The following is a 55407-nucleotide window of genomic DNA, read 5'->3' on the forward strand; positions in this document are numbered from 1 at the left end:
TGCAATACTTAAAATATACACATCTCGCACAAAACTTTGTAAATCTCTATACGGCGAGCCTTGTAAAAGAAGGGGTAAGATAAGCATAGTTATATTGCCGGCCGCTCACCCACTTATAACTGGAGTAGACGTTAAAGAAATACCACAACTAATCTCTAGCGGACGCACAATTCTTAAACACATAGAGTGGAACGCAGAAAATATAGAAGTGTATCTTACAGACATGACATTCTTAGGAACTCTTGCTGATTTACAAAACGTAGCATAACACGATTTTTCGCCTCGAGATGAGATCATCAACCCTCAGGCGCTGCCCGCTACGCACATCTACGCATCATAATATTCATAATGTGTTTTAAATATTTTAAATAAAAAAGATGACAGCCTTACCAATGTGACAAAAGCTATATCCTGAGCGTATCTCCTGGCTTCATTAGATAGACTTTTACACGTGAAATAGCTTCTACCCGCGATTTGAAATCTTCGGGATCTTGTTTTATAAGTGGGAATGTATTATAATGCATCGGCACAACTTTTTTAGGTCTTAACAACTGTACGGCTATTGCGGCTTCACGCGGCCCCATGGTGAAAACACTTCCAATCGGCAATAAAGCCACGTCTATGTCGTACAACTCTGCTATAAGTTCCATATCTTTAAAAAGCCCTGTGTCGCCGGCATGATAAACAGTGCCCTCAGGCGTTGCTATTACAAAACCAGACGGTGCGCCTCTATTTGCTGTATGTAAAGCTTGAGTCATATATATCTCTACGCCATCGCCTAACTTAATAGTACCGCCGATGTTCATAGGCAGAGTTTGAGCCTCGGGTATACCCTTCTCAGCCACCTCAAGCGTTAGCTCATAGGTGCCAACAATAGGCGCTCCAGTAGCTTTACTTATATCTATGGCATCGCCTAAATGATCAAAATGATCGTGTGTAACCAATATATGGGTTGGCTTTAGATTTTTTACGTCTTGTAGCGAAACCGGCGAAAGAGGATTGGAGATCCATGGGTCAATTAATATCTTTAAACTACCGCTTTCTAGTATAAACGCGGCATGACCGAACCATCTAATTTGCATATAGCGTACAAGTCCCGAATTAATAAAATTTCTCACTTCTTCCTAAGATCTAACCGCAACACGCGAGCATGAGGAACGTATATTTTTACCGAAAACACCCTTTCTACCTCTTTAATAATTTCACTAAGAATCCTCCATTCTAACGGCTTTACTAGATATATCTTTACATGGTATGTATCTGACGCAAGCGAGTAGCTCCACTTGACATACTTAACAGATCCCATGCCGGCTCTTTTAGCTAAATCTACTACCTTCTCAAGCTCCTTCACAAGTTATTGCATATTGCGAAGTTTATAAATAGTGTTGAAAGAAGTTTTCGTTACTTTTCAAGCCAACGAAGACTAACCTGTCTATAAACGCTCATTGTCTCTCTTAATGATGAAATCCTCCAGTTTGGCCGTAAAGAGAGATTCTATAAACGTCCTTAAGTCCATCGCTTTTTCGTACTCGTCCCGCCCTACCCTGTCTCTAATCTCTAGAACTTTCCAAGGGTTCCTCCCATATTTAATTAAAAGTAAAGCCTTGCCTCCGGCTCGCTTGGCAAATTCAATTAAGCGCTCTAGCTTTTCAGTCTCTATCTTAATTGACGTATGTTTAGACCTATATTTAACTTCAAATACTAAGACGGTCCCCCGACATATAACTACTAGATCTGGCACATACCTCTTTCTAACGCCACCTCCTGATGAACAGCCGCGTAATACAGCACAGCCACGTTCCCATAGGTAGTTTGCCAATTCTCTCTCCTTTGCAGAACCCTTTCTCTTTGTGTTCATAGTATCTCTATCTCTTTATATGCATTGCATAATAGTCTCTCTACGATGTCACACCTTTCGCATTCACATTCCATACCTCCCTTGACTACCTGTTCCACAAGAAGTGGGTCAAATCCTCTGACATCTAGTAGCACGCCATCTATAGCTTTCCCAACAAGTACTTCAAGCTCAGACTTATTTCTCGCATAGTAAATTCCACGTCCTCGATATTCAACCGCATGATATATCGGTATTATATTCCTCCTTCTTATAGAGAGACCCCATATATAAATAGGCAAGTCTAGCCTAATTTCGCGTGCAAGAGATAGCCAGAGTCTGCTTCTAGTTTTTAAAACAACTCCTTGACTTGCTTTGCGGATAGCAGTATAAAGACAGCGTAGATCTTCTGACACAAGAGGAATCACTCTGTGATCGTAGGCTTCGCACGTCGGCACGACCTGTACAAGGTCTACATCGAGGATTCTCTCACTGTATAAAAATATCACAACTCTTCCAACTCTTCCTCTTCCTCTCCGCCACCCTCCTCTATATATAGTACACCTAGATCCTTCAGCTGGTTGTAAAGTTTTTGAACGGCCGTAGCAACATCTCTCTCTGACTTAGCCCCTGTACAGACAATTTTACCAGAGCCAAATATTAACATGACAACTCTAGGCGATGACATCCTATATATAAGGCCAGGAAATTGCTCTGGCTCATACATAGCATTCTCTAGCATCAATACTGCCTGCTCCAAATCGACTTCAGCATGTAGATTACCGCTAGCTACAATATTCTGTACCTGAACTTCAGGATCAAACGGAACCTCGGCGCCGTGGTCTCTGAGCAACTTCACTAATGCTCTAACTGCGTTTTTTAAATCCTCTTCGTTTTTTGCGCCTGTGCAAACCATTTTGCCCGTGCGGAAGATCAACGCAGAAATCCTAGGTTTTGTTAACCTGAGGATTAAGCCAGGAAATTGATCTGGGTTATATTCTGCCATTGCAAGTCTTTCGGCGAGTTTCTCCAAGTCTAATTCCACACCTAGATTTACCGTTGCCACGATATTCTCGATACGATAAGTTGGTCCGCCAGACTCCATATGACAATTTATAAACCTCTATTTAAATATGCTTGGTTTAAAACAGTATAGTTCTCAGGAAAATCCCGGCTACAGAAGCCGCGAGAATTTATATTGCAAAGGTTTTTTATAGGGATACTTGTTTTAGCTTATGGGCGGAAAGAAAAAGCCCACATTGAGCCAACTTGCCAAAAAGGCTGAAAAAGAAAAAGAGCAACAAGTTCAAAAGTCAAAGAAAGAGACTAAAAAAGAGGAGACACAAACCAAAAGGACAATACAAATACTTGACGAAAAGCTGTTTCAAACTATTGCCAAGGATATTCAGAATATGAGAGTTATCACGCCATATGAAATAGCTTCTAAATATGGTATTAAAATGTCGGTGGCGTTTAAAGTATTAAGAAACTTAAGCGAAAGAGGGGACTTAGTCTTGGTCTCTAAAGGCCATCGAACTGAGATATATATACCTAGGAGGAGCTAGAGTGGCAATTCTCCACGTCTAATTTGTCTCTTCAAATTCACTACCCCCTCCTCCTTTAAGTCTATCAAATCTGCAGATCTTAAGATTTCTAACGCGGCTCTAACTACTCTGCCTTCTACCTTTGTCATTCTTGCAATATCTTCTATTAGTCTTAATACGCCTACGCTAGGATATACGGATAAGTAGTTAAACAAAGTGTTTATTACACTGTCTGCCTTTGCCTTATCTATTTTTGCCTCTTCTGCCAGTAATGTAGTGAGTTTATCTAGACTTATGCGCTCCTCTTTTACAAGCTCTACCTTAGTTTCACTCTTAGGTTCCTTAGACTCTACAGACTTAGACTTGTCACTCTCTAATTGTACTTGGACTCTAGAGGATTTAAGGTTCTCCAACTTAGGTTGTTGTAGAGTCCTCTCCTGTTTAAGAGCCTTAGGCTGAGCTTGTTTGGACTTTGATGTAGATAAAGACTCAGCAAGTTGTAGAACTACATTGCCAAAGATAACCTCAGGCCCCGAGGGTAGACACCCGATCTTTATGCATATTATAGTCTTTGCAAGAACTCCAAGTGTCTCTTGTTTGATTTTTCCGGCTTTATACAACTCTGAGAGCACTAAATTTACATATGACGTCGTTTTAAAAGCCTAAGCCTCTTTAGCTTCAACAAGTCTCCAATATGCTATTTTACCCCTCTTAATCTCCTTCACCACATTTTCTTTCTCTAACAACTTTAGTATGTAAAACACTTGAGAGTGACTAAGCCCTGTTAACTGAATAAGTCTACTGGTGGTAAGTTCACCGTACATTTTGAGATATTCTATAACCTGTTCCTTCCTCTCAAAGATCTTATCTGTTTGTCTTCTCGGCATGTAAAAAGTAATATACGCTATTTTTTCACGATGGTTTAAGTAGCGTGTTACTCAAATAATTTTATCATTTTACGCATTTTTAGATACTGCGCATAGTCTATGTATATCTTGTCACGCAACATCTGCTCCACAGTAGGCACGTCCGTTTTTTGTCTTTCTAGAATTGTATCTGTGACAGTAAATACATATGCATTAGACCCAGCACCGCTTCCAAACGGCACAAGTAATATTTTGTCTCCGGGTTTGGCCATGTCAAGGATCTTGGCGAACCCCATTAATGCCGAGGCGTTATACGTATTGCCTATGTGTGTAACTACAATTCCTGGCTTTACCTTCTCTATAGGAATGTTTAACATCGATGCTACACGAACTGGAAATCTGCCATTTGGTTGATGAAATACCGCATATGTAAAGTCAGAGGGCTTATACCCATATTTTTCCATGAGACCTCTAGTAGCTCCTATAATGTGACGAAAATATGCAGGCTCCCCTGTAAAACCCTCTCCGTGCATAGGATATGGTGATCCCTCTCTTCTCCAAAAGTCGGGCGTATCCGATACAAACGAATACACAGCCTCCAGCTCTGCGACTATACCATCTCTCCCCACAATTAATGCAACCCCTCCACTGCTGGCAGAGTATTCTAAATGCTCGCCGGGCTCTCCTTGCGACGTATCCGCACCTACCGTCATACCATATTCAATTCTACCAGATTCTACAAGCCCCACAGCTGCCATTAGGCCCTCGCTACCTGCCTTACATGCAAATTCCATATCGACAGCAAACACGTTATTGCTAAGCCCCAACGCGTCTACTAGTATAGAAGATATTGGCTTTACGGCATATGGCTTAGATTCCGTACCGACATAAATCGCCCCTATACGCTTTGGGTCTATCCTCGCCCTCTTCAAAGCTCTCTTAGCAGCCTCAACCGCTATGGTTACAGCATCTTCGTCTATTCCCTCTACACTCTTTTCATCAACAAGATACAGATCTACAATTCGTAGAGGGTCATCACCCCAGATTTTAGCCACCTCCTCTGTCCTAATCCGGTATTTTGGTATATACGCGCCCCAACTTACTATACCAACGCGGCTCATACCCCATCAACTGGCCTAAACTTATAACCATACATGACAAGCCCATATTTTCCATCTACCATAACCCTACGAAATACAGCTTCTACTTTCGCTCCTTGCGTGAGCTTTTCCGGCTGAACATCTACTATCTGGCCTACTACCTTAACGCCATTAGAAAGTTCGACAAGCCCTATTACTAAGGGCTTTTGTTTGAGAAAATCTGTGCCAACCTGATACAATACTGTAAACTCCACGAGTTTTCCCTCATGCGGAAGTTCAAAGTCTTCCAACTCCTTAGAACCACATCGGCATTTTATAACTGGCGGAAAGTAAACTGCGCCACATTTTTTACATCTCTTAGCTACAAGACGATAGTAATGAGGGATATTTCTCCAGTATATTGGCACTGACTCGTGTTTCATATTAACACATTATCACTCTCTTTTTATATCTTGTCATACTCCAACAACGACAACTGTCGACACTCTATCAACACCCCCCATATTGTGCACCAACCCATAATCTCCATCTACACGTTTGAATTCTCTGCCTATAAGTTGCCAAGCAACCTCCACTAATTGGTAAACCCCAGTGGCGCCGAGTATGTTACCTCTGGATTTAAGGCCGCCGCTGAGATTAATAGGTAAATCGCCTTCTCTTATAGCCGCTAACGCGCCACCTCTTTTTACAAAACCGAGACTCTCTAGTGCAAGTATACCAAATATAGAGAAAGAGTCGTGTACCTCCGCCGTCGCTATATCTCTGGGAGTGACTTTTGCTTTTTCAAGCGCTTTTTTCGCTGCCTCTTGTGCGCTATAGAGGGTGTCATAATCTTGCCTTAGGTTAAATGGTATGGCGTTTGTAGAAACAGATGCCGATAGTATGCGTGGACCGTCTTTTTTGTTGTTACACAATACGGCAGCTGCAGCACCGTCTGCGAGGGGGCCAATATCATATAGGCGCAATGGCTCACTGACAAGCTCGCTATTAATGGCGTCTTCAATTTTTATCTGCCTTCTAAGATATGCGTAGGGGTTGTTTGCACCATGTTTATGCATTAACACCGCCCACTGTGCCAACTCTTCATACCTGTATTCATACTTTCTCAAGTATACCTTTGCCATTAATGCCGCATATGCCAACGGGGTAATACCGAAGTATCTCTCAAAATAGGTATCAAGAGTTGTAGCGTAGATATCTTGCTGTTGGTTACTTAATACGTCGTTTGGCTTATCGACACCCACAACAGCGACACAGTTGTACTCCTCTGATTTCAAGACATGATGCGCCAAAGCTATGGCAGCCCCTCCAGATCCATCGCCGTCTTCTATTCTAAATACGGGTATTTTATCAAGACCGAGAGACTCCAGTACATACGCGCCCAAGATCTGCTGTTTGTTTGCAAGCTCGGCAGTTGATGATGCTATAAAAACGGCTTCAATATCTGTCTTTGCTTCTGCTAATGCTTTGTCTAAAACTTCTGCAGCCATGTCATCAATATTTTTACCATAATGTCTCCCCGCGGGATATAAGGCCCCTCCTACAATGTATACGTCTCTCATCGAAGAGTTATAAAGCCAACTTATTAAAATGTTTTTAATGGAAGTTAAGTTACACGAGTTTGAAAAAATATACGGCGACGCCAATAAAGCAGCCGAGGCAAGACGCCAGTTTTTAGAGAGAGTAACAGGTGTAAAGTTGGAAAATATAGGCAAGACGACGATAGATCTAAACACTGTTGTCGGAAAAAATATAGAAAACGTCATAGGGGCTGTGCAGATACCAGTTGGCGTCGCAGGCCCCTTATTGATAAAAGGCGATTATGCAAACGGCTATTTTTACATCCCGCTCGCAACTACTGAGGGGGCGCTTGTCGCCTCGGTAAACAGAGGGGCAAAAATAATTACAGAGTCTGGTGGTACTAGGGTAAAAGTCTTAAAAGATGGCATGACCAGGGCGCCTTTGTTTAAACTACAGTCAGTTATAGAAGCCATAAAATTTGTAGAGTGGGTATATCAACATTTTGACGAATTGAAAAAGGTAGCAGAGTCTACGACTAAACATGGGAAATTAAAAGAAGTACAACCCTTTATAGTTGGGAATTACGTGTGGCTAAGATTCGTCTTCTCTACGGGGGACGCCATGGGTATGAATATGGTTACTATAGCCACAGACGCTATTGCGAAATATATAAGTGAGAAGTTCCCTGAAGCAAAACTTGTGGCACTTAGCGGAAATATGTGCGTTGATAAAAAAGCCAATGCTGTGAACTTTATATTAGGTAGAGGTAAAACTGTAATAGCAGAGGCGTTGATAAAGAGAGATGTATTGGAAAAATTTGGAGTCTCTCCTGAAGATGTTCACAACGTAAACGTCGAGAAAAATCTCATAGGCTCAGCATTAGCGCATTCATACGGTTTTAATGCACATTTCGCCAACATTATAGCAGCAATATTTATCGCAACAGGGCAAGACGTAGCACAAGTTGTTGAGTCTAGCATGGGCATAACGACGACTGAACCTAGAGAAGAGGGCTTATACATATCTGTATTTCTGCCCAGTCTAGAAGTCGGCACCGTAGGTGGTGGAACAGGGCTACCTACGCAACGAGAGGCTTTAGAACTGTTAGGGGTGGCAGGCCCAGGGAACCCGCCTGGCACCAACGCTCTAAAATTTGCGGAAATTGTAGCCTCAGCGGTGTTAGCCGGGGAGCTAAATCTGCTTCTGGCTCTTACACGAAACGAATTGGCTTCAGCCCATCAAAGATTGGGTAGAGCTAAAGGGACATAGAGAACTTTTGAGTTTAAAAGCTAGATACTAAGATTTGAGATGGAAAAATGGAGTGTTTTTGTTTTGCCTTTAGTTAATCCTCTTCTTTCACCTTGACTCTACGTCCTGGACAGACAGTGATGAACGGTCTCTCTTCCGAATATGGAAGATTATACCACTGGGTTAACGTCGTCGAACTCCTCCTCCACTGTCTTAACCCACCGTAGAGATGTTTTCCTATCTCCGCTTTCGTCGCTCTGCCTCTGCTCTAGGTAAGTCTCATCGCACATCTTGTCAACAATAAAGACGGTGTTGTTTCTCTAAGGCCAGTTTAATTATCCCCTGGGTCATTCTTATAACACCAGCGGCAGTAATTTAGCTTTTTCCCAGAGCTCTCTCTTTCCCGCGTGTCACACCCCCAGCTCTGGGGTCTGGTTATCGCAGGGGCTGTCGCTAAGCCCAGACAATCCAGACTCTCTTGCCCGGGGTCAAGACCCTTCAGGGGCTGTGCACCATGGAGGAGGACTAGAGCTAAGAAGTAATGCTTTGGCTAATTCTATGGGCAAATTGACGTATTTTTGGTAATAAATTCTCTATGTGCCAAAGAGGGTTAACAAACACAATTAACCAACCTTTCTTATTAGGAAGTTCGAATATTCCAACTTTATAATTGGCGTACTTTATGGTGACATAATTAAGTTCACCTAAATTTTCGTCATGATTCTGCTTTATTATACTTATTATCTCAATGAGGTTTGACACTTGCCGTAATGTTTTTGCAGTAAGAGTATTAGGCAAGTGGTGTATAAGCGGTACACCTCGCTCGTCGAGTATCGTCACACCGTGTATAGCCTCATTTATAATCTCTGTGATTATAATCCGCTTTAAATCTGTAGCAACAGACGTCCTATTATCCGTCTTATGTGGAGAAACATAAATTACCACGTAACTTCAATAAGGTATAGTTTATAAGTTTTCGTAGAAGTAAAAACAGCGACTTAGGTTAAATTCTGACGCAAAAATTTGAAGCCGTGGCATTCAGCCTTATCAGAATGTTGGCACATATCTTGTTCTTAACATCATTACAACCGTAGGTCTCGCAATCATGGACGGGGGCTGTTGAATCTCCCCCGATGTAATACTGTTGTTAATTTTTATTCCTCGTCTGGATATAGCTATGTGTTAGAGTTCGAGGAGGAGGTAGAACTCGAAGAAGAGGAAACTAAGGAATATGAAGGCGAGGCAATAGAAGAGGGGAGGGTAAAGGGCGTCGTCTCTAATACAGTGCCGCCCTCCATCGTTTTAGCCGTTGTATATGATGGATCTGAGGGTAAGGCACTAGTGAAGTTTTACGATCCAATAGGCGATGTTGTATATTACTGGTATGATAAAACGGGACATAAACCCTATCTTATAACTAACAAGACACCAGAAGAGATAGCTGAGAAATTTCCCGAAGTTTTACGTCATCCGGGCTTCAGTCACCTTGACGTAGAGGAGAAATATAATGCTCTATATGATAAAAAAATCTTGGTAACTAAAGTATACGCCAAAGACCCGCTCTCTATCGGCGGCGGCAAAAATTCGCTAAGAGATATCCTAGGAGAAACATGGGAATCTAGAATAAAGTACCACCATAGCTATCTCTTTGATAGAAACGTCATACCAGGAATGTGGTATCAGACAAACGGCAACGGATTAACTCCCGTAGAGATTGTAATTCCGCCTGAGGTAAGACAAACACTGAGTAGCGTTTTCAAGCCAGAACATGCAAAAGTTGCAGAAGAGTGGATACCACTTTTCCAAGCGCCTGTACCACACATAAGGAGAGTAGCAATAGACGTAGAAGTTTACACACCTCAAGAAAATAAGATCCCAGATCCAAAGGAGGCTGAGTATGAGATTATTTCTGTGGCATTAGTAGGAAGCGACGGGCTTAAACGTGTACTAATGCTGAAAAGACCTGAAATTGAGGCTGAGCTCAAATATAGACCTGATTACGAGATACTATTTTTCGACAGCGAGTATGAGCTGATTAGAGAAGTATTTAAGACCATAGTACAATATCCAATCGTAATAACATTCAACGGCGACAACTTCGATTTACCATATCTGTATAATAGAGCTATTGCACTCGGCATACCAAGAGAAGAAATACCCATAACTGTGAAAAGAGATTACGTCAGCGTGGCTCCCGGCGTTCATATAGACATGTATAAATTCTTTGCAATAAAGGCTATAGAGGCTTATGCATTTGGCGGCGTCTATAGAGGCGAGAGAGGGCTTGATGGAATAGCTTATGCAATACTCGGCGTGGGCAAGGTGGAAAGACAGAAAAACGTGTCTAGAATGGGGTACTGGGAACTTGCAGAGTATAACTACAGAGACGCTTTAATCACTCTCTATTTCACTCTATACAACAGCGAAATGGTCATGAAGCTGATAATGTTATTATCCAGAATCGCTAAAATGCCTATAGAGGATATAACAAGATCTCAAGTATCTGCTTGGATTCGGAATATGCTCTATTATGAACACAGAAAAAGGGGATGGCTTATCCCCAATAAGGAGGATATCTTAAAGGAGAAGGGGGCTGTTCACACCAAGGCGATTATTAAGGGAAAGAAATATGCAGGAGCTGTAGTCTTAGACCCGCCCCTAGGCATATTTTTCAACGTCTACGTCTTAGACTTCGCCTCTCTATATCCATCTATCATAAGCAAATGGAACTTATCTTACGAAACTGTAAACTGTCGCCAAGATGCCGAAAAACCAATCCCAGAACTTCCTCATACAGTATGTCGCGATAGGCCAGGGCTTACAAGCACGCTAGTTGGAATCTTGAGAGATCTCAGAGTCCATGTATATAAGAAACTTGCGAAAACCGCATCTTCTCCTATCGAGAGACAGTTATATGATGTAGTTCAAAGCGCAATGAAGGTTTTCATAAACGCATCATACGGCGTCTTTGGCGCTGAGACGTTTCCGCTATATTGTCCGCCAGTCGCTGAATTAACAACAGCGTTAGCGAGGTATATAATGACAAGTACGGTTCTTAAGGCAATAGAGCTAGGGCTAATCCCGGTCTATGGTGATACAGACTCGCTATTTCTATGGAATGTTACTGAAGATAAGATTAAAGAGTTGATAAAACATGCAGAAGAAATCGGCATAGATATCGAGCTTGACAAAGTATACAAGTTTGTTATGTTTAGCGGCAGAAAGAAAAACTACCTTGGCATAACAAATGATGGAAGCGTTATAGTCAAAGGCATTGTTGCTAAAAAGCGTAACGCTCCACCTTTTGTAAAAGAGCTTGTTGAAGACATTATAAATAACTTGAAAAATATAAATAGTGTAGATGATATAATTAAAGTGAGAGATATAATTATAGCAATGGTGAAAGAAGCCGAAACAAAAATTAGGGAGAAGAGAATAACACTAGATAAGCTAGGTATAAAGATGGTATTAAGCAAAAACTTATCTGAATACACTAAGAATAGGCCTCAGCATGTAAAAGCCGCTGAGCAACTATTAAAGTACGGAATACAGATAGGCAAAGGCGACGCTATAATTCTAATCAAGACTAAGGATTCTGTCGGCGTTAAACCTATACAACTTGCACGGATAGATGAGATAGATGAAAAGAAGTACCTAGAGTACATAAGCACTTCTCTCGAACAAATTCTAGAGGCTATGGGAGTCTCTATCGAAGAGCTAAGAGGCGCAACACGTTTACTCTAGCTCCTCCTCTTCAACGCCAGATAAGCCTGTTAAGACGCCTTTTAAAACTTCCTCTGTTGTAACATCGTCAATATATGGAAACACCACCGTGGCATTATCAACTTGAAGACTCTCTCCAGCCCATCTGGCCTCGTAAAAAATTTCATATATTGGCAACGTCACTTCAACTCTATCCTCTATCCTTTTAGGCGAATACTTCCTAACCTTCTCCAAAAGCTCTTTAGCTAATGGCGCTGGATATGATACTGAGTAGAAATCCCTTAGAATTATGAAATCGGAGCTCGTAGGATTCCAAGACTTTAATAACTCCACAGCTATCTCCTTCACCGCCTCTGTTACATCTTTATTCACCACCTCTTTGCTTACTACAGAGTTTTTCGAAATCTTTGCAACGACACTCATTGTCTCTCTCCCCTCTAGGTTATTTAAACTTTCTAAAAACGGTTAAACCACGGTATAACGCTGCAATATTGACCAACGACACATATACATAGAGCAGGTATTTCGTATAATAATGAGCAACCTCAATAAAGAGCGCTGTTAAAAAGAGGTAAGCTATACGCTCTCCACGTTCCATAAAGCCAACCCCCCTAACCTCTACGCCAAGCGCTTCACCTCTACATCTGGCATAGCTAATTGCAAATGTGCCAACTAGGCCAATGTATAGCATCAGAGGATCTAGGTACGGTATAAAATACAAAAGATATGCCGCATCTGAGTACCTATCTAGAAATGAATCTAAGAATGCGCCTTTTTTTGTCACAGTGCCTCTACTTCTAGCTACTGCTCCATCTAGGCCATCTAAGAGCCCTGATACCAATATAAAAAGCCAAGGCGGGCAGTTAAAAAGCAACACAAGCAGCACACCACCCCATGCAACTAGCGCAGAAGCTATAGTTAACATATTTGGGTCAAGCGGTATAAACCTACCTATTCTGTCTAAGTTTATGAACCTTCTTAGTTTTTCGGAAACCACAGCAAAATGAATCTTGTTATTTTTGAAGTTGAGAAATTAAATATGCCACATATGCTGCGGCTTGCCAAGACATATATGGGACGGGCCCCAGCGATATCCATACAGCGTGTTTTGATAATATCTCTTCATCCTCTTGCGAGAGACCATCGTGATCGCCAAAGATATAAAGCCCGTCTGACGTAAGAGCAATTTCAGACACATCTATTCCCCTTTCATGTAAATAATAGACGTGTCTAAACCGCCCAACTATAGTCTTTAGATCGCTTTTAAAACTTGGTAACGAGAGGAGCCAGCTGGCCACCGCATGCGTACGGTCGGAGGGGTAAGACGCGACGCGATATGTCGTTCCTTCACATAACATAATATATACCTCGCGTGCACCGCCACGTAGAGACTCTACGAGAAAGTCTATAAGTACGTCAAATCTATTCTTAACAAGATTATGAAGATCTACGGACCAAGGACAAGCTACGTCGCTCTTTATTAAAAAACTCAAATGACCTGTTGTAATGGCACTTTTTTCTTTCTCTCCTCTCGAGGTCTTACCTTGATTATACCAAAGAACACTGCGCAGTTAATGCAGTAAGTCTTGGTAACTAGATAACGTGGGATTATCGCGCCCTGTTTTTCCAATTCTCTGGCTAAGTCTGGCGGCACAGGGGAGTAAGGAACTGTTAATCTAACGGCTTTAGATCTCGGCATAATTTTCCCACAGTTATCACAATATACATATGGCTCCCGTCCCTTATCGCCCTTTTTACGACCTCTATTTTTCCTCTTTTTAGGCACAGCGCCTTTACTTAAGTAATTTTTAAATTTTTGCCTATTACCCCCTTTGCAGTACCCAACCCTCTAGACACATATACATTGCAAGGTCTAGGACGTTTGATCCCTCCTTGATGAGACGCCATGGTATCTCCACCTTTAGCGTTCTGTAGACGTACATGTGAAGCGTATATGGAGAGGGTGAATTTCTGTTAGTGAAGAGTACATGCGACAAGCCAAAAGTTTTTAGTGTTGACTACAATTAAGCGTAGCCGTCCCCATAAATTAGCTTACGCGATGAACCAACCCCATTTTTCTGCCATAACCTGACGTTTAGCTACCCTTAATGTTAGGTTATATTTTCTACGTCGGCATGATCTACGTGACAATTCAGACTCTCAAGCACTTTTCAACACGTCTCTTTCACACTTTGTCTTCTGAGTCTATAAGGCCATGAACCGACCGACGGTATACGTGGCCATCGGCACGGGATTTGGCAAGACCGCCGTCGCTCTGTCTGCGGATTTTGGGTAAACCCGCTCTTCGCCGACGCGCCTTGACTCGCCGTCGTTGCCAACGTCTTCATGGCCGTGGTAGTGCTTGATTTAAGCGGTAGGGCCGCGGCGACGATACTCGGCACGCATCTTGACAATGACGTCAATCTTTGCCGCCAGTAAAGCGGTCATCGCAAGCGTACTAATTCTCTTCGGCGGTCTGTCTCTCGAGTCGGCTTATCTCCTTGTGGAGTCTCCTTAACTCCTTGGCTATTGACGCATCTGGAAGTCTCAGCCGTTTGACGATTCTGCCGTCCACGATGAGTCCCGCCGTAACGCCGTGGTCGAGACGGTTCACGTCAACGGCGACAATTGCCTTGGGCTCCACCGGCATCGCTTCGCGGGCGAATACAAGCGCTACATACAACCTTCCGTAAGTCGACCCCCTCTTGCCCCTCCGCCTCTCTACGCCCAAGAACGCCAACTTCAATTTGGCGCCCTCTTCTAGTCTCTCCCTTATCCACTCGACGGTCTTTCTCCTGAGACAGACGGCAAATGTGCTCTGCAACCTCCGCACTTTGAGGACGCCGCTCTTTAGGTCGACAAAGACCGCTCTGCCCATGTCTCTTTCGTTTTCCACTCCCAGTTGGGCGTTTAACGGAACCGCCCTGTAGAACACCACATCGCGCCAGAACACCTTGGCTTGATCTACGAAATACTTCCTGAGTCCATGCTGTCTGTTGGGGTATGGACGACGTTGGTAAGCTTAGGTTAGGCCTAGTACCGCTCCGAAAGTCTAAGCCAAAACTCGGCACGTTTTTCTTTACATGCTAGGTCACGCATATCAAAACCGCCTATTGAGGGGTCTGTATCCATAGGAATGCCGAGCGCATCCGCACCTACGAGCTCTTGCAACTTAACTCCACACTCATCGTCACCACTCCAGGGGACTTCTACAACCTTGCCCTCTCTAATGGCGTTTTTTGCATCTTCGACTTTCTCCACTTTAACTAATCTATTTCTTAGATCTTCCCAAGCCCTCTTTCGTAAATTGTCTTCTACGACGCTCATAAGTTGTTTGACCGCATCTACCAGCTCTCCAAGCGATACGGCGTATTTCTCTAGCGTATCTCTCCTGGTTACAACAACTTGTCTCTTTTCTATATCCCGCCTACCGACCTCTATGCGTAAAGGCACACCTTTTAACTCCCAGTAGTAAAACTTCCATCCAGGTGTTTTATCTCGTCTATCGTCAATATGTATACGGATACCTACGTCTCTCAACATCCTGTATACTTCGTCTACAAATTTCATAACCGTTGGCATCTCTTCTTCTCCGTAGAATATAGGCACTATAACTACTTGTATAGGCGCCAATTTTGGAGGCAATGTAGTACCTCCATCGTCGCCATGTGTTATAAGCATAGCGGCAATACTTCTCTCTGAAATACCGTAGGAGGTTGTGTGGGCAAGCTTTCTCGTGCCATCTATATCTAGATACGTAACTTCGAAAACTTTGGTAAAGTTTACGCCAAGGTAATGTACAGTGCCTATTTGCAAAGTTCTACCATCAGGCAGAATAGTGTCAAATGCTATTGTATATTCAGCACCAGCAAATTTATCCCAGTTGGGTCTCTTATTTATCATATATGCTAGACACATTTCGTCAAAAATCCTCTTATAGATCTCCACAGCCTCCCGAATCTGTCTCTCGGCATCTTCTCTAGTTGCGTGTACAGTATGAGCCTCTTTAAACATGCTAATCTCCCTTAGGCGAATCATGGGGTGTGTCATTTTTGTTTCCGCTCTAAATACACTAACTATTTGATACAACCGGAGAGGTAGATCTTTATAGTCTTGTATCCATAGCTTCACCATAGGCATAATTGCAGTTTCTGAGGTGGGCCTCAGGATTAATCTCTCGCCACCTTCGCCGCCTTTTGAAACCCAAAAAACCTCCTTTTCAAATCCTCTTATGTGTTGCGACTCTTTGCTGAAAAACTCATAGGGTATAAAAACAGGAAATAGCACTTCTTCGTGTCCTGTTTCATCGTGAATACGCCTTATCAAGTTCTCCACGTTACGCCTTAATTTCATACCATAAGGACGCCATACGTAAGCCCCCTTAACCGGATATCTTACATCATACAGCTCCGCTTCTCTTAAAAGCCAATGGAACCATTCTATTAAATTTGTTTTAAGTTTATCCTTTGTATATGGTTTAGCCTCTCTTAAAAGTTCCATAGCGCTTCTTACAGAGAGCTAATAAAAAGATTTAACCCGAAGTATCTATCACTATATCGAAACCAAGAAGTCACACTTCTTCGAAGGCGTTAAGCTTTTCTAGCTGTAATAATCCACCCGGTGTGGACAACATCAAAAGTCTCAGGCCTTAGCTCACCTACAACAGATTTCCAACGACGTAGAAGTACCTCTTCAATAGAAATGTTGTAGAAGTTATATGTCTTAAGCATCTCAACGGTTTTTGACATGTGCTCAATAGTCGTAGAGAAGACGGCCAACGTACCCCCTGACTTTAGGACTTCTACGGCTTTTTCAATAACGTTCCAAGGATCCCCCATGTCTAATATTACGGCGTCTACTTTCATAGAGCCAAAGCCGCTTTTAACAACGTCTCTTAATTGTAAATCAACATATAGATCAAGTCCCACACTCTTTATATTTTTTATAGCGACTCTTATGTGATCGAATCTTTTTTCAAAACTATAGACAATCCCCCAGGGTCTCACATACCAAGCCAATACGGCGGTTAAAAAGCCGGAACCTGTTCCAGCTTCTACTACTCTAGATCCCGGACCTATGGCTGTAGCTTTTACAATGTATATAGCGTCTTTTGGATATATTGCCTGGGCTTTAATACGGAATCTATGTTCAATTATGTCAAATATAGTCGCAGGAATAGCCCTAAACTTCGCTCCTAATGTAGATGTTACTACTGTACCATATGGCACACCTATTAGCGTATCTGTGTCGATATATCCTCTAATAGTTTGGAGTAAGCCGCTACCGACTTTTGCCACGATTTTGTAATTTCTGTCTTCCTCTATTAACAGCGTCCAATCGTTTTTCTTAAACACTAAAAGGTATATCGACTTTATTTAAAATCTAGCGATGATATACCACTTCTTAAAGTACCGCATTACTGTAAATATATCCCCATCTCTTCTAACTGAGACAGCTCTATAACTGGTTAATAGTATATCGCCTTCTTCATAACCGGCAACCGAGGCGACTACAGCAAGAGGAATAATAACGTCTCTAGCCACTTTATATATTGGCTCATGACCGTTCTTTTTTAAAGCTAAACATAGTTGATAAAGTTCTGGCAGTACCTCTGTCAACAAGTCACATTTAGGGATCCCACCTAATCTGATGCCTAAAATAGAGTTTGTAAAAACGTTCAGATTGTCGCCGGCAATTCTTACAACGAGATACGAAAACAACTCCGGTGGTATTACTTTTATAAGGCGGCGTCTTAATAAACTACGCGGAGGAATAACCGAGGATCCAATTATGGCTAAGTATGCGAACTCCGCAGCTAAGCCTCTTAGTATACGTCTTATTTTTATATCAAGTGTGTAAAGCACGACTATAGACATCGTATAAAATATATAGACGATAGATAGGCGTTAACGTGAGTAAACGTCGTCTGAAAAATTTTAAAACACAGCCGGTTAAGGAAAGCGGGGCCCGTAGCTCAGTCAGGATAGAGCGGCGGAGGACCCAGCTAGGTCCGTCGTGCCTCCTAAGCCGTAGGTCGTGGGTTCAAATCCCACCGGGCCCGCTCTACCTTTCAACATAGCGGCCAGATGCTCTTATTCTGCTTACCTCACTTTCCACAACGCTTGACCTAACACCCATCTCCTCTCTATATCCACTCCAAAAGAGTGATTTAAATTCCTCAGATTTTGCACCGTAGAGCTCTAACGTCCTTAATAATACATTTATGTCTCTCGCCATCAATATGGCTGTTTTACGAGTCCACCCCCTCCTCGTCTCGCCCAGGCCAAAGTCTATGAAGTAAAGCTCTCCCTTTGAAAGAATTATATTTGTGGGCGCAAGATCGCCGTGTATCAACCCAGCTTTATGCATCTTGCCGATATATATGCCTACATCTTTCAGGTACTTATGCTCGCCTCTGCTTAGTAAATCGCGAAGGCTCTCGCCTTCTACATATTCCATTAGTATAGTTGTTTTCTCAGGATCAAAAAAGTATACCGCAGGAACCCTTACGCCTATTACGTGGGCTATGTACATATTGCGAACTTCGTTAATTGTTCTTCTCCTCCTTATGAGATAGTCAAGTGTATGATCTCTATACGCCTTGGGCTTTCTCCATTTTAACACCGCCTTTATTCCGAACCAATCGACAAGGTATATTTCGGCTTCCGCACCTTTCGCAATCAGAATCACAAAGTCACGAGTTTAATAATTTAAATGTGCATACAGAGTTGAGATATGTATTGGACCTTTTATAGACCTGACGCAATTTCCATATGGGAAAGCGCTGTTATAAGGGAAAGGCTTGCGTGGTACTCTTCGGTAATGCGTAATAAGGCGCCTGCTAAATATCATATAGCAGCCAGGCTTGAGGCTCCACAGGATTATACCGAGATGAATGAAGAAGAGCTTTGGAAACTCCACAATGAATTAGGGCGTGTTTTTGATGAGGAGTTAAGTCGCCAGAGAGAGCGGCCGGACCCATCTCTTATAAAAAAGACACTACCGCCCGCATCGTTTCTTGACGTAAAAATAGAACTTGCTAAAAGACAGCTAAAGCATTGTATGCTCTGTGAGAGAAGATGCGGTATAGATAGAACCACAAAGAAAGGCGCTTGTCTTCTAGATTACAAACCCCGGGTTGCAAGCTTCTTTCTCCACCTGGGCGAAGAAGCCCCATTGGTGCCTTCGGGCACAATCTTCTTCACAGGGTGCAACTTCCGTTGTGTATATTGCCAAAACTGGGATATCTCACAATATCCAGAAGCCGGAGTGGAAGTTACAGCAGAAGCCTTAGCTGCTATACAAGTAAGGCTAAGAGAGGAGGGAGCCAAAAATATAAATTGGGTTGGCGGAGAGCCTACTCCTAACATACCGTATATTCTGGAATCTATGAAGATTCTGGCAACCAAAGGAGTCAATGTACCTCAGCTCTGGAATTCAAACATGTATATGACACCGGAGGGTCTTTCTCTTGTTCTCCACGTAATTGACATATGGCTTCCCGACTTTAAATACGGTAATAACATGTGTGCTATGCGCTATTCGGTAGCTCCTAGATATTGGGAAGTGATTACTAAAAACTTTTCTGTTATATGTAGGCGGCGGGAGGATATAATAGTTAGACATCTAGTCCTCCCAGGCCATCTTGATTGTTGTACAAAACCAGTATTAAAGTGGCTGGCAGAAAACTGCCGCCACGCCCTTGTAAACATAATGGATCAATACAGGCCAGAATACCTCGTATCTAAGCTGGATAAATATAGGGAGATTAGAAGAAGAGTTTCAGAAAGAGAAATGGAGGAGGCCTATAGATATGCCGATTCATTGGGTCTAACATGGAGAGAGGTCAGCAGATAACTGCCCTCCCTACCCTTGGGGTGAAGTTTGCTGTGAGTATTTCAGCTATTATCTTTCGTCAAGATTGACGAGCGGATATTTTGGCTATCCGCCTCAGTACTAAATGGCGGGATTTCTTCTCGCCCACGCCTTCACTAACAGCACATGTCTCCGACACGGGCATGGGCCGACGACTACAGCTCCCCCAAAGACAGAGCCCCTTCGACAAGCAGGGCATATCCGTATTTAGATATCCTCTTCTCTGCCACGAGATTATATTAGAACCCCGCCTTAAGGGGCGAGACTCTCGGTTGTAAGTCTCGTTAACTAGGCTTACTAAACATATAAATTCTAGCAGAACGCGTAGCGTCATATTTTACCTCAACTCTGCCTGTGAGTATAAAAGTCGCCGGTATATACGGGCTCTCTTCTATTTTTCTCCTCATTTGCGGCTCGCTAAGCGCATTACGCCAAGCATCGTGTATTTTAGCCGGAGGCACAAGTTTTAGCGCTCTCTCAAGAAGTTTGACCGTCGTTTTGATACATCTCCCCTGGGGACAGTCTTGCCCAGAAGCCAAAACTTTTACAGCATAATACACCATAGGTATTGTTAAGCCAAGATCAACAACAGGGTCTTTAAAAACTATTGTCGAGCGGTTTTTAAACTGTGACACGAGACGCCACATTAATTGGGAAACTGTATCTGGATCGTCTACGTCAAATATATTACTTCTCAGGATTTTGTCTGCTATATCTTCTTCATCGTCTCCCTCCACCCTAAGGGCTCTAAGTTTTGTTAATATGTCGAAATAACGTCCGTCTCTGCCGCCTCCTAAAACTTTTGAACTCACTAATTCTATCGGCTTGCCAGTTGTAAAAAGTTTCTCTAACCATTCAGCTTTTGTACAGGCGTACACAGCTATTGAAGTAGATGTCCCAACAATGACAGATCTCACAAGAGGGGGGCCGGCAATCCAACACTCCCTCCCGCCCACGAATTTATACAACGATGTGTATAATCTTGGCGCGTATCTCACCTCAGCACCAAAGTTGTCTATAGCTTCTAAAACCGCCACTTTGTTAAACACAGGTCCTGACGTCACCACGGCTAGTTTTACTTGTTGAGCAAGTGACAACACTCCAAGACCTCCCAATGGCGAAGATACCGCTAAGATCTGTTTAGGTTTTATAGATTCTATACACTCAGCGATAGATGCGCAGATCATAGTTACGCAAATGAAAGTGTTTTAAAAGCTATAGAACTCAGAGCTTACATCGTTTTTTTAGCTAGATACTGAGCATAAATTGGACATCCGTTACCTCCGTTGTTGCAATATCTTTCTAGTTGCGTTTTTCTAATACGCCATTCTTCAGGCGGCATTAAAATACACCGAAGGCCGTCGGCTGTCGATCGATACATAGGACAGCGCATATTCTAAGCACACAGTGAAGATTTTAATATCTTCACGACATGTAGATAAATCATATTTCATGTTCATCTATGCAACTCCTTATACAAAGTTTTTGCTATGGGGTCTTGGGTATTGTTTCTTGACGGGGTTGAGCATTGTGACAACGTATTAAGCATGTCATTACCCAGTCTCTTCGCCGACTTTGAAGTAAGAAATGCAACTGAGAAAAACCCCTACTCCCCGCCCTAGAGGATACAACCTTTATTTGTATTTTTATACATTCACATTTTAGCAATTGTGGAATGCGACGTTATTCTTGACTATCTTAGAGAGCGTGGTATAAGCGGAAGTAGAAAAAACTCGGAGCTCGTCATAGCCCCCGTCGGATCTCTTCAGTTAGGCTTTTGGTGCCCCCGTGACGATTTTCCAAATATTGACGACATAGAGGATGCCAAAAGGGTTTTGGGTTTGGATAACCTAGACGTGTTAATAATAGTATCTTACAGACCTTATATATTAATAGACTTCTTGAATTCGCTCATAGAGAGAGCAAACCGTTGGTACGGTCTTCAGTTTAACGTAAAACTTCTCGGCGTCAGTTCCGTTGAACTTGAAACAGGGCTTGAAGATGCCCTAGGCCGCGCCTTTGTGGAAAAACCTCATAAACTCTCCCCCGGGGTTAAAAGCGAATACATATGTCCACAATGCGGCAAAGATCTCCTCTACCTCTACAGAGAAGAGAGATATTTCTCTAGGAAGTACCGTAGAAGAGTTGTTGAGAGAATATATGCATGCATATCTTGCGGATTCAGGGCAAGGAAGATCGATCTAATAGACTAGAGAGGTTTTGCGTCTCTATCTATCAACCTAATGACGCTCCTTAGAATCTTCGGCAACTCGCTTTTTTTAACTCTCTGGCTTATAACCGCGACAGCCGCCCCCCTATGTCCCCCTCCAGTTCCCACAGACCTTGCTAGACTTGCTACATCAAACTTATTAGATCTCATAATGATATGGACTCCGTCGTCCTTTAGCGAAGCCACAAGGGCGATGTCACAGCCGACAGAAATTAAAAGCGATGCTAGATCTGCCTCATAAGCTCCGACATGCGATATACAAATAATGCCAATAGACGATTCATATATCTCTAGACGTTGCATGCCTTTTAATAATGCTATAATACGGTGCCTCTCGCCCACGTTCTCCTCACTCCCACCTATAATGTCATAGAGTGTGCCCCCTGTTTTTTCAAGTAGATATGACAATATTTGTAAAGTTTTGGCATCTGCCCTCTTTAACTTTCCAGTATCTGTATAGATGCCCAATATGGCCAGCTTGGCAATATCAGGAGTTATCTCTACGCCTGCCTCCTTTGCCAATTCCAAGGCAATTTCGGTACAACTAGGCCTGTCTATTAAAATCCCTGGAATATCATCGCCAAGATAGTGGTGGTCCACTCTGATAATTCTCTTATCAAGCGGGGGCACTTGGCTTAGTGAGGCTACGTCGGCTAAGATGTACACGTCTACATCGCGAGGCGGCTCCTCCATACAGTCTCCTAGCGGCGAGCCCTCTGGACATACTATAGCAACAACTTTCACACCAAGTTTTGTAAGCACAAGCTCTAACACTCTGGCACAAGCTAGGGCATCGGCGTCTGCCCTCTTATGGGTTACAATGGCTACCTTTTCTGCGTCATTTAATAACTCCTTTAATCTCTCCAACATTTTGCAACCTCCCTGTGTTCTATAGGCCACCCCTTTTCCCTTATAAGGTCTGCAATACAGACGCCGAGCTCTGCCGCTTCGTCGGCAACTCTTTGTAAATACGTTTCATCAACCAACACACTTGCGTCTATATCTACATCAACTTCTACGCCATTCTCCGAGAAAGAAACTGAGACAACTACTTGTTTTACGGCCCTCCCCAATTTCTTCTCTATATACCTAACAACCTCTGAAGATATAAACTCGACTTCATCCATTTACTTATCCCCCGCCCTTCGCCGTTTCCACACTCCCTTTTAATCTGCTTAGCTCTTTGTTTATCTCCTCTCTCAGTTTTTCTATCTGTTCTCTCAACAAAGACTCTTGCCTAGCCAAAGTCTTAGTATGCAACTCTAACAACTCTTTTCTCTCCCTAAGCTCTTGTAAAGCGGCATCTCTATTTTGGGGGATGAGGAAGTTACCTACGCTTTTGTATATCTTGGCATCTTGCGGAAGCTTCTCGATCTCTGTAAGCGCTTTTTCGATCTCTCTAAGCTCAGCCTCATATTGTTGTTTTCTTAGAAGAACGTTTTGTAACTGGGCTTGCACTTGGTTAAACCTGTTAACTAAGTCTTGTAGAGATGGGGGTATTTGTGCCATCAGCTTTAAGACTGCACCTACTATATAAACATTATCTAAAAACGGCGACAGACTCGGCTATATACATGGCACGGAAGATTGTATGTACTAACGATCTCAGACTAGAAGCGTCTGCTGCCTCCGCTACGATTTTTCCGTCTTTTACATAAAGACAGCCTCTGGGGAAGCGAACTTCTTTTTCTAGTATTTCAAAAATTTTCAGAATAAATATATCATTATTTATATCTATTTCTAATTTATACATGTACATACCTATATATGATTTTATTTATTCTAAAAAGAGGGGCCCGTGGGCCTAGATCTTCGCCTAGAAACTCAACTATGTAACCGTCACCGTGTCTAACTAAAATTATAGTGTCAAAACGCCCTCTGACAATATCGAGGTCATAAAGCAGGGGGTATTGAAAAATTTCGACGAAAATATCGCCGAGTTCTCCCTTCGTTAAATCCACAATTGCCGCAGTTTTTGCACGGGGTCTTCTAGCAATAAAAACTGGAAAATCTTCTCTAGTTTTTACTCCTGATATTTTAAGTATATAAGGCTTCCAATTTCTAATTGTTATGTCGTAAAATAATAAAGCCGATGGCATACCTCTTCTATCCCATATAAACATTATGTAACGTGCTCCACAAGCTACAGCCTCCTCTAAAATAGCAAAGAGAGACTTTTTACCTCTGACGATCTTCTCAGAGCCAGGCAGTGAGTAGACTAAGTCGTTGACTATTTCACGCGTTTTTTTAGAGGGGTTACGCGATGTTGTTATGACAACACGACACACCACAATTGCCTTAACCTATTTGCCGGTCTCCCTCCAGCGTGCTTTCTGAATCTCTACTTCTTTCAACTCCTCTGGTGTTAACGTCTTGCCCATTACTGTCTGAGGAACCCACGCTCCACCAGCAAAAGTAAATCCGCATTTAGGACATTGCCAAATTCCAAAGGCAAGTCTCTTGAGTCTTACTAACGATCTGCAGCTAGGACATCTGTGTTTACCTCTTTGCTTTATCTCTATTGCGGTGATCTTACGTCTAAGTCCCATGCCATATCTAGCGCCATATCTCCCCGCAGGGCCTACAATCTTTGTATGACTAAAGGGCATAAAGTCTGTAGATAAGATACTTTAAAAAACTTTTATAGTCTACACCCCTAAGACCCCTCTCGCTGCTGTAATAAGTTGCTCTTTGCCTTTCCAAGCTAACTCTAACGCCATCTCTAGTTCTTGCGAAGTAAACGTCCCTATTGTCTTCTGAACAGCCACTATACGATCCTCCGATATTGTAAATGTAATCCGCCCATCTAAGCTTAACTCCTCTTCAAAAGTTGGGTCTAGAAACAGGACCCCTCCTATTTTACCAACTGAGACCGCAATAGGGGCCTTACTTACCTCAATAGGTAAAGGCGTTTTATTATTGCGATCTAGTTTTACACCTTGTTCGTCTTTCACGACTACAGGTAGTTGAGTATCTTTTAATGCAGCAACGGCGGCAAGATTTGCCGCATCTATTAAATTTCCATCGTCGTTAATAACATAAAGGTCAACCCAGAGAACATACGCTTTACCTCCCTCTACGACCAATTTCTTGAAATCTACATAGCCACAATGTCTAATACCGCGGTCAATTACTCTGGCAAGCTCTATTGCAAACTCATCAGGGGGGCCCACCTCAGTATAAGGCGATGCATGAGGCAAAACTTCTGCATTTACTACTAACACACCCTCATCTGGTGCGTCTGGAAACGGTTGTCCAAGACTCACTTTGACGCCAGCTACAACATGTGTTTTTCCAAGTTTTACTTCGGCAGAGCCATCTGCTGTTTTAATAACACTAGTCTTAATTTCGATATTTCTAATTCTCTCGGGTTCTCTCCCATCTATTCTATATTTAGTCGCTAACAGTTTCCTAATCTGTTCTTTTCTTAGATAGGAGATAAAGCGTTTTCCATATGGTGAAATAGACGCCATAATTACCTCCCGTAGATATCCTCAGCTATTGTCATATATTTGCTCTTTAGCGCGTCACGAGCTTTTTGATATACAAACTCGGCACCTTTAATAGCAAGGTTAAGAGCCTCTAGAAACTTGTCTCTTGTCCAAGCTCCATCTAATTGGAGTAGGGTGAACCTCTTTAAGTTCGGCATATAGCCCACGGGGAGGTCCCCCTCGCCATACTGATCCTCGAGACCATTTAAATCGAGTACTACCGCGCCATCTACAAGCCCCACAGACACTCCTATTACGAGATCTCTCATATACACACCAGCATCTGCAAGAGCTAGCGACGCGGCAGTAAGCGAGGCAACTCGTGTAGAGCCGTCTGCTTGAAGAATTTCGATAAAGACATCTATCCTAGACCTAGGGTATTGCTCTAATACGACCGCGGGTTCCAAGGCTTCTCTCAAGATTTTACTAATCTCAATCTCTCGTCTAGTGGGTGTTGGGCTCTTACGTTCATCTTTTGTACTAAACGGCGCCATGTGATATCTAACACGCATCACTCCTCTATCTGGTAAAGAAAGATGTCGTGGATGCATTTCTCTAGGCCCGTATACGGCGGCCACAGCAGTAGTTGCGCCGTAGGAGACCATAGCAGAACCATCCGCGTTACTGACAATACCAACTGTAATGTTTACCTCCCTCATTTGGTCAGGAGCTCTTCCATCAGCTCTTACACCGTTTTGAAACAATGGCACAGGAGGTTTCTTCATAAGACGCCTTATTATTAAAATTACTTATAGTTTTCGGACTCTAGGTCTTGCCCGTCTTCCACTTCTCTATCTCTGTTTTTATTCTATCTGTGAGCCCCATCACATGGCTCTCGGCCTCTATCTTCTTAACTAGGCTGGCTAGAAATACCTCGTCTTTTACATCTCTACACCTAATCCAAATCCTGCCGTTTTGACCTACGATGATGTCACAACCCAACTCCATTAATGTGTTTAACATGCTTCCTTTTTTCCCAATTACACGGGGAACTTTCACAGGGGATATCTCTATAACCGTTCCACGCTCTACCTTTCCCACTTTCTCCTCTTTCAAGGTAAGTATGATAGGGTATTCATCTGTTAAATCCACATCCTTAACTTTTGCTACTATTACATCTCCGATATTGAGAAAAGTTGTGAGCGGCGTGGTCTCTAAGTCGACATGTTTATGCAACGCCTCGCTAACAGGGAGATATGCCGGCATAAATGACCTCACATCGACCTCCCAACCTGTAGCTAACACATCTGTGACATACCCCACGACTAAATCTCCTTTTTTAGGCCTATATGTGCCCTCTAATGGAACTATGACCACAACATCCTCTCTAAATTCCACAAGACCTACAACAAGGCTTCTATATTTGCCGTTGTCTAAGTACACCGGCCCTTCTACTCTACTCTCTGCAGTGGCTACAACATCGCCCGGAAATACTAACTGGCGGGGAACTACGAGATGCATTAGTACACAATTTCTAGTATTCTAATATCGGCATCACCATGAGTAATATCATTGACTTTAGAAATTAACGCATCTTGTAGACCTGCCGGCAACTCCAATACAGCTTCCCATGATCCATCTGGTCTATATCTCTCGTTTACTATCTTCGCCATTTTTACAACCAAACCCTTTACTCTTTGGGCATAAGTAGACGAAACGGAAAGAGAAATACGTGCAGTAGCTATCTTAATAGGGATAATCCTCTGGATCTCTTTTAAAATCTCCTGTACTTGCTCCTCAGCTGGTTTGAAAGGATCTATAGACACTCTGGCTTGTTCTATAGCGTTTTCAACTCTCTGAGGAGGCACAGGAGTCCTCGTCCTAACATCAATACAATTGCGTGAAATCCACTCGATAATCTGTCTCTTCTTATCTTCAATAAGTTTCCTCCTCTGCTCCGCCGTAAGAGGTATTTCACCTTCCTTTATGATAATCTCAGCGATTTTTCTTATATCGGTAGTGCCAAAAACTTTTTTCAAAGACTGCTCCGACGCGCGAAGACCTTTTTTTGCGTCTTTGTATATCTCCTCGTGGACAAGTATTTTATCTATCCCCAGGGACTTCCCCAACTTTAGCTCTAGCGCGGCATCTGGGTCTACTAGGATTTCAAAATGCTCGCCGCCTCTGTCAAGTTTTGCAACCGCCACCTTCTTCGTCATCACCCACATCTCCTAAAGGTATTAAAAATTTATCTACACTCTTTACGAGATGCAATTGGCTATTTCCACGATCTTTGTGGCAACATCTATGGCGTCTATGCCAAAAACGTAAGCGTTTGGCTCTATCCCACGACCTCCTGAATCATAAATGACGTCGAATACTTCTCTACGAAATACTGAAACAACGTTAGATATTATCTCCTCCTCGCTATTGCTAGGCCCTACCTCTGCTACATTTAGTTTATTTTTAATACATTCCTTAGCCACGTATGCGATATTTGCAACCGCCTTGATCTCGCCGTGTATTTTATTCACCTCTTGTAATAGAGCTGTCAAAAATCGTGAAGCACCCGGCTTAGGCTTCCCCCTCACCATTAGTTGAGTTCCTTCTACATATATTCTACCTGGAAATCCAACTCCGACTCCTAGGTCTAGTTCTATTATATTCATTAAAACCTTTGGCACCAACTTGTAGCAGTTATTACACCTACGCAAAATCTCGAAAGCAGTTTCTACTCTTTTTACAACCTCAGTGTATATATGGATATCTTTACAAATCTCACAGCTTTGTAACATTGGGTGCATTACTCTATGTAATCGACATAATCTAAGTGTTGAAAGTAGAGTTAACGCATAGTTGTTGAGATAACGTAGTGCTTCTTCCACACTTCCCAACTCAACCAAACTCTTTGTGGATCTTATCAATCTCCCCAGTTCTCTCCTGTCTATTATCTTAAGAAGTTTTTCTTCGTAATATGTCTTCGGGTTTTTGAGATATGCACTGACAGCAGGTTGCGAAATACCTAAGAGTTGCCCTATTTTGCTTTGTGAATATCCCATTTCGGCTAGTTCGTGTGCCAACAAGCCTTTTAAAGGCGCTATGAAGACCTCGACTACGAATTCGACAGGTATCATAAAGCATATTTAATTACTTAATTTTAGAGTTTAGGCAGATGGTAGATTACGTAGAAGTAGGAATTGGAGATTCAAAAGCCTCGGTTAGACTCGTAGATGTAACTTTCGTCACAGGAGTGGGGAAATCGACATTTCTTGAGGTGTTGTATAGAGTAATTTCAAATATTGGTAAAAAGATACCTAAGATAAGAGAAAGTTGGAGCTTTTATGCTCAAAGTGGAGACATCTCCTATTCAATAGTTGTTAACAAATGGAGAGTTAGACAAACTATATCTGTAAAGGGAGAGGATATAGTATTTGAATATATTCCGTCAAAGCCCCTACATAGGTTAATAAAGCCTATAGAAGTAACTATCGCGGAGGCAGATGTCATAATCCCCAATATTAAAACGGAGGAACACCTATCTATTGTAGCTGAGGAGGATATAAATAGATTCAACAGTCTCCTGGCCACGGCCAGGAAGAGCTTAGGCATTAAAATACAGATGTTAGGGCCCTACATAAGCCCCAAATCTCTCGTAGACGCTAATGCACGCGTAAATACGCTAGATCGCTATGCCAGGAATTTGGCAGGAGTTTTATCATATTTAGCTCTTTATAGACCATCTGCATACGACTCTATAAGGGCTAGTCTCAAGAGAGTGGGGGTTTCTCTCTCAGTAGGCTTGGCCAAACCTGGTAAAATAGGCGCATTTGTTATCTCTAAGGGCTTAAAAATGCCTTTATCTAAAGCGCCATGTTCTATAAAAAGTCTGCTTGCTCTTACTACAGCATTAGAAATTAAACCGAATATCTTGTTAATAGATAATTTTGACTACTGTATGACGCGTAAAACTGCAGAAACTATAGCAATGTTACTTAGACAAAAACCTACAAGAGTTGTAGCAGAAATACACAATGAGGGAATTGTAGATTGGTTCGATATTCCCAACAAATCTGTTGTAGAGGTAATGTTATGATCTCCTTCCTGCCCTAAAGGGCAGAATTTTCAGTTGTAAACGTGTTGTAAACGTTTACACAATAGCTTTTCTTAACTCTTCAATTACCTTTATCACTTCGTAGAGCTCTTCAATTTCCTTCTTTGCCATTTGCTCAGCCTCTTCTAAGACCTCGAGCGATTGCCCCCCAACCTCAAACTCGTAAATGACGTAGTTAATTATTGACCTAGCCCCCACGCCCTCTAGCTCTTGGGCCATTTTTCGAAGTTTTGTAGTCAACTCAAGTGGCAACCTCTCCATGTGGCTTATATTGACTTAGGTTTTTAACGCTTCTCTTAAAGACATTAGAAAATTTCTCATATCCCCCACAGCATATGTCTTTCCCCTCACTTCTAAATATATAGTATCGTCTCCATGTGAAATTTTCAAAATTCCTCTATATGCTTGTTGTTTATCCAGCTTTAAATATAGTCGCATTTCCTCTACTCCTGTCAACATAAGCGTAAATTCGACATCGTCGAGCCTCACCAAGATGGACTTCAACGCCTCTAAAGCCTCACATTCGTATAGCCTCATCTCTACTATCTGTATCACATTGCCATAGTGCCCTCTTACATTTTTTACAACATAGCGTCCCCTTATTACGTTTTCTAGCGCATGTAGGACTTTCTCAGGATCTTCTGTGGCGTGTATATATACACGTGCATAAAGGAGGGAAATTGGGCAAGACATGGATCTAATATGACATACTTAAAAATGAGTATATCGAGCTAGTAACATGAGCACTTATATTATTCAAATCGACAATGTACACATAGAGTGCGATATGGAGTACGGCGTAAGTAAGGACATTGTATGTAAAGTAGTTGGGGTTTCACATGAGTGTTTAGATGACACAATAAGAAAGATAGGGCTTGAAGATTATGTAAAAGTGGAGGATAACACGCTCTATATATTAACGTCAATATTTAAGACAGGTAAGACACCCGGAGAGGTAATAAAGGAAATAGCTATGTTGTCACGTTTCTGCTAGGTCTTCTTAGGTAGTTTTGTTAATAAAGTAGCAATTTCGTCTTGTGTCATTTTCCGTATTTTTCTCTCCTCAATTGTGGCATATGCAACTTCGATATTGTTGCTATCGGAAATCTCTACGGCGGAGGCCAAGGCTTTAGCTGCAAGCTCTATGCACTCTCTGATATCAATGTCGAATTTATAGTTCTTTTCTAGGTATTCCGAAATTGTGCCGGCATCTGAACCTATTGCTGTAGCAAAATAGCCGATGTAAACTCCTGAAGGATCTGTCTGAAATAGACGGGCGCCATGTCTATCAACTCCGGCAATTAATAACGCGACACCAAAAGGCCTAGCTCCACCGAATTGTGTATATTGTTGCTTTAAGTTACATATAGCCTTTGTGAGAAGCTCTACGTCGATAGGCTCATCATAGATGAACCTGTGGCTTAACGCCACGTCGCGAGCATAGTCTATTAAAATTCTGGCATCTGCCAGAAGTCCTGAGGGAGAAGCAGCTACATGTTCATCGATGAGATAAATTTTCTCTAAGGAAGATGGGTCAAACAGAGCGGATATTTTTCTCTTTTCTGCAACTAATACAACGCCGCCTCTACACTTTACGCCGACGGTAGGCCAACCTCTTTTAACAGCCTCTCCGGCGTATTCTACTTGATATATTTTTCCCTCAGGTGAGAATATAGTTATTGCTCTATCGTAACCCGCCATGGCAGGTGGGAACATGATACGGCCAAGTTGCGTCTTTAAATACATTAGCGCCGCACTAAATCTAGCCAGAGAGGCCGAAAGCTTAAATAACTTTTAGCACGGGCCGTTGTGTCTTCAATATATTCTTATGAAGCTTTGCCGGTAGCCGAATGGTTTAGACGCAATAGAGAGTTAGCGGGATTCCACAATCCAGCAAGGGCACTTTATCAAACTATTAGAGAACTTGTTGAAAACTCTCTAGACGCCACGGAGACCTACGGCATTTTACCTAACATATACATCCGGGTTAGCATAGAAGATGAGCAAAAGGGGTGGGCGTCGGTATATGTAGAAGACAACGGAATAGGTATTCCAGGCAACGAAATTCCGAATGTCTTTGGCCGCGTCTTTTATAGCAGTAAATACAAGATAAAACAACATCGCGGCGTATTTGGCCTAGGCCTTAAGATGGTGGTGTTATATTCACAAAGTACTACAAATAAACCTGTATATGTCAGATCTTCAACTATTAAATCAGATAAAATATATGAATACCAAATAATGATCGATACAAATAATAACAGTCCAATTATTTTAGATAGACGAGAGTACCCTAATAAATACAAATGGCACGGCACAGCTGTCAAAGTATATTTAGAGGGCAACTGGCCTGCTGCAAAAAAGAGAATCGAAGACTATTTAAAGAGAACTGCCATCATAGCGCCGTATGCCGAAATTATACTCAAGAGTCCCGATTTAGAGTTGTGGTTAAAGAGGAGAACCACGAAATTACCACCACCGCCTAAGGAAGGATTGCCGCATCCAAAAAGCGTAGACGTAGACACTGTAAAACAAATGCTGTTAGAAAGTAGGAACATGAGTCTCTTGGAGTTTCTAACGGAAAATTTTGATGCAGTTGGCGAGGGCACAGCCAAGGCTTTTCTTGAGTGGGCAGGTTTCAACCCAAATACGAAGACTACGGCGCTAACTCCTGAGGAAATCGTAAGACTGGTTGAAAAAATGAAACAATACGAAGGTTGGCGAAGGCCTCGTGCTGACTGGCTCTCTCCGGTCGGCTCGGAACTCTTAGAAATAGGCGCGAAGGCTATTTTGGGCGCTGAGGCTGTCTTCGCGGTTACGCGTAAGCCAGAATCCTACAGCGGCCACCCCTTTATAGTTGAAGTGGCTGTGGCGTGGGGCGGCCAGATACCGCCGGTTGACAAACCCCTCTTGTTACGTTATGCTAATAAAATCCCCCTACTATACGACGAAGGTGCTGATGTTGCTAGAAAAATAGTTGATGAGTTTAACTGGCAGAACTACAAGATAAAATTCCCAGCCCCCCTTGCTGTAATTACTCATATATGTTCAACCAAGATACCATATGCATCAGCAGGTAAAGAGGCCATTGCGGAAGTACCAGAAATAGAAAAGGAGATAAGACTTGCGCTTAGAGATGTAGCAAAGAAGTTGAGACTATACTTATCACGGAAGGAGAAGGAAATGGAACTATTGAATAAATACATATCTCTAGCTAAATATGTGGATGAGATAGCACATAATCTATCGATAATTACAAGGTTAGATAGGGAACCACTAGAGAAAAACCTCTATAAATTAATTGAGAAGAAAATCGGCTTAACAATAGATGAGCTAATTAAACATACATTATCGACTCAATTAACACAACAAGAAGAGACTATAGCTGCTGCTTGAAGGAGATTACGTCAACATATTGTCTGTTGGACTTGCGTCCCGTTCCATTTTTGCTACGAAGAGTCTACGTTGCCGATGTATTGCTAGCGGCACAAGAGTCCGCCCGGGTACGCCGGGGCGAGGGGCAACTCTCTGCCCCTCTGCACCTCTACGCCTAGGGACGCCAACTTAAGCTCGGCGCCCTCCTCCAACCTCCGCCTAATCCAAGCGACATTATTCTTCTTAAGTGGTATGGCGAATGAAGCTATACCGGTCTTCCGCAGTCTGAGGATGCCGCTCTTTAGGTCGACGAAGACCGCTCTACTCACGTCTTTTTCGTTTTCAACCCTAAGTTGTACGTCAAGGAGGACTGTTCTGAAGAACGCCACGTCGCGCCAGAGAAATTTGGCATAACCCACAAGGGCTTTCCCAAGCCCGTACTTGGGAAACACCTCCTCGATAATCCGGTGCGCCAACCCCTGCCTGTCCGGCGTGAGCAAGCGGTCTAGCTTCTCCGCCGTTAGCCTCGGCTCTTCTTGTCCCGTGACCTCTTTCAACGGTCTCTTCGTGTACTCCTCTACGGCTAGGTACATCCTCGTCGCTAGGTCTAAGACGTCCGGCCGCTCCTCTACCAACCGCCACGGTATCTCTACCTTTAGCGTTCTGTAGACTTGGCCCATGGGCGTATGTGGCGTGGGAGAGAAAAGCCAGTGTTGTGTTGACGGTGTGTGAAAGGTGAAACGGTGCGACACACCTGGGTTTCAACGTGAAACCCAGGTGAGGCGTTTTGATTTGTACAGACCTAGGGGAAGTGGGTTAGAAACGGGTTTACGGCAGTTCTCACGGCGTCGCCGCCAACGCCACGATGGGTATTGTCAATTGAACAAGACTTGGGGTGGTATCAGTGGCGTGTCTCTAACGCCGGCGAGTATCAATATGTTGCTTATGACAACGATTGCTCTTGTGGCGACGAAGGTCATGGCCAAGCCTCCCAACGCCGCCTTGCGGCGGCGCCGCTCAGCGCCACCGCTGCCGTGGCCAACACGGCGGGCGTCGCGTATATGGCCGTCTCTAGTTGGCTCGTACTGGAAGGGGCAACGCCGCCCGCGAGATCATAAAACTGGCCAGAGAGCGCCAAGCCGCCGTCGTAGTTGATGCAGTGGAGGAGAGCTACCGGGAGCTGAAGGAGGGGAGCGGAGAGAAGAAACACCTCCTAGACGGCCTCGGCCAGCTGAAGAGGCGCAGTGGTACGGCATTCCATATGTAGAGGAGCGACTCTACAGCACGGTCTGCCCCCGTTGTGGAGCTAAGATGGCGGAGGAGAGGGGCCGCGTAATGCGTTGCCCCACCTGCGGCTTCGGGGCACATAGAGACAACGCCCCCATGACATGGCGGAGAAGAGGTACTGGGGGCTAGAAACAACCCCCTCGGCGACCACCACCTAACCCCCCAACTACACCTCCCACATGAACGACGCCGGCCCCGGGCGGCAGACGGAGAAAATCGACGACCTACGGCCACATAAGACCCACCCCCCGCCCCGGCACACCCAAAACAGACCCCCAAGCCCCCCAGGGAGAGGCCAAGAGAGAGGTGGGGAGACGTATGGTGAGGAAAGGTACGTCTCTAATGAGTCTTCGATTATGTAATATACACACTTTGATATAACGTTTTACATCTCACTAGACCCATACATTTCCCTGTGTGTTATACGCGTGACATATGGGAGCCGATCTATGCCATGTCTATTGTAGCCCCCGTTTACGTTTTTAGGTTTTGTATATTGTACATGTCTCTATCCTCTGTCAGTAGCCGTACACGTCCCTCTTGGCATGAAATCCCCTGCCTCTCTCATTACTTCAGCAATCGCATGAAAAACGAAGATATACGCTCTGGAAAACTCCAGTGAACAAACGTCAGGCGCCAACTCTCCAAAGCTCAATCCTTTTCGCGTAGTTGTATGCATAAGCGGAGACGGCAACAGCGATTAAGCCTCCTATTAGCGCCGCAAAAACTGTGGAATAAAGATCGCCGCCTGCGAGATATATCGCTATTGGAATAGCTGCGGCTGGCTCAAGCGTGACAAGCATTAATATATAGCCTAGGTATTGCATAGCAAGAGGAGCTTTTGCAGGACCTGTCTCTGGATTTCCAGCTTCATATCTCATTAATTTTTGTGGCGTAGGTCTCCTAGGTGCTATTAACATTACGCCATATATAGTCCCTACCATTAAGACAAAAAGAACTGCAAAGGCCAATGCTACAACCTCTGCATCACTCATAGAGATGAGAAATATACATAACTATATAACAGTTATTGTCTCTGTGTTTCATACGATTCTCGCCATGTTGTCTGCGATAGCATATGGCACCGCTCCGCTCATCTATAGACGGGCTCTCTTCTGTACCTCACAATTTAAGGCTATGTCGATATTTTCTCTATATTCAATAGCTTTAGGCCTTTTGTTGCCATGGGAGGAGGTTTCTATAGATGGCGTTTTCCACATAATAATTGCAGCTCTATCGGGAGGCATCCTCGGCTCGTGGCTTTATATTACAGCAGTTAAGAAAGGCGGCCCCTCTATTGGCAATATCAGTAGCTCGTTCTATATAGTTATGTTGCCTCTCATAGCTGGTAAATTTTTGTTAATACCGGCGGCGTTACTTCTACTGTTAGGCATAGCAATAGCCTCATGGTCTGAGTCTAGTTCTAGACGCGGAGCTTTATACGGAATTTTTGCGGCGTTTGTATGGACATGGAGTATAAATTTTTACGCCCATGCAGTAGCTTCCCTAGGGCCTGGAGGAGCGTTGTTCATAAGAGGCCTTGTTGTGTCTCTAGTAGCCCTAGTGCTTAGTATAAAAGCGCCTATTTGTTACATCCGTCGTCTTGCTATTGGGGGATTTCTGGATAGTTTTATAGGCTTCGGTGCCTATACATTAGCTGTTTCTGTAGGCGACTATGTAAGTGTTACTCTTGTAATGTCGTCGTATCCGCTGATTACAACACTTTTAGAAAGGCCTGTATTGGTGAGGAGAGTATTTGGCGTGTTAACAGCAGTTGTAGGTCTCTATTTGGCTGTCATATTTGGCTAATATTGTGAATCTCCTCCGCTTTTAGCAGATTTGTCACCCTTTCAATTTCGTTGAAGTTCTCATCTAGTCTTACAAATCCCAGCCTTATACATTTCACCTCTCCTATTCTCTTCTCTACATCGCTTGATGTATAAACTATAGCTTTTCTCTTATCGTAATATATCTTTTTTAAAACTCCTAAACTGACGAGAAAACCTTCCCGATCCTCTAAACCGACAAGTAGCCCCTTTTCGAACTCCTGCGGTAAACATATCACTTGGAATCTGCCGACTCTTTTCACAGCCCATGTAGTGCCGTGGACTAGGGCATATACTCTATCTCCAACTTGAAAAGCCCTCGTTATTGACACCCCAGTAGCCCTCATAAGCATTCTTCTCAAATCCTCTGATAGTTCAATCCCTTTAAAAAGAGGCAAATTACACAAAGGGGTTTTGTCTAGGGAAAACGCAATTTCTACAGGAGGGAATATATATCTGCCGTATCCCATTTCCCTGTGTATTTTCCTATCCTCTCTACTTCGTGTTCTCACATGGGGAGGCGGGGGTAAGATCGTTGTATTAGTATAGCCATCTAGTATAGGCATAAGCTCTTTCTCTACTTGTATCGCTACAATGTGCGTAGGTTTTATCTTTTCTATAAGGCGCCTTTTAAATACCACGGCCTCTTCGTCTAAGACCCAACCGTCTGTATTTATAATAATTGTGTCGACACTCCATTTGTTTTTTGCATATTCCACAGCCTTGGCTATTTGTTCCACAGCTCTTGGCCATATCCTCTCTAAACTTGTAGATTGGAGAAAAATGCTCTTCTCTGCTATTAGTTGTCTGAGGTGTGTGATATATTTCGTAAGTCTAGCTATAGAAACTGTGGTTGGAGGGCCTAGGTCATTTTGACCAACGTCCGCGTCTATAATAGCTACTTTATATCCATGTAAAAGTGCTTTATTGCCCAGCATCGCAGCCATAGTGGACTTTCCGACATCCGTCATCCCAATTATAAGGATGGCCCCTCTGGGATTAAGATTTGAGATCCGCCGCTCCCACTCCTCTATCACTTCTTCTCCTGGCATAGCTTTCTCTAACAAAGCGCCGGGGCCCAGTATAAACTCCACTTCAGAGTCTGAAATAGCTTTTATGACAAGCCTACGTGCTCTGAGTACTGTAAAGCTTTGACCTTCGCCATATATCACGCCTGTAGCATATATATGTCCCCTCTTTACAATCACCTTGGCAGGCCCCTCTATGCGATATACGTCGCCAGCTTTAATCACACGAGTAGGCATACTAAACCGCCAAGATAGCACATTTTTAACTATGCCTCGCCGACCTCTACAGAGTTTATAAACCTAAGGCTTGTTTAACTACTGTGAAATTGTCAGAGTTACTGCAAAGACAGCCTATAGACGTCCCAAAGCTTATTAGAGAGAGAATTAAACAGATAGGCATAGAGGAGATTAAGACAAGGGTTAACCGCGTGTTAAAGGGTTTTGACGAAGTGATTTTAGACGTATTAAGCGGGCTGATGATAGGGCGGCCAGTGGTATTAGTCGGTACGGTCGGTCTTGGAAAAACTACGCTAGCTGAAACTATAGCAGAGATACTCGCGCTGGGGGATCCGCCATATGTTGAAGTAGCTTGTCATTCACATATGACTGCAGTAGATCTAACCGGCGACATAGATATAGCCGTGGCGCTACAAGCCGGCTTTGACCACCCTCTCTCCTACATCCCAGGGCCTCTCGTAATGGCGCATGGAACTGTATTGGTTATGGACGAGATAAACAGACTCAACCCCTATGCGCAAGCTGCCCTATTGCAAGCAATACAAGAGCATTATATATACATAAGGGGGTATAGAATACGTACAGATTTCGCGCTTTTAGGCACGGCAAACCCTAGCGAATATGAGGGCGTGTATGAGCTCTCGGAGGCACTTGCTGATAGGCTTAAATTCGTAGAGGTGAAGATGCCAGATAAGGAGTTACTAAAGTCGATACTGCTCTGGAAAGCCAAAGAGACTTTAGGCGACCTCAGCGCTGAGGTGCCTCCTAGACTTGCAGACATCTTAGCAAACTTCGCCCATGAGGCTAGGAAGATGGGCTACTCGTTGTCTGTTAGATCGCTTAGCTACGCCTTGGCAGACGCAACGGCCTTTGCTTGGACACAACATAGAGAGCCGAGCATACGCGACTTAAGAAAGGCCCTTATCTCAAATCTTTCGTATAGTATAGATGTAAAAGAGTCGCTGATTAATATATTTGATAAAACGTTAAATGAATGAACTAATAGATATATTGGCTTCACTTTATGAATGTCTTGGAGGGATTTCTGTTCGTAGCTTAATCTACGCTATCGCAGATATATATGCCAGGTCGCATCTTGGGGTGCTGGATAGAGAGAAAATCCTAGAAATCTTGGCCCAGAATTTAGCTGGCTCGTTACGTACAAGTCCAGGAAACGCCAAGAAAATCATAGAAAGCGCAATAGACTGTATACCGAATGCTAGAGTGATTTCTCCAGCGCCAGCTATAGGGTCTGTAGGCGTTGAAAAAGCGCCGACGCTCGCCCATGTAGTAAATAAATATGTGTCTCCTGATGCATCACCACGCGTAAAACTTGAAGTTATAAGGAGGATAAATCTTCCACAAGAGGCTGTTAAAGAGGTTGAGGCTAAAATCACGGCACGTAGTGAGGGATTTGCATATATAAAATCGGCTGTAAAATCAATCAAACAGTACTACCCCTATGTCTCTATCTCAGATGTAGATTTGATTAGAACCGCCATGTCTATCGCTAGGAAAGCTCTACAGAATAAACCTATTTCGGACACAGATATCTACATACGTGAGTATATACACATAGTAGATAAACCTATCTATATAGCTCTAGATGTCTCAGGAAGCATGAAGGAATATATAGGAGCCTTGACAAAACTTAAGGTCGCAAAAAATGCCATAGCCAGATATCTACATCAAATGGCACATCTCCGCGGCTTAGTTTCTCTAGTCTTATTCAACACAGACGCCGACTTTATGTGGACTCCTCATCCCGTCAACATATACCTAAGAGATATGATAGAGATACTGAAATACATATACGCTATGGGCGGCACTGAGTTGGCCTCTGCGCTTGAGCTCTTACAAAGCCATGAAATCTCTCGTGATATTGTTATAATTACAGACGGAAGAACACACGATCCTGATAAGGTTTTAAACTTAGCCAAGAGATTTAAAAGACTTCATATAGTGGCGACAGAGAAAAGTCAATTCTTAAAATCGTTAGCTAAAACAACCGGTGGGAAATATAGGGAGTTGACACCCACACTAAATATACTTGAGGTACTTAGCTAGTTTATAAAAGCCGAGGTAAATACATTTGTGAGTTGTAATATTTCCATAAGCGAATCGGCATGCTATTTCCCATTTCTTAACAGATCTATGGCCTATCTCTCTAGAAGAGGTTTCTCTTTAGATTTCGTACTTACAAATAGCGCTTTTATTGAGAAGGCAATAGAGCGGTTTAAAAAATCGCTAGGACGCGAACCGTTTAACCCCCGCCAGTGTTTAGACACACCAGAGAATATAGCTGTAGCTGCTAGGTTAGCTTTATATATCGCAGCTGCTACAAAAAATACGTATATATTACGAAGGTTTATAGATTCAGAAAGTAAAAACTTTACAATATTGTTGAGAAAGATACCAGGAGTACAAGATCCTAGATGTAAGATAGAGATAGCTAAAGACTTGGGCATATATGCAAAACAAGCAAGTGAAGTTGTCTCAGGCGCTATAGTAGCTGTATATAACCTACCCATGGCTGTTAGATGGGTATCTTACCTCAGATATGCACCGCAGGATCCCTACTGGGCTATGATAAATAGGCCGGTGATTAAAGGCTGGGTTATTTTACCTATGGAGGACTTTGAAAGACTCCTTGAGGAGGCTTATGAAGAACGCATGTTACAAATTGTGAGAGAAAACGAACTAGCTGTAGGTAGAATCGCTACAGCAGTCGACATGACACAGCTTGAGGACGTAATTAAAAAGTATGCCCAAAGACCCGTACAGCTGTCTTACCAACAAACAGAGGGGAAAGATCCTCCATGTATGCAAGCAATAATAACTGCGCTTAAAAATGGCGAAAATCTTCCTCATACAGCAAGATTTGCTATAACGACGTATTTAATTAAGAGAGGGTGGGATTTAGAACAGATAGTTGAGTTATTTCGCTCATCTCCTGACTTTAACGAAAAAATTACGCGGTATCAGGTAATGCACATAGCCGGCCAAGTTGGAGGGCGAAAGGAATATGCAGTACCTAGTTGTGAAACTATGCATACGTGGGGGCTTTGTCCAACAAACCTTGGTTGTGGGGTGAAAAACCCGCTTCAATATGGACGTAAATCTATAATTAAGAAGAGTCCATAAATTTTACTGCACTACTTTATATCGCTGACCCTGCGTCAACAGGAGCGCCTCTCTGCGGTTGTGATATCTACAACCTTCGCCGAGAGAGAAAGGCGAGAACACATCACACTTGACCTTTAGCGTCGCTAAAGGTCAAGTAAAGCGGGAAAGACAGATACTGAGGGAGGAGGTGGAAAAATGGGGGTTATTCTACAAAGTCCGTCGCATGGGCAACACCGGCTGTTGGTGGTTGTCTTCGCCACTTTCATGAGTGAAACTTTTGGCTTGTTCACATATGTTTTCCATTAAGTTATAAATCTGAAACTACTCTATAGCCAGCTATGGGAGAAAAGCAAGAATTTAAACAATTAGTAGATACATTAGTTAAATATATAGACGTTATTTTACAGCTTGAAAAAAGAGATCCGCAATATCATGCAGTATGTCGCGTAGTCCAAAATAACGACGAGCTAACCGCCGCAAGACTTACGATGTTGAACGCCCTAGTTAGCTACCGGCTTACTGGAAGGGGGGAGGAACATTGGGAGTATTTCGGCTGGTATTTTTCGAGAAGGGTAAAAGACGTCTGTGACGATTTCTTAAAGTATATAGAGACGAGTCCTTATCTTAAAATTGGCATAGAGACTAGGAAAAAGCGCGTAGCTAAGGCTTGTGGTTACGTGCCAAAGCTAGAAGATTTAGAAAAGACACTCAACGACCTCTCTGTTTTACTTAATGCAAAACGTGAACAAAAGACACTTGTGTTTGCCATAAAGATGTTAAACTATGTCTACATGTGTAGCAGGGGCGTTAATAGACTTCTGCCATTTAACATACCAATACCTGTTGACTACAGAATCGCATATTTAACCTGGTGTGCAAAGTTAATAGATATCCCGCCGAAAGAGGCTATAAGACGGTATAAAGAGGTACAGGGTATTTGGAATAAAGTTGCAGAAAAAGTGGGGATACCGCCTCTACACTTAGATACATTGCTTTGGCTGGCCGGACGGACGGTTATCTATGGCGAAAATATACACGGTATTCCACAAGAAATTATTGCCGTATTTCAGAAACGAGAAGATTGTACGCCTCTTTCAAAATCGCGCGGAGAGATTTCTGAGGAGTAAAACGTTTCAGAAGGACGATATACTCACCGTCTGGTTTTATATAACCGCCCTCTACCAGCCTGTCTACAACCCTTTGCGTGACATCTTTTCCAAGCCAAAATACTGACATCCTGTAGGTTTTCCAGTACTTAAGCTTTATCTTGCCCTCTTTACGAAGCGCCAATTCCTCAAGCATCAGGAGGGCCAACTTTGACAGCGTCTCTCTACTTACAGATTTCATAAGCCCCGGTCTCTAAGTCAATATTTATACATTTGGCATCTACACGCCCCTCAAACAATGGCACGCCTGCTAGAACACATGCGGTCACCAACATTAGATCTGGCTTCTCTGCCACAATAGCAAGCGGGGATTTCCCCCTCTTCGCAGCATTCCATAACACGTAGGGGCCTACAGTCGAGCCTTTCACATATGGAAGCGCTAAGATTTTTCCAACTATATTTATGCCAGCTAAAACTCCAGTCTTTGGATCAAGATCCCCTAGAAACGAGACCGGCCGTTCCAACTTCACTATCTCAGCCGACACGTGGCCTCTCCCTTTTACCAGTGGCTTAAGCCGCTGGTCGGCAAGGTAGTACATGTACATATAGGGCCTTGAGAGATATAAGTTTTATACCTAGGTACCTAGAGGGAGTCGCTATGTTTAATCAACCGTAGATACCTCCTGTATGCCCTCCAGAAGGCCTTGTTATGCGGTCTCGGCAAGTCGCCTGCTGTGTCAGGAGTATGCGTCGGCTCGTGAGCCACAGCCCTAAGCCTATCCTCGCAAATAGGCTAGGCAAAGAGGGAAACGTGTACATGTTCACACCGCCGCAATACCCGAAAGAAGAAGAAACGTGTAACCTAACCATCGGCAATGACGTACGTCAAGCTACGACGAAAAGACGGGAGGTTATTTTACGGGATTCATTGCATGAGCTACGCAGACAGTCGCGAAACTGCGAGGGCGTTCTGAACGTGGTGTAGACCGATGTTAAAGCTTCTGGCTTGGTCTTGTGTATTGTAATTAACAGAAATTTTAACCACGCCACTAGACCCCGAGGTCTGGCTACTGGGGGGCGGGCGAACGCGAGCCCCCTATGACCCGTCCCTTCCAAGTTGCCCAACGGTAACTGCGGACAAGCCCGAGCCTATCCAGAGAAGGCTGGCTCGTGAAGGGGGCTAAGCGTAGGCAAGCTCTATACATTTCTCTTTTCTGCAGGGGATTACTCTCACCTCGTGGAGCTTCGGTATGTAGAATGCCGCCTTCAGCGAATTCGTGGCAATAGACTTAAACCTCCTAGTGAATGGCGATACTACTAAACATGTCCCTGCAAAGATTATTATATTGAGGCGCGAGGCCGTCTCGGCCAGTTTACCGAGTTGTTTATAGACGTGTGGAGAAGTCGAAATATAGATCGGCCTCTTGGCAGGCCCCCTCTTTTTCACCTCTTCCAATACCCACAGTATTGTATCTGGATCGGCGAAGGGGCAGCCTATATATACTGCGTCTGGCGTCTCCACATCGCCTAGGTATTTCGCAACGTCGTCTCTCGAAATCGTGATCTTGTCGCGGAAGTCCCCCATATGTAGATACTCCCACCAATGCGGCGTAACCCCCTCGACAACTGCGAAGACCATGGAGGAGTAGGTAGAAAGCGCAGCGGCGAACTCCCTCCGGCTTTCCTCGTCTCGGAAAACAGCCCCGCTGAGGTAGGGCACCCCGGAGCCTAGGCGCTCGCCTATTAAGGCTCCCACAACACCAGCCTCCAGCGAGTCTAAGGGGCCTACGTCGATTTTAACATACGCCGTGGGACGTCTGCCCTCGAGGGTATATAGGGGGGTCTTAGGCACAAATCCGGCGATTGCACCCAACAACGCGAGAGGACCAGGGTTCTTGTCTGACCACGCATCTCTGAAGGTGTTTATATAGGTGATAGCGTTTGACTCCGCCCACGCATGAAACGTCCGTGGCCTAGTTAGGATAAAGTCATAAGGAGTACACGATGATATAGTAGATACACCCATAGCCCATAAGGCTTTATATATCCTTCTCTGTCCCTCTAAGGTCTCTTTATCTATCTCCAAAACTCCGCCTAGGTCTGTCGCGGCAGGGTTTGAAGTAGTAAATACAGACACCTTGGCCCCCAGAGAAACGAGAAACTCTAGAAACTCCACGCCATGCTCTCCGATGGTTAAGTAAGAGACCCCTGATATATGTGCCGTCTCCACTGGTACTACCTCGCCGCTAGAGATAACATCTGCGATTTTTAATATCGCCTCTTTAGCGTACTCTTGTGCCACCAGTTTCGAGCATACCCCCCTATATATCTCTTCAATCTGGAATCTTCGCTTTTTCGAACAGAGAGGGATCTGCGTCTAAAGGTCTAGTGGCATCTATGCCTATTTTATGAGTTAAACCTTCCTCATTGAGAGCGACTGGGTCAAGTGTTGAGCCTCTTACGTAAGGCACTACAAACAAACCTCTGTCAGCTCTGAGTCTTGTGGCTATAGCCCACTCTATGGCGACAGGGTCCTCCGGATCTATGTCACTATCTACGGCAATTGCTATTTTCAAACTGGGGTGAGCTGCAAACGCGGCTAGAAGCGCGTTTTTTGCGTCACCTTCTACAGATTTGTCTAGTGAAATCACCGCCACAAGCCAACCAAAGCCGCCTTTTGTTAACCTGACTTTCTTTACCCCAGGTGTGACAGATTTCACAGCTCTCCATATCTTTGCCTCTCTTTCAAAACCCATAAGTAACATATGCTCTAAGCCGGCTGGCAGTAAGTAGTGTAGATATGCCTCTTCACGTAACACGAAAATCCTCTCCACCCTTACAACGGGTTGAAGCCGCACTCTGTCATAAACGCCGATTATGTCAACAAAGGGCCCCTCCTCAGCATACTCCCGCGTTAGAAACCCCTCTATTATGACCGACGCCATAAAGGGCGCCACAGCCCCATTTTCTAGTTCAACTACCTTAATACCTCCCATAAGACGAGATGCGACCTCTAACTCAAAAACTCCATAAGGAGGTGAAGACGCCGCAGCTAATAAAACCAGGGGATGTACTCCCCAAGCAACTGCTATGGGAACTTCTCTGCCCTTCTCAATACTGGTTTTATATATTTGGTAGAGGTGTCTAGGTACTAGTCTTACCACTGCCTTCTTATTTCCAACAGGAGAGAACCTATGTATAGATGCATTCATAACGCCGTCTATCCCTACGCCAATTATCACACCAGATGTTATATAGGGCTTTGCCTCTTTTTCATAGTAACGTACCATTGGCAGATCATATAGAGACTCTAGTTCTCTATACATATCTCTCCACGTAGATACGCTCTCTAACTTAGCAGGGTTCTCCTCCGCGTTTAAAAGTTTGACATATGCCTCCTCGTCGTTTTTAACTCCGAGATAGAGGTAGAGCTTCTCTCTAGTGTCTATAACATTACCCACTCCGACAAAGCCCTTGCGTACATTCTCAAAAACAGGGGTCCACCTCCCCTCGGACTCCTTTAGAATTTTGGCAATAGTAAACTCGCCATATGGAGGGTGGTAAGATCGGACGTTAGAGAGACTCTTTATAATAACGCCAAGCGACATTTAAAAAGGACTTTCGGCGTAGAAAAAACACCTTAGGCCATTTCAAGTACTATCTCAACGGCGGCAACTGTCCTCTCTCTGCCACCTTGGCCTTGCACTTTGTCACTGAGCAACTTAATATCTTTTATCTGAACTTTACCGGGCAGGAATCTGTCTCTTACCATAACTGCGGTTGATACGGCCTTGGAAATTGCAGCGCCTCTAGCTTTTAGCACAACTTTTTTAACGCCGGCGTTGAACGCCATTACTGTTGCAATTACGTAATTTGTCGTTGGCTTTTTACCAACTAGTATTGTCTGTTCTGTCGCCATAGGTGAGCCTCCATAAATGGGGTTTTTAACAATTTCGCCTTACTTTAGGCGTTTGAAACAAATATTACCGAACCGTAACTTTCCATCGTGGAACACGTTATATATGAAACAGCTAGAGGTAGAAGGCGGGAAATAGTGCTTCTTTTACATAGGGAGGGGCCTATGACACTTACAAAACTCAGAACATCGTTGAATATTTCGGCGTCTGTACTATTGTTTGAGCTTTCTGCGCTAGAGAACCTAGGCGTTGTAAAAAGAGAAGAGTCCCTGGTACGTTTAACTGACCTTGGAGAGAAGGTTGCATCGATAATTTCAACGCTAGAACCTCTTAAGTCACTTACACTCCCCCCTACGGCCAGTCTTAGACCTTTGGTCATCTGGCTTCTCCTATCGCCACATCTGCATATAACTACTCTTGTAATACTTACAACATGGATCCTCGCCTTAATAGTTGGAGCTTTACAAAACCCCCCGTTGACCTTGTTCGGCGTTACCTATGTTGGATATTACCTCCCACTTTCGATAAGACTCTCTATATATCATTCTCTTGCGATTTCACTTTCATCAATCGCTGTCATAATCTTGACAACATACATACTCTCCAGGAAGAGAATAAAGCCTCTTAAGACCATAGTCGGCGTAATTCCATTGGCCTTATATCCCTCTACTCATCTCACGCTTGTACAAATCGCCTATTCACTAGAATTTGTATATTTAATCACTCTTTCGCAAATACTGCTTTTCCTAACTCTACTGCTTACAGCTACTATGTACGCAACTATGTACTCGCTGGAAGTAGGCACGACATATGAGCAGACGCTTATCCATGCGCTTATAGTATTTTTTGTAATACCGGCATTGTTGTATATGATCCCCATACGCTAATGACGTATAAACCGGCCGAGGACAGCTACTTGACTTTAGAAATGCTTAATGAGGTTAGGGGAGATGTGTGTATAGATGTTGGAACTGGTTCCTGTATCCTGGCTAAAGCGCTTGTCGAAAAATGTAGACTCATAATAGCGGTAGATATAGAAGAAGAAGCATGTAGAACATGTCCAAATAACATAGACGTAATTTGTAGCAATGCGACAGAGACGTTAAGAGGTGGTGATGTTGTAGTATCTAATCTCCCCTATTTACCTCCTGAAGAGCCCATAGACCTAACAATACACGACCTAGGTATTATCCCAAGAGTACTTAGATGGATATCAGCGAATAGGCCACATACTGTGATTCTCACCTTTAGCTCACTGGGGCGCGCCGACTTTGTATTTGAAGCACTAAGATCTACATGTGTAATCTTAAAAATAGCAAAACTACACCTTTTCTTTGAGAGTATATTTACTGTCGTTGCTGAGTGCCAGAAACCTCGCCGATGACTATCGCCTTATCTTTAAGCCTAATACGGCCGAATGATTCTACGATATCACCTATGTACTCACCTATTCTAATTGCACTTTCTTTAGCTACAGAGGTCGCAGGGTCTGGAAACGCCTCTTCACGTCTTACCCTATGACTCCACGATGTAATCTCACTTTGAAGTTCTGCGATTTTCTGCGGCGACGAGTCGCCTGTTAATAATGCCTCTGCTTGTTTAAGAAAGCCGGCTACATTTGCCAATATAGGTAGAACAATACGCATGTCAATTTTCTCCTCTTGGCTTACATATGCAATTCTACAAATGTGATCAGCCATTCTCTCGATAGATTTTGCAATTATTACATATTCAACAATGTCTCTGGGATCGTCAATCTTTAATTCGAGCATTATGTATCTAGACATGGCGGCCCTTTTAAGTTGGCGCTCCATGAGCCAGTATAATCTGTCCACCTCGTCGTCGCGTTCAATGATGTCTCTAAGCATTGCGACGTCGTCTTTCTCCAGACCTGTTATTAGATCACTTAACATATTTCCGACTAGGCGCAACATCTTTCCAGCAATATCCGCCACAGCTAACTCTGTGGCAGATACCATAGACTGAACAATAAGCTTGTCGCTAGCCTCTTCTACGATCTCCATATCGACGACTCTACGTCGGATGAAGTCCTTAATCTGCTTTCTAAGCCCCATAGTCGCTGGCGAAAACCTGACAACGACCGTCTCAGCCCCGCCTATATACAGCGCCATAAATAACTTCTCTACTTCCTCAACGGCTACAGGCTGGTTTATAGTAAGTTCGGCAACTACACCTACACGCTTACCTAATTTCTTAGGGATAACCACTAAAGTGTCATCTGGCTGTGTTACGATAATTACCTCGTCTCCTGGCAGAAGAGATATCCGCTTGGCCCACTCCTTTGGAAGGCTAACTATAAGAGTTGCCCCGCCTGTAAGCTGGACTTTTCTGACCTCGCCTTGCATATATCTAAATAGACGCCATATATAAATATATTTAGATCTGCAAAAAAAGAGTATTCCATATCCTCTATATAACTCAGATACACCAGAAGTTTAGAACCTAACACAATACAAGCCTCGGCTAGTCGAGTTGTTAGTCGATAAATTTCTGGTTTCTTATCTTATCCCGTAGATAGTCGTGTAAGAATTTTAGGCCGTGTGTAGATAGTGCCTCTATTTCTACTTTTTTCTTCTTCTTTAGGAATAGGTTTATCTCCTTAGTCCATTCCGGTTTTTGAAACCAAGGATATCTGAGCAACTCTTGTGCTCTTTTGATATCCCGGTCGTTTGCAGCTATGACATAATTGTCCGAGATCTTATAAGCATCTATATCAGTCGCGGTTAGTCCAAGAAATTTGGCATTTGGCGTGGCGAGTCTCTCACTCTCATAGCTAAGCTTTATAGAGCCGCTCTTATATACAGAGTAAATATACCACCCATAGGGATCGCCGTCGGTAAGGACATAGACAGGAAGTTTATACTCCTCATTGAGTCTCCTAATGAATCTCCGCGTAGCTCTATCCGGCATGCCCTTTGCAGTGACCAAAATTGCGTTTTCCTGGCTCCAAAACTTCTCTCTAACTAGGCGTTGAAATATTGCATCTTTCTCCACAACCAGTACATACGCGGCCTCTACTTTTATAATCTCCAGCGCATCTACATTAACTGGGAGGCTTAGTGCTGTTTCACCAAATTTACTCGCATCTAACTCGTAGCCCTGTGATCTAACTACGATAGGCCCTACAATCTTTCCCTTTACATCGGCAGAGATCCCCATCTCCTCTCTAAGTACGTTTGTCGCGACTTCTATATCCTCAATTACGGTGTTAGACTCTGTTTGCTCATCCCATGTATTTTCTCTGTGTACCCTCCCTAACGGATCTTTAAATACTATGGTATGTTTGCCGTTGTAGTAGAGGTCACGTATAGTGGGATATACATCTTCTCTAATAGCCTCCACAATTAGCCGGAGCATTAGAACTGTTTGCATAAATTTACGCGACTCCTTAACATCTAGGAACCTTCTGTGCATTTTCTCCGGCCCTAATTTTAACATCTTAGACTTCTCATCCCATATGGTATTACTGAGAGTTCTAGCTGGTATCTCCATAACGGGCTCTCTTAATTCGAGAATTGACTTGGCTAAGTCATGTCCCCAACTTTCCAAGCGTTTGAGAATTTCAACTCTACCGCTCACGCCCGTTTCTGGTTCTCAGTATAAAAATTTCTCCGTCACGTCCCCCTACCTCTCTCTTGGCCTCTCCCTGGGGGGCTTGGGGGTCTGTTTTGGGTGTGCCGGGGCGGGGGGTGGGTCTTATGTGGCCGTAGGTCGTCGATTTTCTCCGTCTGCCGCCCGGGGCCGGCGTCGTTCATGTGGGAGGTGTAGTTGGGGGGTTAGGTGGTGGTCGCCGAGGGGGTTGTTTCTAGCCCCCAGTACCTCTTCTCCGCCATGTCATGGGGGCGCTGTCTCTATGTGCCCCGAAGCCGCAGGTGGGGCAATGCATTACGCGGCCCCTCTCCTCCGCCATCTTAGCTCCACAACGGGGGCAGACCGTGCTGTAGAGTCGCTCCTCTACATATGGAATGCCGTACCACTGCGCCTCTTCAGCTGGCCGAGGCCGTCTAGGAGGTGTTTCTTCTCTCCGCCCCCCTCCTTCAGCTCTCGGTAGCTCTCCTCCTCCACTGCGTCAACTACGACGGCGGCTTGGTGCTCTCTGGCCAACTTTATGATCTCGCGGGCGGCGTTTATAACGACGTCGCGGATTACGCCGTAGCGCTTTGTCTCAAGTTTCCACAGCTGTCTTTGGAGATCCAACGCTCTGCGTGGGTCTCTGTCCTCGTCCACACGCGCGAGAGCTCTACTAAGCCGGCTTATGTGGGCATGAATCCTCTCAAGCTTCCGTATCCGCTCTTTCTTGGGGAACTTCTGCAACTCCACAACTCTGTCGTCGGCCACGAGGCCAACCTTTATGTAGTGGTCTAGGCGGTTCCGTTAAACGCCCAACTGGGAATCAAAAATGAGAAAGACATAAGCAGAGTCGTCTTTGTCGACCTAAAGAGCGGCGTTCTCAGAGTGCGGAAGTTGGGCATACCGCCGTTTGTTGTAAAATTGAAGAAGGGCGACATCTCTTGGATCAGAAAACGGTTGGAGGAGGGCGCCAGACTCAAGTTGGCGTTCTTGGGCGTAGGAAGACGGAAGGGCAAGAAAAAGCCGACCTATGACAAGCTCTACGTCGCCCCCGTCTTCACTAGAGAAGTAATGCCAGTGGAGTCCAAGGCTATCGTCGTCGATGTCAACCGCCTTGACCACAACATCATGGTGGGTCTCATCGTGGACAACAAAATCGTCAAGCGGATGAGACTTCCAGACGAAAGTGTGATAAGAGAGTTGAGGAGACTAATCGCTCCTAATATGCTTTTAAAAGGTATAGTAATTATGTGTATAAGCCAAGGGTAGACCCATGTATATTCTTACATGGAGATCCAGACGCCTGGATTTTGTTACTAGGAGAGAAGTTTGTCGGAGAGTTAATTAGAAGGTTTAGACATGTGGCGCGAGATATAGACGACTTAGTTCGTTATTCGGTGGAAAATCCAGGCGCAGTAAACATAGGCCTTAGAGGGCTGGAAATAGGCGGTCACTATAGAGATGAATGGATGTTATTTATTGAAAGCGGCTACCTCTCGCCTGGTGCACGTACGAAATGGCCCTATGTGCAAAACAATACAAGCCTAGACGTTAGAATCCAAGTCTCGCCATGTTATCTACTTACATCTTTAGACAAACCAGGCCGTAGGTATGTGTGGAGAAATAGAGCGTCATCGTTATTTCATTGGATCTCTGATATACCGCGTTATAAGCCTCTGGAGGTTTTTAGAAAAGCATTTCCTGCCCAGTTGAGAGAGTTAGCAAAACGCGGCTATGCGTGGGTTGCTTGGAGTAGGTGGAGAGATCGACATAATAAACATCTGGCTGAGTGGCTCTACTGGCTTGATACTGGGAGAATGGCGCATATAGATGCTATATTAAGCAGAAGGTGCGAAATGCCGTATTGTACAAAAAACCAAGGCGCCGAAGTTTTGTACGTATCAACGTGACGATATGAAGCCCCTACTAAAAGATGTCATAGATGTACTTGGTGAGGGGTGGAAGATGTACTGGGGCCTTCCGCCAAACGGCGTGTATTTACTAAAGGAGGCGTATATGGCAGATCCTGAAGATATAGAACATCTCTGCAAGTCTGGAGACAACATAGTGATATATATAGCAGCGACATTTGGAGGTCTTAACATAGTCTATGGGAGAGTTAAGCCAAGACCTCTTAACTGTCCTGTTGCCACCTTTATAAAGAACTTTAATAAAAGAGATATAAAAGCTGCAGTAAAGACATTAATAGAATTTGCACTACTAGTAGAAAAGTTACCACTTTTCCAAATAAATCCAGAGGTTGTGCGTTTTGCCGGTCTCTGTGAGGAGTATCCCCTTATTTGCGAAGACCCGCTTGTAATTGTTAATGCCCTAAAGAAAGTCGAAGCTAGAAATAGGAATAAGCCCGTCTCCGTCTTTACGTCTCAGGAGCTTGTCCTACGTGAATTAGTAAGAGTCCTTAGAGATAAGATAGAAGTAGATAGTAAGTTTATCGAAGTTGTAAAAAAAGTGATAGAAGACCCCGAGAGATTACAGATATGTTATGCTTGACATACATACCTTAACTCTGTTAAAGAAGATTCAAGAGATGTGTAAAGAGGATGTTTTTTACTCTAGACATAAGGACTTATGTATTGCTGTAAGGATAGCACTTTTAAATATAAAGGGCAGAGGTATTAAACTTCGTCCATCTCTGATAAAACTAGATAGCCTATCAGATAAGAAAGTGGCCTCTTATATACTGAAAGAGTTGAAAAAAGAAGTTGGGCCTATTGCCGATAGCGAGAGTTTAAGACAAGCAGCTATCTCGCTGGTATATAAAAAGCTTGTTGAACTAATATGAGGCCGGTAAAACTCGTCGTTATTACTTCTCTCGACGGCGGAGTTGGTAAGACTACCTTAGCAAGCGTTTTAGCTGTGGCTAAGGGATATACATTGTTAATAGATATGGATTGGGAAAAGGCAGATCTCTCACAACTCTTTAGAGTCCCCAAAAAGCCAGGCTGGCTTGCGCCTTTTTTAAAGGGCGGCCTTCCGTATGTGCATAAGATATCGCCAATACTCTACTTAATGCCGGGCTATGAAGCTTTTGAGCTATACCAAAGGTTTGGAGAAGACGTAGTTAAAGACTATGTTGAGGCAATGCTTGAGTGGGTAAGCTACATGCCGAAATTTATCGGTAAGCTAAAAATTCCAGTAGACACGGTAGTAATAGACACGTCAGCTGCGTTAAGAACAGAACTTTTATCTAAGTTGCAAAGTTTTGGAGTATTCAACATCTTTATGGCAGATAGACGTTTAATCTCTCGAATTTCCGATATAAAAGCCGAACACTATAGGCGTTATATGGCGTATTCTACTCTAGCAGTTGTAAATATGGTAGAAAAAGACGAGCTTAAGATGGCTAAGAAGATAGCTCCGGTTGTCTTAAAGAGGGTGACTATTAACGATTATTATGGCGAGTCTATTGCTAGTTCAATATTACGAGATAGAGATAATAGGAAGTCTATTGATAATATTCTAACTAGAATAAAATTGTCATGATATACGCGTCTACAGATAAAACATTAAGATCTAGATGTTGGCTACGTAAAGAGGGTGTAATTGTAGACCGTGGCGTTAGAACTGACGTCTGTATTACAGAAGACCTAATGTATGTAGTGATAGATCCAGAGATTCCAGACGATTTACAAACAGCGCTTCTTCTAGTTATGTTTAGAGGTGCTGTACCTCCCGATGAGAGAGAATATCCAAGGGTTATGAAATCTATTGCCGAAGGCCTTAGAGATAGAACTATATGGTCTCTTTACAAAGATTATAGAGATGAAGTACATTACCTCCTTGACCGTTGGTCAGGGGCGCGGGATTACATGGGCTATGGTGCGTTAGAGACGTTGATGAGAGATCCCATGTTGACAGAGATTGTAATTCCGCAGTCTGTGGCGCCAAGCGCTAAATATACCTATGTGCCTAAGAATCTAAAGGAACAGCTAGAATATTTAAGATTTCAAATGATAGAATTAGGGAGGTACAGGCGGGTTATTGCCGTTAGAAATGAAATACGTCTGCCGACGAATATAGTGATACCTGAGCCGTTGATGTACGTCGTCGTCAAACAGCTGTTGCCTTCGTTAACTATGGACAGACCTATGCTTACGAGAGAGGACCCCATCTACAAGGCGAGGATAGCTGCAGATTTACTTGAGTATAATGTAAACATACGTAAGATTTCGTCATATCCTAAACCATCTAAGGCATTATTAAAGCCGTATGTCTTAAAGCCAAAAGTCAATAACGAGACTAGAGATGTAGATGTGGTAAACCCCGAGAGTCTTGAGTTATTGGCATTTGCCTCATTAATAATGGAGACCAAAGGAAGTGTGATGTTCTCAGGCGGCATGGGCTCAGGAAAGACAACTCAGCTAAATCAACTTCTTTACTTAATTCCGCCGTGGTTTCAAGTGGTGGTAATAGAGAGAGGCGCCCGCGAGATTTGGGCTCCGTTAGAAGGGCAGTTATTACATTTGTCTGTGCCAAACGAAGATAAGCTATGGGCGGCTTTAGACCAGGCTTTGAGATATGGCACTATACATACAATTATTGCGTTAGCCGAAGCTAGAACGCCGGCCGAACTAAAGACGTTGATTAATTATAAATTGACAGGCCACGGCGTTTTGACGACAATACACGCAGACACAGTTAAAGACGCCGTGGTTCGTATTATAGAAGCTGAAGCTCCGCCTGAGGGTCTTGACGGCATATTAGTAATTCAACTGTCCGCAATAGCCGGCGCTAGATTTGTAAAAGAGGCAAGGGCGGTGGCAGTAACCAAGGGGAGTGTTGAGGTAAGAGATGTTGCAGAGCTGACGCCTAAGATTTCGGCATATGTCAAAGAGATGTATAAAACTGACTTAAAGAGCGAGCTTGCGTTGAGAGTAAAGGCTTTGTTAAAAGCGTCTGAAATAGACGATTTCCTTATTGCTAGAAAGACAATAGAGGAGATGATATGGCTAAATCGTATTGATTTTAAAGCTTCGCTTTTTGAAGAGGCAAAACGTTTTGGCTATGTATAAACTTTATCTCGTAACTATACGGCGTGACACATGATGTTAAAAAGAAAATCTTTGGCAGAAGCTATAGACTCTATTGTATATGGAGAAGGCGAAAATATAGAGACTAAAAGAGAGGAGAGTTGGCAAGAATGTCTAGTCAAAGCGCTTGTAGAGATGCCTTCTGATATTGCAGATAAAGTCATATCGGCGCTACCGCCAGAAGTCTTGTTAAACATGTTGCAGAGCAGAGAGGATCCATATATCAAACTAGCCCTACTCTTATTGAACAAGAGGAGATGATAGAAAAGAAAGCTATAAAGAAGGGGCTTACGGCTTCAACGGCCAGGTGGATATGTGAGTTGTCTAAAGAGCTAGGCGTAGATGAAAAACGATTTTTCAAAGCGGTATTAAAACTTGCAAAACATGGCATTTGGCTAGAGGAGGAAGATTGGCGTATTATTGCCAAAGCGCTTGACTTATCGAAACATTTAGACATGGCTATAGACTATATCATACGTCGAGTGACATCAGGGGAGTCTCCTGAAAGAGTTGTGAAAGAAATGCCGAAGGCCGTAGAAAAGGCTGGAAAGCTAGCGCATATAAGAGAGGTGTTGTCAAATCTATTGTAAGTTTTTTCATCACAAGCTTTGACACTTGTATGCGTAGAGAAGATTTCTACATCTTGTCAGCGCCTATTTTTGCGACATATCTAGGCGCAGTCTCTGGTTCAGAAGCTTTAAAATATACATCTTTTAACGTAGCCGAACTTGATGAAAAAGAGTCGCGTCGGCTTTTCATATCCTCTCTAATGTCTTCGCCATCTTCTCTCTTTCTGGAGGATAAGGAGGATGTCGCTAGACAGGTTGGATACGCTTTAGCACAAGAAGAGGCTGGAGTAGACAGATCTACGATTGTACATTCGTTTTTAGAAAGCATGAAGGCGCTTGCGTCTTCAAAAATTGAGGCTAAAATGAGGTTGTATGAGTCTATCGCCTCTTCATTAGGTGCAGTATTCTTACTACCTCTTTTTCTTTTATTTCTCTGGGCAATAGGCATACTTGTCATAGATCCCCTCATCCTCTTGGCGTTAGTCTATGGCATAACTATGGCGTTGGGGACCATGGCGATTGTTATAACTCCGACAGATTTAGACATATGGAAGACCTATGAATGGTCTATACCTTTAGGAATTGGTATTGCGACTATAGCCATGTTGTGGAATCTTCCCGTAGCTTTTCTAGCCTTTAGTTTAACAACATGGCTATGGCTAAAGATCAGAAATAGATTGTGGTGGTTTAACATAAGGAGGGAAGTTCCGCCGATGTTAAGATCTGTGGCCGCTATGCTTAAAGAGGGGGCGCCGCCTGAGCTTATATTAAGTAGACTAATGGGAGTTTTTAAAACAGCAGCCAAAATAGC

At 43.5% G+C, this 55407-nt stretch carries 75 protein-coding genes, 1 tRNA gene and 2 pseudogenes (2 of these 78 running past the window's edge); 29 read left to right on the forward strand and 49 right to left on the reverse strand.

The annotated features are described in order from the left end of the window. On the forward strand, positions 1-268 hold the final stretch of the coding sequence (locus PISL_RS04130; RefSeq protein ID WP_053240312.1) for a metallophosphoesterase. It extends 500 nt beyond the left edge of the window; 268 of the gene's 768 nt are visible here — the last part of the coding sequence; its start codon lies off the left edge, out of view; it ends in the stop codon at positions 266-268. A gap of 136 nt (positions 269-404) precedes the next feature. On the opposite strand, the gene PISL_RS04135 is transcribed toward PISL_RS04130, so the two are convergent. The 5 genes from PISL_RS04135 to PISL_RS04155 form a co-directional block, all read right to left on the reverse strand. Next, positions 405-1082 (reverse strand): metal-dependent hydrolase, encoded by a 678-nt coding sequence (locus PISL_RS04135; protein ID WP_053240313.1) that lies wholly within the window; start codon positions 1080-1082, stop codon positions 405-407. A 32-nt stretch (positions 1083-1114) separates the two neighbouring features. Further along, a complete protein-coding gene (locus PISL_RS04140) occupies positions 1115-1351 on the reverse strand; it encodes a hypothetical protein (RefSeq protein WP_011762556.1) in 237 nt (78 codons plus the stop codon). A gap of 81 nt (positions 1352-1432) precedes the next feature. Then, on the reverse strand, positions 1433-1858 hold the full coding sequence (gene hjc, locus PISL_RS04145; RefSeq protein ID WP_011762557.1) for a Holliday junction resolvase Hjc: 426 nt from the start codon (positions 1856-1858) through the stop codon (positions 1433-1435). Continuing rightward, positions 1855-2343 (reverse strand): hypothetical protein, encoded by a 489-nt coding sequence (locus tag PISL_RS04150; protein WP_011762558.1) that lies wholly within the window; start codon positions 2341-2343, stop codon positions 1855-1857. Before PISL_RS04150 ends, hjc begins: the two co-directional genes overlap by 4 nt. Next, on the reverse strand, positions 2340-2939 hold the full coding sequence (locus PISL_RS04155) for a TATA-box-binding protein (protein WP_011762559.1): 600 nt from the start codon (positions 2937-2939) through the stop codon (positions 2340-2342). The genes PISL_RS04150 and PISL_RS04155 overlap by 4 nt, the downstream gene beginning before the upstream one ends. A 130-nt stretch (positions 2940-3069) precedes the next feature. Here PISL_RS04155 and PISL_RS04160 point away from each other — a divergent pair, with 130 nt between their 5' ends. Continuing rightward, positions 3070-3399, forward strand: coding sequence for a 30S ribosomal protein S25e (locus PISL_RS04160; protein WP_011762560.1), 330 nt, complete (start codon positions 3070-3072; stop codon positions 3397-3399). Here PISL_RS04160 and PISL_RS04165 read toward each other — a convergent pair. The 5 genes from PISL_RS04165 to PISL_RS04185 are packed head-to-tail and all read right to left on the reverse strand — an operon-like array spanning position 3396 to position 6906. Next, the gene (locus PISL_RS04165; RefSeq protein ID WP_011762561.1) at positions 3396-4010 is read right to left on the reverse strand and encodes a hypothetical protein; all 615 of its coding nucleotides are present in this window, start codon (positions 4008-4010) and stop codon (positions 3396-3398) included. The two genes, PISL_RS04160 and PISL_RS04165, sit on opposite strands and share 4 nt — an antisense overlap. A 30-nt stretch (positions 4011-4040) precedes the next feature. Beyond that, entirely contained in the window at positions 4041-4265 is a 225-nt protein-coding gene (locus tag PISL_RS04170) for a FaeA/PapI family transcriptional regulator (RefSeq protein ID WP_011762562.1), read from the reverse strand. Between the two features lie 47 nt (positions 4266-4312). Continuing rightward, positions 4313-5365, reverse strand: coding sequence for a hydroxymethylglutaryl-CoA synthase (locus PISL_RS04175; RefSeq protein WP_011762563.1), 1053 nt, complete (start codon positions 5363-5365; stop codon positions 4313-4315). Next, positions 5362-5766, reverse strand: a complete 405-nt coding sequence (locus PISL_RS04180) for a Zn-ribbon domain-containing OB-fold protein (protein WP_011762564.1) — start codon at positions 5764-5766, stop codon at positions 5362-5364. The genes PISL_RS04175 and PISL_RS04180 overlap by 4 nt, the downstream gene beginning before the upstream one ends. 33 nt (positions 5767-5799) lie before the next feature. Then, entirely contained in the window at positions 5800-6906 is a 1107-nt protein-coding gene (locus tag PISL_RS04185; RefSeq protein ID WP_011762565.1) for a thiolase C-terminal domain-containing protein, read from the reverse strand. A 28-nt stretch (positions 6907-6934) separates the two neighbouring features. Between PISL_RS04185 and hmgA the strand changes: the two genes are divergently transcribed. Beyond that, complete coding sequence (hmgA, locus tag PISL_RS04190) at positions 6935-8134, forward strand: hydroxymethylglutaryl-CoA reductase (NADPH) (RefSeq protein ID WP_011762566.1); 1200 nt, start codon at positions 6935-6937, stop codon at positions 8132-8134. Between the two features lie 510 nt (positions 8135-8644). Here the strand turns inward: hmgA and PISL_RS04195 are convergent. Further along, complete coding sequence (locus PISL_RS04195) at positions 8645-9058, reverse strand: hypothetical protein (RefSeq protein ID WP_011762567.1); 414 nt, start codon at positions 9056-9058, stop codon at positions 8645-8647. Between the two features lie 234 nt (positions 9059-9292). On the opposite strand from PISL_RS04195, the gene PISL_RS04200 reads away from it, so the two are divergent. Beyond that, on the forward strand, positions 9293-11857 hold the full coding sequence (locus PISL_RS04200) for a DNA-directed DNA polymerase I (RefSeq protein WP_011762568.1): 2565 nt from the start codon (positions 9293-9295) through the stop codon (positions 11855-11857). Here the strand turns inward: PISL_RS04200 and PISL_RS04205 are convergent. The 8 genes from PISL_RS04205 to PISL_RS04240 all read right to left on the reverse strand — a co-directional run bounded on the left by PISL_RS04205 (position 11849) and on the right by PISL_RS04240 (position 17712). Next, positions 11849-12259, reverse strand: a complete 411-nt coding sequence (locus PISL_RS04205) for a DUF2286 domain-containing protein (protein WP_011762569.1) — start codon at positions 12257-12259, stop codon at positions 11849-11851. The two genes, PISL_RS04200 and PISL_RS04205, sit on opposite strands and share 9 nt — an antisense overlap. 19 nt (positions 12260-12278) lie before the next feature. Then, positions 12279-12833: an archaetidylinositol phosphate synthase gene (gene pgsA / locus PISL_RS04210; protein ID WP_011762570.1), complete on the reverse strand. Its 555-nt coding sequence runs from the start codon at positions 12831-12833 to the stop codon at positions 12279-12281. Between the two features lie 16 nt (positions 12834-12849). After that, entirely contained in the window at positions 12850-13329 is a 480-nt protein-coding gene (locus tag PISL_RS04215) for a tRNA (pseudouridine-N1)-methyltransferase (protein WP_011762571.1), read from the reverse strand. Continuing rightward, a complete protein-coding gene (locus PISL_RS04220) occupies positions 13326-13622 on the reverse strand; it encodes a 30S ribosomal protein S26e (RefSeq protein ID WP_011762572.1) in 297 nt (98 codons plus the stop codon). Before PISL_RS04220 ends, PISL_RS04215 begins: the two co-directional genes overlap by 4 nt. 672 nt (positions 13623-14294) lie before the next feature. Next, positions 14295-14774, reverse strand: coding sequence for a hypothetical protein (locus PISL_RS04225; protein ID WP_342364424.1), 480 nt, complete (start codon positions 14772-14774; stop codon positions 14295-14297). A 95-nt stretch (positions 14775-14869) separates the two neighbouring features. Next, positions 14870-16336: a proline--tRNA ligase gene (gene proS, locus PISL_RS04230; protein WP_011762574.1), complete on the reverse strand. Its 1467-nt coding sequence runs from the start codon at positions 16334-16336 to the stop codon at positions 14870-14872. An 89-nt stretch (positions 16337-16425) separates the two neighbouring features. Next, positions 16426-17190 (reverse strand): tRNA (adenine-N1)-methyltransferase, encoded by a 765-nt coding sequence (locus PISL_RS04235; RefSeq protein WP_011762575.1) that lies wholly within the window; start codon positions 17188-17190, stop codon positions 16426-16428. A 21-nt stretch (positions 17191-17211) separates the two neighbouring features. Next, positions 17212-17712: a hypothetical protein gene (locus PISL_RS04240; RefSeq protein WP_011762576.1), complete on the reverse strand. Its 501-nt coding sequence runs from the start codon at positions 17710-17712 to the stop codon at positions 17212-17214. Between the two features lie 87 nt (positions 17713-17799). Here PISL_RS04240 and PISL_RS04245 point away from each other — a divergent pair. Further along, a tRNA-Arg gene (locus tag PISL_RS04245) sits at positions 17800-17897 on the forward strand. Between the two features lie 2 nt (positions 17898-17899). Here PISL_RS04245 and PISL_RS04250 read toward each other — a convergent pair. Next, a complete protein-coding gene (locus PISL_RS04250) occupies positions 17900-18526 on the reverse strand; it encodes a KEOPS complex kinase/ATPase Bud32 (protein ID WP_011762577.1) in 627 nt (208 codons plus the stop codon). 45 nt (positions 18527-18571) lie between these two features. Between PISL_RS04250 and PISL_RS04255 the strand changes: the two genes are divergently transcribed. Further along, the gene (locus PISL_RS04255; RefSeq protein ID WP_011762578.1) at positions 18572-19693 is read left to right on the forward strand and encodes a radical SAM protein; all 1122 of its coding nucleotides are present in this window, start codon (positions 18572-18574) and stop codon (positions 19691-19693) included. 302 nt (positions 19694-19995) lie between these two features. Here PISL_RS04255 and PISL_RS04260 read toward each other — a convergent pair whose 3' ends face one another. Further along, positions 19996-20898 (reverse strand): hypothetical protein, encoded by a 903-nt coding sequence (locus tag PISL_RS04260; protein WP_011762579.1) that lies wholly within the window; start codon positions 20896-20898, stop codon positions 19996-19998. A 44-nt stretch (positions 20899-20942) separates the two neighbouring features. Beyond that, complete coding sequence (locus tag PISL_RS10670; protein ID WP_245218467.1) at positions 20943-21104, reverse strand: metal-binding protein; 162 nt, start codon at positions 21102-21104, stop codon at positions 20943-20945. Between the two features lie 97 nt (positions 21105-21201). Here PISL_RS10670 and PISL_RS11525 point away from each other — a divergent pair, with 97 nt between their 5' ends. Together PISL_RS11525 and PISL_RS04265 are read left to right on the forward strand one after the other, a co-directional pair. Further along, on the forward strand, positions 21202-21333 hold the full coding sequence (locus PISL_RS11525) for a hypothetical protein (protein WP_280531785.1): 132 nt from the start codon (positions 21202-21204) through the stop codon (positions 21331-21333). A 48-nt stretch (positions 21334-21381) separates the two neighbouring features. After that, positions 21382-21924 (forward strand): hypothetical protein, encoded by a 543-nt coding sequence (locus PISL_RS04265; RefSeq protein WP_011762580.1) that lies wholly within the window; start codon positions 21382-21384, stop codon positions 21922-21924. On the opposite strand, the gene PISL_RS04270 is transcribed toward PISL_RS04265, so the two are convergent. From PISL_RS04270 to PISL_RS04320, 11 genes are read right to left on the reverse strand one after another with little or no spacing between them, the layout of a single operon-like run. Then, positions 21921-22811, reverse strand: a complete 891-nt coding sequence (locus PISL_RS04270) for a DHH family phosphoesterase (protein WP_011762581.1) — start codon at positions 22809-22811, stop codon at positions 21921-21923. The genes PISL_RS04265 and PISL_RS04270 overlap by 4 nt on opposite strands. Beyond that, positions 22796-23068 (reverse strand): hypothetical protein, encoded by a 273-nt coding sequence (locus tag PISL_RS04275; RefSeq protein WP_011762582.1) that lies wholly within the window; start codon positions 23066-23068, stop codon positions 22796-22798. Before PISL_RS04275 ends, PISL_RS04270 begins: the two co-directional genes overlap by 16 nt. Positions 23069-23072: 4 nt before the next feature. Next, positions 23073-23450, reverse strand: a complete 378-nt coding sequence (locus PISL_RS04280; protein WP_011762583.1) for a prefoldin subunit beta — start codon at positions 23448-23450, stop codon at positions 23073-23075. Positions 23451-23481: 31 nt separating this feature from the next. After that, positions 23482-23694 carry a hypothetical protein gene (locus tag PISL_RS04285; protein WP_053240541.1) on the reverse strand — a complete coding sequence of 71 codons (213 nt, stop codon included), beginning with the start codon at positions 23692-23694 and terminating at the stop codon, positions 23482-23484. Continuing rightward, the gene (locus PISL_RS04290) at positions 23687-24232 is read right to left on the reverse strand and encodes an rRNA maturation protein (protein ID WP_011762585.1); all 546 of its coding nucleotides are present in this window, start codon (positions 24230-24232) and stop codon (positions 23687-23689) included. The genes PISL_RS04285 and PISL_RS04290 overlap by 8 nt, the downstream gene beginning before the upstream one ends. Positions 24233-24244: 12 nt before the next feature. Then, positions 24245-24550 carry a 50S ribosomal protein L37ae gene (locus PISL_RS04295; RefSeq protein ID WP_011762586.1) on the reverse strand — a complete coding sequence of 102 codons (306 nt, stop codon included), beginning with the start codon at positions 24548-24550 and terminating at the stop codon, positions 24245-24247. Between the two features lie 39 nt (positions 24551-24589). After that, positions 24590-25414, reverse strand: a complete 825-nt coding sequence (gene rrp42 / locus PISL_RS04300) for an exosome complex protein Rrp42 (RefSeq protein WP_011762587.1) — start codon at positions 25412-25414, stop codon at positions 24590-24592. Positions 25415-25416: 2 nt separating this feature from the next. Next, positions 25417-26157: an exosome complex exonuclease Rrp41 gene (gene rrp41 / locus PISL_RS04305; RefSeq protein ID WP_011762588.1), complete on the reverse strand. Its 741-nt coding sequence runs from the start codon at positions 26155-26157 to the stop codon at positions 25417-25419. A gap of 40 nt (positions 26158-26197) precedes the next feature. Further along, complete coding sequence (gene rrp4 / locus PISL_RS04310; RefSeq protein ID WP_011762589.1) at positions 26198-26893, reverse strand: exosome complex RNA-binding protein Rrp4; 696 nt, start codon at positions 26891-26893, stop codon at positions 26198-26200. Beyond that, complete coding sequence (locus tag PISL_RS04315) at positions 26893-27591, reverse strand: ribosome assembly factor SBDS (protein WP_011762590.1); 699 nt, start codon at positions 27589-27591, stop codon at positions 26893-26895. The genes rrp4 and PISL_RS04315 overlap by 1 nt, the downstream gene beginning before the upstream one ends. Positions 27592-27633: 42 nt before the next feature. Continuing rightward, positions 27634-28506, reverse strand: coding sequence for a thiamine-phosphate synthase family protein (locus PISL_RS04320; RefSeq protein WP_011762591.1), 873 nt, complete (start codon positions 28504-28506; stop codon positions 27634-27636). A 38-nt stretch (positions 28507-28544) separates the two neighbouring features. On the opposite strand from PISL_RS04320, the gene PISL_RS04325 reads away from it, so the two are divergent. After that, entirely contained in the window at positions 28545-29465 is a 921-nt protein-coding gene (locus tag PISL_RS04325; RefSeq protein WP_011762592.1) for a hypothetical protein, read from the forward strand. A 54-nt stretch (positions 29466-29519) separates the two neighbouring features. On the opposite strand, the gene PISL_RS04330 is transcribed toward PISL_RS04325, so the two are convergent. Further along, the gene (locus tag PISL_RS04330) at positions 29520-29744 is read right to left on the reverse strand and encodes a hypothetical protein (RefSeq protein WP_011762593.1); all 225 of its coding nucleotides are present in this window, start codon (positions 29742-29744) and stop codon (positions 29520-29522) included. A gap of 15 nt (positions 29745-29759) precedes the next feature. Further along, on the reverse strand, positions 29760-30176 hold the full coding sequence (locus tag PISL_RS04335; RefSeq protein WP_011762594.1) for an RNA-binding domain-containing protein: 417 nt from the start codon (positions 30174-30176) through the stop codon (positions 29760-29762). Between the two features lie 46 nt (positions 30177-30222). Here PISL_RS04335 and PISL_RS04340 point away from each other — a divergent pair, with 46 nt between their 5' ends. After that, positions 30223-30477, forward strand: coding sequence for a hypothetical protein (locus PISL_RS04340; RefSeq protein WP_011762595.1), 255 nt, complete (start codon positions 30223-30225; stop codon positions 30475-30477). On the opposite strand, the gene psmA is transcribed toward PISL_RS04340, so the two are convergent. Continuing rightward, on the reverse strand, positions 30474-31202 hold the full coding sequence (gene psmA, locus PISL_RS04345) for an archaeal proteasome endopeptidase complex subunit alpha (RefSeq protein WP_425331205.1): 729 nt from the start codon (positions 31200-31202) through the stop codon (positions 30474-30476). The two genes, PISL_RS04340 and psmA, sit on opposite strands and share 4 nt — an antisense overlap. A gap of 99 nt (positions 31203-31301) precedes the next feature. On the opposite strand from psmA, the gene PISL_RS04350 reads away from it, so the two are divergent. Then, positions 31302-32879, forward strand: coding sequence for a DNA topoisomerase VI subunit B (locus PISL_RS04350; protein ID WP_053240542.1), 1578 nt, complete (start codon positions 31302-31304; stop codon positions 32877-32879). A gap of 122 nt (positions 32880-33001) precedes the next feature. On the opposite strand, the pseudogene PISL_RS04355 reads toward PISL_RS04350, so the two are convergent. Then, positions 33002-33538, reverse strand: a pseudogene (locus PISL_RS04355) (hypothetical protein); the annotation flags it as partial. Between the two features lie 395 nt (positions 33539-33933). Between PISL_RS04355 and PISL_RS11675 the strand changes: the two are divergent. Both PISL_RS11675 and PISL_RS11680 read left to right on the forward strand, forming a co-directional pair. Continuing rightward, positions 33934-34125 carry a hypothetical protein gene (locus tag PISL_RS11675; protein ID WP_425331203.1) on the forward strand — a complete coding sequence of 64 codons (192 nt, stop codon included), beginning with the start codon at positions 33934-33936 and terminating at the stop codon, positions 34123-34125. Next, the gene (locus PISL_RS11680) at positions 34113-34274 is read left to right on the forward strand and encodes a zinc ribbon domain-containing protein (RefSeq protein WP_425331206.1); all 162 of its coding nucleotides are present in this window, start codon (positions 34113-34115) and stop codon (positions 34272-34274) included. The genes PISL_RS11675 and PISL_RS11680 overlap by 13 nt, the downstream gene beginning before the upstream one ends. 500 nt (positions 34275-34774) lie before the next feature. Here PISL_RS11680 and PISL_RS04365 read toward each other — a convergent pair whose 3' ends face one another. After that, positions 34775-35140 (reverse strand): NADH dehydrogenase subunit 3, encoded by a 366-nt coding sequence (locus tag PISL_RS04365; protein ID WP_011762599.1) that lies wholly within the window; start codon positions 35138-35140, stop codon positions 34775-34777. 43 nt (positions 35141-35183) lie between these two features. Here PISL_RS04365 and PISL_RS04370 point away from each other — a divergent pair, with 43 nt between their 5' ends. Then, on the forward strand, positions 35184-35954 hold the full coding sequence (locus PISL_RS04370; protein WP_245218468.1) for a transporter: 771 nt from the start codon (positions 35184-35186) through the stop codon (positions 35952-35954). On the opposite strand, the gene PISL_RS04375 is transcribed toward PISL_RS04370, so the two are convergent. Next, entirely contained in the window at positions 35941-37236 is a 1296-nt protein-coding gene (locus PISL_RS04375) for a Clp1/GlmU family protein (protein WP_011762601.1), read from the reverse strand. The genes PISL_RS04370 and PISL_RS04375 overlap by 14 nt on opposite strands. Positions 37237-37319: 83 nt before the next feature. Here PISL_RS04375 and PISL_RS04380 point away from each other — a divergent pair, with 83 nt between their 5' ends. From PISL_RS04380 to PISL_RS04395, 4 genes are all read left to right on the forward strand, one after another. Further along, on the forward strand, positions 37320-38234 hold the full coding sequence (locus tag PISL_RS04380) for an AAA family ATPase (RefSeq protein ID WP_011762602.1): 915 nt from the start codon (positions 37320-37322) through the stop codon (positions 38232-38234). After that, on the forward strand, positions 38227-39303 hold the full coding sequence (locus PISL_RS04385) for a vWA domain-containing protein (RefSeq protein WP_011762603.1): 1077 nt from the start codon (positions 38227-38229) through the stop codon (positions 39301-39303). Before PISL_RS04380 ends, PISL_RS04385 begins: the two co-directional genes overlap by 8 nt. Positions 39304-39330: 27 nt before the next feature. Next, positions 39331-40380 carry a DNA primase large subunit PriL gene (locus tag PISL_RS04390; RefSeq protein WP_011762604.1) on the forward strand — a complete coding sequence of 350 codons (1050 nt, stop codon included), beginning with the start codon at positions 39331-39333 and terminating at the stop codon, positions 40378-40380. Between the two features lie 320 nt (positions 40381-40700). Continuing rightward, on the forward strand, positions 40701-41489 hold the full coding sequence (locus PISL_RS04395) for an N-glycosylase/DNA lyase (protein ID WP_011762605.1): 789 nt from the start codon (positions 40701-40703) through the stop codon (positions 41487-41489). On the opposite strand, the gene PISL_RS10680 is transcribed toward PISL_RS04395, so the two are convergent. From PISL_RS10680 to albA, 6 genes are all read right to left on the reverse strand, one after another. Continuing rightward, complete coding sequence (locus tag PISL_RS10680) at positions 41416-41709, reverse strand: hypothetical protein (RefSeq protein ID WP_167827618.1); 294 nt, start codon at positions 41707-41709, stop codon at positions 41416-41418. The two genes, PISL_RS04395 and PISL_RS10680, sit on opposite strands and share 74 nt — an antisense overlap. Continuing rightward, positions 41693-42073, reverse strand: a complete 381-nt coding sequence (locus PISL_RS04400; RefSeq protein ID WP_011762606.1) for an aconitase X swivel domain-containing protein — start codon at positions 42071-42073, stop codon at positions 41693-41695. The genes PISL_RS10680 and PISL_RS04400 overlap by 17 nt, the downstream gene beginning before the upstream one ends. 38 nt (positions 42074-42111) lie before the next feature. Beyond that, positions 42112-42234 carry a hypothetical protein gene (locus PISL_RS11530; protein WP_280531786.1) on the reverse strand — a complete coding sequence of 41 codons (123 nt, stop codon included), beginning with the start codon at positions 42232-42234 and terminating at the stop codon, positions 42112-42114. Between the two features lie 414 nt (positions 42235-42648). Beyond that, positions 42649-43770 carry an aconitase X gene (locus PISL_RS04405; RefSeq protein ID WP_011762607.1) on the reverse strand — a complete coding sequence of 374 codons (1122 nt, stop codon included), beginning with the start codon at positions 43768-43770 and terminating at the stop codon, positions 42649-42651. Positions 43771-43801: 31 nt separating this feature from the next. Continuing rightward, positions 43802-45076, reverse strand: coding sequence for a UbiD family decarboxylase (locus tag PISL_RS04410; protein WP_011762608.1), 1275 nt, complete (start codon positions 45074-45076; stop codon positions 43802-43804). A gap of 32 nt (positions 45077-45108) precedes the next feature. Next, positions 45109-45387, reverse strand: coding sequence for a DNA-binding protein Alba (gene albA, locus PISL_RS04415; protein ID WP_011762609.1), 279 nt, complete (start codon positions 45385-45387; stop codon positions 45109-45111). Positions 45388-45474: 87 nt separating this feature from the next. Here albA and PISL_RS04420 point away from each other — a divergent pair, with 87 nt between their 5' ends. Next, the gene (locus tag PISL_RS04420; RefSeq protein ID WP_053240317.1) at positions 45475-46272 is read left to right on the forward strand and encodes an ArsR family transcriptional regulator; all 798 of its coding nucleotides are present in this window, start codon (positions 45475-45477) and stop codon (positions 46270-46272) included. Next, on the forward strand, positions 46272-46769 hold the full coding sequence (locus PISL_RS04425) for a class I SAM-dependent methyltransferase (RefSeq protein ID WP_011762611.1): 498 nt from the start codon (positions 46272-46274) through the stop codon (positions 46767-46769). Before PISL_RS04420 ends, PISL_RS04425 begins: the two co-directional genes overlap by 1 nt. Here PISL_RS04425 and PISL_RS04430 read toward each other — a convergent pair. From PISL_RS04430 to PISL_RS11690, 4 genes are all read right to left on the reverse strand, one after another. Then, positions 46732-47751, reverse strand: coding sequence for a phosphate signaling complex PhoU family protein (locus PISL_RS04430; protein ID WP_011762612.1), 1020 nt, complete (start codon positions 47749-47751; stop codon positions 46732-46734). The genes PISL_RS04425 and PISL_RS04430 overlap by 38 nt on opposite strands. Positions 47752-47881: 130 nt before the next feature. Next, on the reverse strand, positions 47882-48985 hold the full coding sequence (locus PISL_RS04435) for a DNA topoisomerase IV subunit A (protein ID WP_011762613.1): 1104 nt from the start codon (positions 48983-48985) through the stop codon (positions 47882-47884). Between the two features lie 226 nt (positions 48986-49211). After that, the gene (locus tag PISL_RS11685; RefSeq protein ID WP_425331204.1) at positions 49212-49373 is read right to left on the reverse strand and encodes a zinc ribbon domain-containing protein; all 162 of its coding nucleotides are present in this window, start codon (positions 49371-49373) and stop codon (positions 49212-49214) included. Then, entirely contained in the window at positions 49361-49744 is a 384-nt protein-coding gene (locus PISL_RS11690) for a hypothetical protein (RefSeq protein WP_011762553.1), read from the reverse strand. Before PISL_RS11690 ends, PISL_RS11685 begins: the two co-directional genes overlap by 13 nt. Positions 49745-49771: 27 nt before the next feature. On the opposite strand from PISL_RS11690, the pseudogene PISL_RS04445 reads away from it, so the two are divergent. From PISL_RS04445 to PISL_RS04485, 9 genes and pseudogenes are all read left to right on the forward strand, one after another. Then, positions 49772-50188, forward strand: a pseudogene (locus PISL_RS04445) (zinc ribbon domain-containing protein); the annotation flags it as partial. A 38-nt stretch (positions 50189-50226) separates the two neighbouring features. Continuing rightward, entirely contained in the window at positions 50227-50886 is a 660-nt protein-coding gene (locus PISL_RS04450; protein WP_011762615.1) for a hypothetical protein, read from the forward strand. 4 nt (positions 50887-50890) lie between these two features. Beyond that, on the forward strand, positions 50891-51487 hold the full coding sequence (locus PISL_RS04455) for a hypothetical protein (RefSeq protein WP_011762616.1): 597 nt from the start codon (positions 50891-50893) through the stop codon (positions 51485-51487). Continuing rightward, positions 51480-51779 (forward strand): hypothetical protein, encoded by a 300-nt coding sequence (locus PISL_RS04460; protein ID WP_011762617.1) that lies wholly within the window; start codon positions 51480-51482, stop codon positions 51777-51779. Before PISL_RS04455 ends, PISL_RS04460 begins: the two co-directional genes overlap by 8 nt. After that, complete coding sequence (locus tag PISL_RS04465; RefSeq protein ID WP_011762618.1) at positions 51776-52480, forward strand: nucleotide-binding protein; 705 nt, start codon at positions 51776-51778, stop codon at positions 52478-52480. Before PISL_RS04460 ends, PISL_RS04465 begins: the two co-directional genes overlap by 4 nt. After that, a complete protein-coding gene (locus PISL_RS04470; protein WP_011762619.1) occupies positions 52477-54009 on the forward strand; it encodes a type II/IV secretion system ATPase subunit in 1533 nt (510 codons plus the stop codon). The genes PISL_RS04465 and PISL_RS04470 overlap by 4 nt, the downstream gene beginning before the upstream one ends. 30 nt (positions 54010-54039) lie before the next feature. Then, positions 54040-54288: a hypothetical protein gene (locus PISL_RS04475; protein ID WP_011762620.1), complete on the forward strand. Its 249-nt coding sequence runs from the start codon at positions 54040-54042 to the stop codon at positions 54286-54288. Beyond that, complete coding sequence (locus tag PISL_RS04480) at positions 54285-54617, forward strand: hypothetical protein (protein ID WP_011762621.1); 333 nt, start codon at positions 54285-54287, stop codon at positions 54615-54617. The genes PISL_RS04475 and PISL_RS04480 overlap by 4 nt, the downstream gene beginning before the upstream one ends. A gap of 29 nt (positions 54618-54646) precedes the next feature. Continuing rightward, a protein-coding gene (locus tag PISL_RS04485; protein ID WP_011762622.1) for a hypothetical protein crosses the window boundary here: on the forward strand, positions 54647-55407 show its 5' portion. It continues 436 nt past the right edge of the window; only the first 761 of its 1197 coding nucleotides appear in the window; its start codon is at positions 54647-54649; its stop codon lies beyond the right edge, outside the window.

The organism is Pyrobaculum islandicum DSM 4184 (assembly GCF_000015205.1).
Classification (GTDB): Archaea; Thermoproteota; Thermoprotei; order Thermoproteales; family Thermoproteaceae; genus Pyrobaculum; species Pyrobaculum islandicum.

Coding starts and splice junctions, on each gene's coding strand:
- PISL_RS04135 (WP_053240313.1), bottom strand. CDS start 1,082: ATGCAAATTAGATGGTTCGGTCATGCCGCGTTTATACTAGAAAGCGGT.
- hjc (WP_011762557.1), bottom strand. CDS start 1,858: ATGAACACAAAGAGAAAGGGTTCTGCAAAGGAGAGAGAATTGGCAAAC.
- PISL_RS04155 (WP_011762559.1), bottom strand. CDS start 2,939: ATGGAGTCTGGCGGACCAACTTATCGTATCGAGAATATCGTGGCAACG.
- PISL_RS04160 (WP_011762560.1), top strand. CDS start 3,070: ATGGGCGGAAAGAAAAAGCCCACATTGAGCCAACTTGCCAAAAAGGCT.
- PISL_RS04170 (WP_011762562.1), bottom strand. CDS start 4,265: ATGCCGAGAAGACAAACAGATAAGATCTTTGAGAGGAAGGAACAGGTT.
- PISL_RS04175 (WP_011762563.1), bottom strand. CDS start 5,365: ATGAGCCGCGTTGGTATAGTAAGTTGGGGCGCGTATATACCAAAATAC.
- PISL_RS04180 (WP_011762564.1), bottom strand. CDS start 5,766: ATGAAACACGAGTCAGTGCCAATATACTGGAGAAATATCCCTCATTAC.
- PISL_RS04185 (WP_011762565.1), bottom strand. CDS start 6,906: ATGAGAGACGTATACATTGTAGGAGGGGCCTTATATCCCGCGGGGAGA.
- hmgA (WP_011762566.1), top strand. CDS start 6,935: ATGTTTTTAATGGAAGTTAAGTTACACGAGTTTGAAAAAATATACGGC.
- PISL_RS04205 (WP_011762569.1), bottom strand. CDS start 12,259: ATGAGTGTCGTTGCAAAGATTTCGAAAAACTCTGTAGTAAGCAAAGAG.
- proS (WP_011762574.1), bottom strand. CDS start 16,336: ATGGAACTTTTAAGAGAGGCTAAACCATATACAAAGGATAAACTTAAA.
- PISL_RS04240 (WP_011762576.1), bottom strand. CDS start 17,712: ATGTCTATAGTCGTGCTTTACACACTTGATATAAAAATAAGACGTATA.
- PISL_RS04255 (WP_011762578.1), top strand. CDS start 18,572: ATGTATTGGACCTTTTATAGACCTGACGCAATTTCCATATGGGAAAGC.
- PISL_RS04260 (WP_011762579.1), bottom strand. CDS start 20,898: ATGATCTGCGCATCTATCGCTGAGTGTATAGAATCTATAAAACCTAAA.
- PISL_RS10670 (WP_245218467.1), bottom strand. CDS start 21,104: ATGCGCTGTCCTATGTATCGATCGACAGCCGACGGCCTTCGGTGTATT.
- PISL_RS11525 (WP_280531785.1), top strand. CDS start 21,202: ATGGGGTCTTGGGTATTGTTTCTTGACGGGGTTGAGCATTGTGACAAC.
- PISL_RS04270 (WP_011762581.1), bottom strand. CDS start 22,811: ATGTTGGAGAGATTAAAGGAGTTATTAAATGACGCAGAAAAGGTAGCC.
- PISL_RS04275 (WP_011762582.1), bottom strand. CDS start 23,068: ATGGATGAAGTCGAGTTTATATCTTCAGAGGTTGTTAGGTATATAGAG.
- PISL_RS04280 (WP_011762583.1), bottom strand. CDS start 23,450: ATGGCACAAATACCCCCATCTCTACAAGACTTAGTTAACAGGTTTAAC.
- PISL_RS04285 (WP_053240541.1), bottom strand. CDS start 23,694: ATGTATAAATTAGAAATAGATATAAATAATGATATATTTATTCTGAAA.
- PISL_RS04295 (WP_011762586.1), bottom strand. CDS start 24,550: ATGCCCTTTAGTCATACAAAGATTGTAGGCCCTGCGGGGAGATATGGC.
- rrp42 (WP_011762587.1), bottom strand. CDS start 25,414: ATGGCGTCTATTTCACCATATGGAAAACGCTTTATCTCCTATCTAAGA.
- rrp41 (WP_011762588.1), bottom strand. CDS start 26,157: ATGAAGAAACCTCCTGTGCCATTGTTTCAAAACGGTGTAAGAGCTGAT.
- rrp4 (WP_011762589.1), bottom strand. CDS start 26,893: ATGCATCTCGTAGTTCCCCGCCAGTTAGTATTTCCGGGCGATGTTGTA.
- PISL_RS04315 (WP_011762590.1), bottom strand. CDS start 27,591: ATGACGAAGAAGGTGGCGGTTGCAAAACTTGACAGAGGCGGCGAGCAT.
- PISL_RS04320 (WP_011762591.1), bottom strand. CDS start 28,506: ATGATACCTGTCGAATTCGTAGTCGAGGTCTTCATAGCGCCTTTAAAA.
- PISL_RS04325 (WP_011762592.1), top strand. CDS start 28,545: ATGGTAGATTACGTAGAAGTAGGAATTGGAGATTCAAAAGCCTCGGTT.
- PISL_RS04330 (WP_011762593.1), bottom strand. CDS start 29,744: ATGGAGAGGTTGCCACTTGAGTTGACTACAAAACTTCGAAAAATGGCC.
- PISL_RS04335 (WP_011762594.1), bottom strand. CDS start 30,176: ATGTCTTGCCCAATTTCCCTCCTTTATGCACGTGTATATATACACGCC.
- PISL_RS04340 (WP_011762595.1), top strand. CDS start 30,223: ATGAGCACTTATATTATTCAAATCGACAATGTACACATAGAGTGCGAT.
- PISL_RS04365 (WP_011762599.1), bottom strand. CDS start 35,140: ATGAGTGATGCAGAGGTTGTAGCATTGGCCTTTGCAGTTCTTTTTGTC.
- PISL_RS04375 (WP_011762601.1), bottom strand. CDS start 37,236: ATGCCTACTCGTGTGATTAAAGCTGGCGACGTATATCGCATAGAGGGG.
- PISL_RS04385 (WP_011762603.1), top strand. CDS start 38,227: ATGAATGAACTAATAGATATATTGGCTTCACTTTATGAATGTCTTGGA.
- PISL_RS04395 (WP_011762605.1), top strand. CDS start 40,701: ATGGGAGAAAAGCAAGAATTTAAACAATTAGTAGATACATTAGTTAAA.
- PISL_RS10680 (WP_167827618.1), bottom strand. CDS start 41,709: ATGAAATCTGTAAGTAGAGAGACGCTGTCAAAGTTGGCCCTCCTGATG.
- PISL_RS04400 (WP_011762606.1), bottom strand. CDS start 42,073: ATGTACATGTACTACCTTGCCGACCAGCGGCTTAAGCCACTGGTAAAA.
- PISL_RS04410 (WP_011762608.1), bottom strand. CDS start 45,076: ATGTCGCTTGGCGTTATTATAAAGAGTCTCTCTAACGTCCGATCTTAC.
- albA (WP_011762609.1), bottom strand. CDS start 45,387: ATGGCGACAGAACAGACAATACTAGTTGGTAAAAAGCCAACGACAAAT.
- PISL_RS04425 (WP_011762611.1), top strand. CDS start 46,272: ATGACGTATAAACCGGCCGAGGACAGCTACTTGACTTTAGAAATGCTT.
- PISL_RS04430 (WP_011762612.1), bottom strand. CDS start 47,751: ATGCAAGGCGAGGTCAGAAAAGTCCAGCTTACAGGCGGGGCAACTCTT.
- PISL_RS04455 (WP_011762616.1), top strand. CDS start 50,891: ATGAAGCCCCTACTAAAAGATGTCATAGATGTACTTGGTGAGGGGTGG.
- PISL_RS04460 (WP_011762617.1), top strand. CDS start 51,480: ATGCTTGACATACATACCTTAACTCTGTTAAAGAAGATTCAAGAGATG.
- PISL_RS04465 (WP_011762618.1), top strand. CDS start 51,776: ATGAGGCCGGTAAAACTCGTCGTTATTACTTCTCTCGACGGCGGAGTT.
- PISL_RS04470 (WP_011762619.1), top strand. CDS start 52,477: ATGATATACGCGTCTACAGATAAAACATTAAGATCTAGATGTTGGCTA.
- PISL_RS04475 (WP_011762620.1), top strand. CDS start 54,040: ATGATGTTAAAAAGAAAATCTTTGGCAGAAGCTATAGACTCTATTGTA.
- PISL_RS04480 (WP_011762621.1), top strand. CDS start 54,285: ATGATAGAAAAGAAAGCTATAAAGAAGGGGCTTACGGCTTCAACGGCC.